Origin of the sequence: Bradyrhizobium sp. SPXBL-02 (assembly GCF_051853065.1) — a bacterium.
Taxonomy (GTDB): domain Bacteria; phylum Pseudomonadota; class Alphaproteobacteria; order Rhizobiales; family Xanthobacteraceae; genus Bradyrhizobium.
In genome coordinates this window covers 6090721-6146137 of sequence record NZ_CP182474.1, presented here as the reverse complement: position 1 = coordinate 6146137, position 55417 = coordinate 6090721, and the positions used below count along the sequence as shown (strand labels likewise).

56 protein-coding genes, 1 tRNA gene and 1 pseudogene (2 of these 58 running past the window's edge) are annotated in these 55417 nt (G+C 65.7%); 30 read left to right on the top strand and 28 right to left on the bottom strand.

Annotation, left to right across the window (positions count from 1 at the left end; genetic code table 11):
- The 3 genes in view from nadC to nadA are tightly spaced (at most 11 nt apart) and all read right to left on the bottom strand, a layout consistent with a single transcriptional unit that may run on beyond the window.
- Positions 1-15, bottom strand: the 5' end (the start) of a protein-coding gene (nadC, locus tag ACNJYD_RS28745) for a carboxylating nicotinate-nucleotide diphosphorylase (RefSeq protein ID WP_439364011.1). Its footprint begins 864 nt before the window's first position; the window shows 15 of its 879 coding nt (coding positions 1-15); its start codon is at positions 13-15; its stop codon lies off the left edge, out of view.
- Between the two features lie 10 nt (positions 16-25).
- Positions 26-1630 (bottom strand): L-aspartate oxidase, encoded by a 1605-nt coding sequence (locus tag ACNJYD_RS28740; protein ID WP_439364010.1) that lies wholly within the window; start codon positions 1628-1630, stop codon positions 26-28.
- Positions 1631-1641: 11 nt separating this feature from the next.
- Positions 1642-2748, bottom strand: coding sequence for a quinolinate synthase NadA (gene nadA / locus ACNJYD_RS28735; protein ID WP_439364009.1), 1107 nt, complete (start codon positions 2746-2748; stop codon positions 1642-1644).
- Between the two features lie 347 nt (positions 2749-3095).
- Between nadA and ACNJYD_RS28730 the strand changes: the two genes are divergently transcribed.
- The 7 genes and pseudogenes from ACNJYD_RS28730 to ACNJYD_RS28700 all read left to right on the top strand — a co-directional run bounded on the left by ACNJYD_RS28730 (position 3096) and on the right by ACNJYD_RS28700 (position 12572).
- The gene (locus ACNJYD_RS28730; protein WP_439364008.1) at positions 3096-4349 is read left to right on the top strand and encodes an MFS transporter; all 1254 of its coding nucleotides are present in this window, start codon (positions 3096-3098) and stop codon (positions 4347-4349) included.
- Between the two features lie 42 nt (positions 4350-4391).
- A complete protein-coding gene (gene acuI, locus ACNJYD_RS28725) occupies positions 4392-5378 on the top strand; it encodes an acrylyl-CoA reductase (NADPH) (RefSeq protein WP_439364007.1) in 987 nt (328 codons plus the stop codon).
- A 114-nt stretch (positions 5379-5492) separates the two neighbouring features.
- Positions 5493-6080, top strand: coding sequence for a hypothetical protein (locus ACNJYD_RS28720; RefSeq protein WP_172787261.1), 588 nt, complete (start codon positions 5493-5495; stop codon positions 6078-6080).
- A gap of 162 nt (positions 6081-6242) precedes the next feature.
- Complete coding sequence (locus ACNJYD_RS28715) at positions 6243-6488, top strand: DUF6894 family protein (protein WP_172787262.1); 246 nt, start codon at positions 6243-6245, stop codon at positions 6486-6488.
- 207 nt (positions 6489-6695) lie between these two features.
- Positions 6696-8432, top strand: coding sequence for a methyl-accepting chemotaxis protein (locus ACNJYD_RS28710; RefSeq protein ID WP_439364006.1), 1737 nt, complete (start codon positions 6696-6698; stop codon positions 8430-8432).
- A gap of 201 nt (positions 8433-8633) precedes the next feature.
- Positions 8634-10603: pseudogene (locus ACNJYD_RS28705) on the top strand (methyl-accepting chemotaxis protein).
- 280 nt (positions 10604-10883) lie between these two features.
- Positions 10884-12572, top strand: a complete 1689-nt coding sequence (locus ACNJYD_RS28700; RefSeq protein ID WP_439364005.1) for a methyl-accepting chemotaxis protein — start codon at positions 10884-10886, stop codon at positions 12570-12572.
- A gap of 4 nt (positions 12573-12576) precedes the next feature.
- Here ACNJYD_RS28700 and ACNJYD_RS28695 read toward each other — a convergent pair whose 3' ends face one another.
- The 6 genes from ACNJYD_RS28695 to ygfZ form a co-directional block, all read right to left on the bottom strand.
- Complete coding sequence (locus ACNJYD_RS28695; protein ID WP_439364004.1) at positions 12577-15288, bottom strand: DUF2339 domain-containing protein; 2712 nt, start codon at positions 15286-15288, stop codon at positions 12577-12579.
- Positions 15289-15338: 50 nt separating this feature from the next.
- On the bottom strand, positions 15339-16307 hold the full coding sequence (locus ACNJYD_RS28690; protein ID WP_439364003.1) for an NUDIX hydrolase: 969 nt from the start codon (positions 16305-16307) through the stop codon (positions 15339-15341).
- Between the two features lie 19 nt (positions 16308-16326).
- On the bottom strand, positions 16327-16833 hold the full coding sequence (locus ACNJYD_RS28685) for a tyrosine phosphatase family protein (protein ID WP_439364002.1): 507 nt from the start codon (positions 16831-16833) through the stop codon (positions 16327-16329).
- Between the two features lie 145 nt (positions 16834-16978).
- A complete protein-coding gene (locus tag ACNJYD_RS28680; RefSeq protein WP_439364001.1) occupies positions 16979-17593 on the bottom strand; it encodes a YfbR-like 5'-deoxynucleotidase in 615 nt (204 codons plus the stop codon).
- On the bottom strand, positions 17590-18216 hold the full coding sequence (locus ACNJYD_RS28675) for a DNA-3-methyladenine glycosylase I (RefSeq protein WP_439364000.1): 627 nt from the start codon (positions 18214-18216) through the stop codon (positions 17590-17592). Before ACNJYD_RS28675 ends, ACNJYD_RS28680 begins: the two co-directional genes overlap by 4 nt.
- Positions 18213-19088, bottom strand: coding sequence for a CAF17-like 4Fe-4S cluster assembly/insertion protein YgfZ (gene ygfZ, locus ACNJYD_RS28670; RefSeq protein WP_439363999.1), 876 nt, complete (start codon positions 19086-19088; stop codon positions 18213-18215). Before ygfZ ends, ACNJYD_RS28675 begins: the two co-directional genes overlap by 4 nt.
- 97 nt (positions 19089-19185) lie before the next feature.
- Between ygfZ and ACNJYD_RS28665 the strand changes: the two genes are divergently transcribed.
- From ACNJYD_RS28665 to ACNJYD_RS28645, 5 genes are all read left to right on the top strand, one after another.
- Positions 19186-20520 carry a dihydroorotase gene (locus ACNJYD_RS28665; protein ID WP_439363998.1) on the top strand — a complete coding sequence of 445 codons (1335 nt, stop codon included), beginning with the start codon at positions 19186-19188 and terminating at the stop codon, positions 20518-20520.
- A 170-nt stretch (positions 20521-20690) separates the two neighbouring features.
- Complete coding sequence (locus tag ACNJYD_RS28660; RefSeq protein WP_172787272.1) at positions 20691-21560, top strand: sulfurtransferase; 870 nt, start codon at positions 20691-20693, stop codon at positions 21558-21560.
- 110 nt (positions 21561-21670) lie between these two features.
- Positions 21671-22363 (top strand): RNA polymerase sigma factor, encoded by a 693-nt coding sequence (locus tag ACNJYD_RS28655; protein WP_439363997.1) that lies wholly within the window; start codon positions 21671-21673, stop codon positions 22361-22363.
- A gap of 86 nt (positions 22364-22449) precedes the next feature.
- Entirely contained in the window at positions 22450-22983 is a 534-nt protein-coding gene (locus ACNJYD_RS28650) for a DUF4142 domain-containing protein (RefSeq protein WP_172787274.1), read from the top strand.
- A gap of 9 nt (positions 22984-22992) precedes the next feature.
- The gene (locus ACNJYD_RS28645; protein ID WP_439363996.1) at positions 22993-23313 is read left to right on the top strand and encodes a cupredoxin domain-containing protein; all 321 of its coding nucleotides are present in this window, start codon (positions 22993-22995) and stop codon (positions 23311-23313) included.
- Positions 23314-23489: 176 nt separating this feature from the next.
- Here ACNJYD_RS28645 and ACNJYD_RS28640 read toward each other — a convergent pair whose 3' ends face one another.
- The 4 genes from ACNJYD_RS28640 to ACNJYD_RS28625 all read right to left on the bottom strand — a co-directional run bounded on the left by ACNJYD_RS28640 (position 23490) and on the right by ACNJYD_RS28625 (position 25383).
- Entirely contained in the window at positions 23490-23756 is a 267-nt protein-coding gene (locus ACNJYD_RS28640; RefSeq protein ID WP_025034564.1) for a hypothetical protein, read from the bottom strand.
- Positions 23757-24006: 250 nt separating this feature from the next.
- Positions 24007-24384, bottom strand: a complete 378-nt coding sequence (locus ACNJYD_RS28635) for a TIGR02301 family protein (protein WP_172787276.1) — start codon at positions 24382-24384, stop codon at positions 24007-24009.
- 45 nt (positions 24385-24429) lie between these two features.
- Complete coding sequence (locus tag ACNJYD_RS28630) at positions 24430-24864, bottom strand: NUDIX hydrolase (RefSeq protein ID WP_439363995.1); 435 nt, start codon at positions 24862-24864, stop codon at positions 24430-24432.
- Between the two features lie 9 nt (positions 24865-24873).
- A complete protein-coding gene (locus ACNJYD_RS28625) occupies positions 24874-25383 on the bottom strand; it encodes a hypothetical protein (RefSeq protein ID WP_172787278.1) in 510 nt (169 codons plus the stop codon).
- Positions 25384-25446: 63 nt separating this feature from the next.
- Between ACNJYD_RS28625 and ACNJYD_RS28620 the strand changes: the two genes are divergently transcribed.
- Positions 25447-26211 (top strand): SOS response-associated peptidase, encoded by a 765-nt coding sequence (locus ACNJYD_RS28620; RefSeq protein WP_439363994.1) that lies wholly within the window; start codon positions 25447-25449, stop codon positions 26209-26211.
- Positions 26212-26320: 109 nt separating this feature from the next.
- On the opposite strand, the gene ACNJYD_RS28615 is transcribed toward ACNJYD_RS28620, so the two are convergent.
- The 6 genes from ACNJYD_RS28615 to ACNJYD_RS28590 form a co-directional block, all read right to left on the bottom strand.
- Entirely contained in the window at positions 26321-27514 is a 1194-nt protein-coding gene (locus ACNJYD_RS28615) for a CaiB/BaiF CoA transferase family protein (RefSeq protein WP_439363993.1), read from the bottom strand.
- A 34-nt stretch (positions 27515-27548) separates the two neighbouring features.
- Positions 27549-28478: a glycine reductase gene (locus ACNJYD_RS28610; RefSeq protein WP_439363992.1), complete on the bottom strand. Its 930-nt coding sequence runs from the start codon at positions 28476-28478 to the stop codon at positions 27549-27551.
- A 291-nt stretch (positions 28479-28769) separates the two neighbouring features.
- Positions 28770-29351: a GDP-mannose pyrophosphatase gene (locus ACNJYD_RS28605; protein ID WP_439363991.1), complete on the bottom strand. Its 582-nt coding sequence runs from the start codon at positions 29349-29351 to the stop codon at positions 28770-28772.
- 188 nt (positions 29352-29539) lie between these two features.
- Positions 29540-29983, bottom strand: a complete 444-nt coding sequence (locus ACNJYD_RS28600; protein ID WP_439363989.1) for a GNAT family acetyltransferase — start codon at positions 29981-29983, stop codon at positions 29540-29542.
- Positions 29980-31407 carry an FAD-binding oxidoreductase gene (locus tag ACNJYD_RS28595; protein WP_439363988.1) on the bottom strand — a complete coding sequence of 476 codons (1428 nt, stop codon included), beginning with the start codon at positions 31405-31407 and terminating at the stop codon, positions 29980-29982. Before ACNJYD_RS28595 ends, ACNJYD_RS28600 begins: the two co-directional genes overlap by 4 nt.
- A 16-nt stretch (positions 31408-31423) precedes the next feature.
- Complete coding sequence (locus ACNJYD_RS28590) at positions 31424-32413, bottom strand: L-threonylcarbamoyladenylate synthase (RefSeq protein ID WP_439363986.1); 990 nt, start codon at positions 32411-32413, stop codon at positions 31424-31426.
- Between the two features lie 68 nt (positions 32414-32481).
- On the opposite strand from ACNJYD_RS28590, the gene ACNJYD_RS28585 reads away from it, so the two are divergent.
- Positions 32482-32558 (top strand) — tRNA-Pro (locus ACNJYD_RS28585).
- A gap of 447 nt (positions 32559-33005) precedes the next feature.
- On the opposite strand, the gene ACNJYD_RS28580 is transcribed toward ACNJYD_RS28585, so the two are convergent.
- The 3 genes from ACNJYD_RS28580 to ACNJYD_RS28570 are packed head-to-tail and all read right to left on the bottom strand — an operon-like array spanning position 33006 to position 35742.
- On the bottom strand, positions 33006-34136 hold the full coding sequence (locus ACNJYD_RS28580; RefSeq protein WP_439363985.1) for a DSD1 family PLP-dependent enzyme: 1131 nt from the start codon (positions 34134-34136) through the stop codon (positions 33006-33008).
- A gap of 2 nt (positions 34137-34138) precedes the next feature.
- Positions 34139-35116 carry a tripartite tricarboxylate transporter substrate-binding protein gene (locus tag ACNJYD_RS28575; RefSeq protein WP_439363983.1) on the bottom strand — a complete coding sequence of 326 codons (978 nt, stop codon included), beginning with the start codon at positions 35114-35116 and terminating at the stop codon, positions 34139-34141.
- Complete coding sequence (locus ACNJYD_RS28570) at positions 35113-35742, bottom strand: HAD-IA family hydrolase (RefSeq protein ID WP_439363982.1); 630 nt, start codon at positions 35740-35742, stop codon at positions 35113-35115. The genes ACNJYD_RS28575 and ACNJYD_RS28570 overlap by 4 nt, the downstream gene beginning before the upstream one ends.
- Positions 35743-35813: 71 nt before the next feature.
- On the opposite strand from ACNJYD_RS28570, the gene ACNJYD_RS28565 reads away from it, so the two are divergent.
- The gene (locus ACNJYD_RS28565) at positions 35814-36725 is read left to right on the top strand and encodes a LysR family transcriptional regulator (RefSeq protein WP_172787289.1); all 912 of its coding nucleotides are present in this window, start codon (positions 35814-35816) and stop codon (positions 36723-36725) included.
- Between the two features lie 183 nt (positions 36726-36908).
- Here the strand turns inward: ACNJYD_RS28565 and ACNJYD_RS28560 are convergent, their stop codons facing one another.
- The 4 genes from ACNJYD_RS28560 to ACNJYD_RS28545 form a co-directional block, all read right to left on the bottom strand.
- Positions 36909-37205 (bottom strand): hypothetical protein, encoded by a 297-nt coding sequence (locus tag ACNJYD_RS28560; protein WP_172787290.1) that lies wholly within the window; start codon positions 37203-37205, stop codon positions 36909-36911.
- A gap of 158 nt (positions 37206-37363) precedes the next feature.
- A complete protein-coding gene (locus ACNJYD_RS28555) occupies positions 37364-37690 on the bottom strand; it encodes a hypothetical protein (RefSeq protein ID WP_439363980.1) in 327 nt (108 codons plus the stop codon).
- A 10-nt stretch (positions 37691-37700) separates the two neighbouring features.
- Positions 37701-37829, bottom strand: coding sequence for a hypothetical protein (locus ACNJYD_RS28550; RefSeq protein WP_439363979.1), 129 nt, complete (start codon positions 37827-37829; stop codon positions 37701-37703).
- Positions 37830-37909: 80 nt separating this feature from the next.
- Positions 37910-38134, bottom strand: coding sequence for a hypothetical protein (locus ACNJYD_RS28545; RefSeq protein ID WP_018648745.1), 225 nt, complete (start codon positions 38132-38134; stop codon positions 37910-37912).
- A gap of 279 nt (positions 38135-38413) precedes the next feature.
- On the opposite strand from ACNJYD_RS28545, the gene ACNJYD_RS28540 reads away from it, so the two are divergent.
- The 5 genes from ACNJYD_RS28540 (at position 38414) to ACNJYD_RS28520 (ending at position 42538) form a co-directional block, all read left to right on the top strand.
- Entirely contained in the window at positions 38414-39355 is a 942-nt protein-coding gene (locus tag ACNJYD_RS28540) for an N-carbamoyl-D-amino-acid hydrolase (protein WP_439363978.1), read from the top strand.
- A gap of 429 nt (positions 39356-39784) precedes the next feature.
- Positions 39785-40405, top strand: a complete 621-nt coding sequence (locus ACNJYD_RS28535) for a TetR/AcrR family transcriptional regulator (protein ID WP_439367524.1) — start codon at positions 39785-39787, stop codon at positions 40403-40405.
- Between the two features lie 56 nt (positions 40406-40461).
- Complete coding sequence (locus ACNJYD_RS28530; protein WP_439363976.1) at positions 40462-41655, top strand: MFS transporter; 1194 nt, start codon at positions 40462-40464, stop codon at positions 41653-41655.
- Positions 41656-41791: 136 nt separating this feature from the next.
- Positions 41792-42208 carry a DUF4118 domain-containing protein gene (locus ACNJYD_RS28525; RefSeq protein ID WP_260382643.1) on the top strand — a complete coding sequence of 139 codons (417 nt, stop codon included), beginning with the start codon at positions 41792-41794 and terminating at the stop codon, positions 42206-42208.
- 132 nt (positions 42209-42340) lie between these two features.
- A complete protein-coding gene (locus tag ACNJYD_RS28520; RefSeq protein WP_172787295.1) occupies positions 42341-42538 on the top strand; it encodes a hypothetical protein in 198 nt (65 codons plus the stop codon).
- A gap of 242 nt (positions 42539-42780) precedes the next feature.
- Here ACNJYD_RS28520 and ACNJYD_RS28515 read toward each other — a convergent pair whose 3' ends face one another.
- Positions 42781-43758, bottom strand: a complete 978-nt coding sequence (locus ACNJYD_RS28515) for a LysR family transcriptional regulator (RefSeq protein ID WP_172787296.1) — start codon at positions 43756-43758, stop codon at positions 42781-42783.
- A 118-nt stretch (positions 43759-43876) separates the two neighbouring features.
- On the opposite strand from ACNJYD_RS28515, the gene ACNJYD_RS28510 reads away from it, so the two are divergent.
- The 10 genes from ACNJYD_RS28510 (at position 43877) to ACNJYD_RS28465 (ending at position 55098) form a co-directional block, all read left to right on the top strand.
- Positions 43877-44914, top strand: a complete 1038-nt coding sequence (locus ACNJYD_RS28510) for a class 1 fructose-bisphosphatase (RefSeq protein WP_439363975.1) — start codon at positions 43877-43879, stop codon at positions 44912-44914.
- A gap of 13 nt (positions 44915-44927) precedes the next feature.
- Positions 44928-45803 (top strand): phosphoribulokinase, encoded by an 876-nt coding sequence (locus tag ACNJYD_RS28505; protein ID WP_035716173.1) that lies wholly within the window; start codon positions 44928-44930, stop codon positions 45801-45803.
- Positions 45804-45819: 16 nt separating this feature from the next.
- A complete protein-coding gene (tkt, locus tag ACNJYD_RS28500) occupies positions 45820-47838 on the top strand; it encodes a transketolase (protein ID WP_439363974.1) in 2019 nt (672 codons plus the stop codon).
- A gap of 12 nt (positions 47839-47850) precedes the next feature.
- Positions 47851-48933, top strand: coding sequence for a class II fructose-bisphosphate aldolase (gene fba, locus ACNJYD_RS28495; protein ID WP_439363972.1), 1083 nt, complete (start codon positions 47851-47853; stop codon positions 48931-48933).
- A 38-nt stretch (positions 48934-48971) separates the two neighbouring features.
- Complete coding sequence (locus ACNJYD_RS28490) at positions 48972-50432, top strand: form I ribulose bisphosphate carboxylase large subunit (RefSeq protein WP_172787300.1); 1461 nt, start codon at positions 48972-48974, stop codon at positions 50430-50432.
- Between the two features lie 11 nt (positions 50433-50443).
- Positions 50444-50848, top strand: a complete 405-nt coding sequence (locus ACNJYD_RS28485; protein ID WP_212254651.1) for a ribulose bisphosphate carboxylase small subunit — start codon at positions 50444-50446, stop codon at positions 50846-50848.
- A gap of 97 nt (positions 50849-50945) precedes the next feature.
- Positions 50946-51881: a CbbX protein gene (cbbX, locus tag ACNJYD_RS28480; RefSeq protein WP_439363971.1), complete on the top strand. Its 936-nt coding sequence runs from the start codon at positions 50946-50948 to the stop codon at positions 51879-51881.
- Positions 51878-52615, top strand: coding sequence for a ribulose-phosphate 3-epimerase (rpe, locus tag ACNJYD_RS28475; RefSeq protein ID WP_439363969.1), 738 nt, complete (start codon positions 51878-51880; stop codon positions 52613-52615). Before cbbX ends, rpe begins: the two co-directional genes overlap by 4 nt.
- Before the next feature lie 245 nt (positions 52616-52860).
- Entirely contained in the window at positions 52861-54717 is a 1857-nt protein-coding gene (locus ACNJYD_RS28470) for a putative bifunctional diguanylate cyclase/phosphodiesterase (RefSeq protein WP_439363967.1), read from the top strand.
- 168 nt (positions 54718-54885) lie between these two features.
- Positions 54886-55098: a hypothetical protein gene (locus tag ACNJYD_RS28465; RefSeq protein ID WP_172787305.1), complete on the top strand. Its 213-nt coding sequence runs from the start codon at positions 54886-54888 to the stop codon at positions 55096-55098.
- 21 nt (positions 55099-55119) lie between these two features.
- Here ACNJYD_RS28465 and ACNJYD_RS28460 read toward each other — a convergent pair whose 3' ends face one another.
- Positions 55120-55417 carry the end of a universal stress protein gene (locus ACNJYD_RS28460; protein ID WP_439363966.1) on the bottom strand. 539 nt of this gene lie beyond the right edge of the window, so only the last 298 of its 837 coding nucleotides appear in the window; its start codon lies beyond the right edge, outside the window — the gene reads right to left on this strand; it ends in the stop codon at positions 55120-55122.

Sequence of the window (55417 nt, the reverse complement as noted above, 5' to 3'; positions counted from 1 at the left end):
GGTCGGGGTGATCATGGGGCCTCCTTCAGGCGATCATGGATTGCGCAATGCGTGGCCGCGGGCGTTCCTCGAGGCTCTCCGCGACCTCGTGCGCTGCGGCGAGCGTGGTCATCCTTCTCTGCGCCTGCGCCGGGTTTTCGGCCGGGTGATCGGAGCGGCAATGCGCACCGCGGCTCTCGCGCCGCGTCCAGGCCGCTGCCGCAACGAGCAGGGCCGAGATCGCCATGTTGCCGAGGGCACCGTGTCCGGCTTTGCGCTCGAGCCTGGCGAAATAGCGCACCGCTTGCGCAAGCCCGTCACCGTCGCGGATCACGCCGACATGTGCGCTCATCGCCGCGCGCAACCGCTTCACCTCTGCAGCATCCACCGTGCCAGCGCGCGGCGTCACCAAACCGTCGGGAAGCTGGGCGGGCGGGGGCACGGAGCGGCCGGCGATGTCGTCGGCAATGCGGGCGGCATAGACGACGGCTTCGAGCAGGGAATTCGAGGCGAGCCGATTGGCGCCATGCGCGCCGGTGGAGGAGACTTCGCCGGCGGCCCAGAGGCCGTCGATCGAGCTGCGGCCGTGCGCGTCCACCGCGATGCCGCCCATGTGGTAATGCGCGGCCGGCGCGATCGGAATCGGCTGCGCCGCGGGATCGATGCCGGCGGCGATGCAGCTCGCATGCACGGTCGGAAACCTCGTCGCGAAGCGCGCGCCCAGCGCCTGGCGCGCATCGAGGAAGGCGCCGCGCCCGGCCGCGATTTCGGCGAACACGCCGCGGGCCACGATGTCGCGGGGCGCGAGCTCCGCGAGCGGGTGGCGGGCGCTCATGAAGCGCTCGCCGTTGCCATTGATCAGCGTTGCTCCTTCGCCGCGCAGCGCTTCGGTGGCGAGCGGTGCCGGGTCGCGGCCGACCATGATGGCGGTGGGGTGGAACTGCACGAATTCAGGATCGGCGATCACGGCGCCGGCGCGGGCTGCGATCGCAAGGCCCGAGCCGCTCGCTTCCGGCGGGTTGGTGGTGACGGCGTAGAGATGGCCGAGCCCGCCGGTCGCCAGCACGACTGCGCGTGAGGCGAGCACGAGCGGCCGTGCCGCGGGATTGCCGGCCTCGCGCAATTGCAGCCCGGTGACCGCGCCGTCCTCGGTCAGCAATGCTTCGGCGACGCAGCCTTCCATCAGGCGGATCGAGGGCGTGCGACGCACGGCCTCGCTCAAGGCGGCGATGATCGCGGCGCCAGCGCCATCACCGCGCACATGCACGATGCGGCGCGCGGAATGCGCAGCCTCACGTCCGACGGCAAGCCTGCCGTCGAGATCGCGATCGAACGGAACGCCATAGGCGAGAAGATCGTGAATGCGCGGCGCCGCCTCGCGCGCGATCCCGAGCGCGACGGCTGCATCGACGAGGCCGCCGCCGACCGCGACGGTGTCGGCGGCGTGTGCCTCCGGCGTGTCGCCTTCAGCCACGGCCGCAGCGATGCCGCCTTGCGCCCATGCGGTGGATGCGCCGTGCCCGAGCGGTGCTGCCGAGATCAAGGTCACCGGCCGCGGCGCGAGCTTCAGCGCGCAGAACAGTCCGGCAAGGCCGCCGCCGACGATGAGGACGTCGTCGGTGCGGGCGAGATGGTGGATGTCGTGTTGCATGTTGCTCGCCCTCAATTCTTCAGATTGATCATGCGCTCGACCGAGCGCCGCGCGCGTTCCGCGAGCGCGGGATCGATCGTCACCTCCTCGCCAAGCGTCAGCAGGCTCTCCAGGATGTTGGCGAGCGTGATGCGCTTCATGTGCGGGCAGAGATTGCAGGGGCGGAGCATCTCCACGTCGGGCAGCTCGGCCCGGACATTGTCGGCCATCGAGCATTCCGTGATCATGACCAGCCGCCGCGGCCGCTTTGCGCGCACCCAGTTGATCATGTGCGCGGTCGAACCGGTGAAGTCGGCTTCCGCCAGCACGTCCGGCGGGCATTCCGGGTGCGCGATGATCTGCACGGACGGATCGGCTTCTCGAAAGCTCCGCAGCTCCTCGCCGGTGAAGCGCTCATGCACCTCGCAGGCGCCTTTCCAGGCGATGATCTTCACGTCGGTCTTCGACGCCACGTAAGTGGCAAGGTATCGGTCGGGCAGGAAGATCACGGTCGGGGCGTTCAGGCTCTCGACCACCTGCACCGCGTTCGAGGACGTGCAGCAGATGTCGACCTCGGCCTTCACCTCCGCCGAGGTGTTGACATAGGCGACAACAGGCACGCCGGGGAATTTCTCCCGCAGCAGCCGCACGTCCGCACCGGTGATGCTGGCGGCAAGCGAGCAGCCCGCGCGCGAGTCCGGGATCAAGACGGTCTTGTCCGGATTGAGCAGCTTGGAGGTCTCCGCCATGAAGTGCACGCCGCATTGGACGATGATGTCCGCCTGCACCTTGGTGGCTTCGACCGCGAGCTGGAGCGAGTCGCCGCCGATATCGGCGACGCAATGGAAGATCTCCGGGGCCTGGTAGTTGTGGGCGAGGATGACCGCGCCCCGCGCGCGCTTCAGCTCGTTGATCGCGTGAATCGTCGGCGCCATCAGCGGCCATTCGATCGACGGGATTACGTGCTTGACACGGTCATAGAGCGGCGCGGTCGCGCGTTCGACCGCCGGGGTCCATTCCAGTGACGGCGTCGGCCATGTCGGTCCGGGGGGCACCGGCGCGGCGCGGGAGGAGGCGATGGGCTGGCCTTGCGGCCGGTTGGCAAAGTCGTCGGGACCGTAAATTCCAGTGATCGGCATTGAAGCCTCCCAGGTGTGGCCAATCGAGCGGCTATTATGCTCAATTTGAGAATATATGGAGCCCGAGAAATCCGGCCGAGAAGGCCGGGCGAACGTCGCTGCTACCAAATATGCTCAATCTGAGTAAATCAAACATAGCACGCACCCGCGCGTGCCGCCAGAGCCTGTCGCACACATTCCCGTCACTGCGCACCTGCCAGACGAGGCCAGATTGAAACGCAATGCTCCCGCGTCAGCTCTTCGTGGAATGCAACCGTTTTTGGCTTGGGATTTTCATGCATATGCATTAAACGAGCTGTCCCGCGGCTGCTGATTTGCGGATCCGCCAACGACAGACGAGGAAAACCATGTCGACACAGATCGGCGAACTCGCACCGGCCTTGCGTTCCTCCAACTGGCGTACCCCGGCCGTCATCATCCTCTGCGGTTGTGCCATCGGCATGCTCGGCTTCGGCCCGCGCTCGGCGCTCGGCTTCTTCGTGCAGCCGATGAGTCACGAATTCAGCTGGGGCCGTGACGTGTTCGGCCTCGCCATCGCCGTGCAGAATCTGTTGTGGGGACTGGGCCAGCCGTTCGCCGGTGCGGTTGCGGATCGCTTCGGCCTGTTCCGGGTGATGTGCGTCGGCGCGCTGCTCTATGCCGGTGGCCTGCTCTTGATGCGCTATTCCTCGACGCCGCTGTCGCTGAATGTCGGTGCGGGCGTGATGGTCGGCTTTGGTCTCGCGGGCTGCTCGTTCAACCTGGTGCTGTCGGCCTTCAGCAAGCTCCTCCCGGCAGAGAAGCGCGGGCTTGCGCTCGGCGCCGGCACCGCGGCGGGCTCGTTCGGTCAGTTCCTGTTCGCGCCCATTGGCGTCGCCTTGATCGACAATTTCGGCTGGCAGCAGGCGCTCTCCGTGTTCGGTTTCCTGATGCTGCTGATCATCCCGCTGTCGCTGGCGCTCTCGACGCCGCCGGTGACAACCGCGAGCAGCGCAACGCCCGCGGATGACCAGACCATCACCAAGGCGCTTGCCGAAGCCTTCGGTCATCGCTCCTACGTGCTCCTGGTGCTCGGCTTCTTCACCTGCGGCTTCCAGCTCGCCTTCATCACCGTGCATCTGCCGGCCTTCCTCGTCGATCGCGGCATCTCCGCGCAGACCGGCGGCTGGGTGATCGCGGCGATCGGCCTGTTCAACATCATCGGCTCGCTCAGCGTCGGCTATCTCCAGAACTCACTGCCCAAGCGATACATCCTCTCGACCATCTATTTCACGCGTGCGCTTGCGACGCTCGCCTTCATCTCGTTCCCGATCACGCCGTTCTCGGCGATCGCGTTCGGCGCGATCTCCGGCCTGACCTGGCTGTCGACGGTGCCGCCGACCTCGGCGCTGGTGGCGCTGATGTTTGGAACGCGCTGGCTCGCCACGCTCTATGGCTTCGCTTTCGTCAGCCACCAGGTCGGTGGCTTCCTCGGCGTCTGGCTGGGCGGCATCGTGTTCGAAAAGTTCGGTTCCTACACGCCGATCTGGTGGCTCTCGATCCTGTTCGGCGTGCTCTCGGCGCTGATCAATCTTCCGATCGTGGAGAAACCTGTGGCACGGGCGGTTGCGCAGCCGGCCTGATCGGCTAAACATCCCCGACAAACAAAGTCAGGGAGTTCAGTCGTGGCCACATTCAAGGCTGTCAGGATCGACAAGGCGGACAAGGGCACCACCACGCAGCTCACGCAGTTCGACGAAGCCGAGCTGATGGAGGGCGACGTCACCGTCCGGGTGGAATGGTCGACGCTGAACTACAAGGACGGTCTTGCGCTCACCGGCAAGGCGCCGGTGGTGCGCCGCTTCCCGATGATCGCCGGCATCGATTTCGCCGGCACGGTCGAAGCCTCCTCGCATCCGCAGTGGAAGGCGGGCGACAAGGTCGTCTGCACCGGCTGGGGCATGGGCGAGACCCATCTCGGCGCCTATGCCGAGAAGGCGCGGGTGAAGGGCGACTGGCTGGTCGCGCTTCCGCAGGGCCTGTCGGCGCGCGACGCCATGGCGATCGGCACCGCCGGCTTCACGGCGATGCTCTCGGTGCTGGCGCTGGAGAAGCACGGCATCTCGCCGAAGAGCGGCCCGGTCGTGGTGACGGGCGCTGCCGGCGGCGTCGGCTCGGTTGCGATCGCCGTCCTGTCCAAGCTCGGCTACCACGTCATCGCTTCGACCGGCCGCGTCTCCGAGGCCGACTACCTGAAGCAGCTGGGAGCTGCCGAGATCATCGACCGCAACGAATTGTCGGCGCCGGCAAAGCCCCTCGCCAAGGAGCGCTGGGCCGGCGGCGTCGACAGCGTCGGCTCGACCACCCTCGCCAACCTGCTCTCGATGACGAAATATGGTGGCGCGATCGCGGCCTGCGGCCTGGCGGCCGGCATGGACCTGCCGTCCTCGGTGGCGCCGTTTATTTTGCGCGGAGTGTGCCTTCTCGGCATCGATTCCGTGATGTGCCCGATCGAGCCCCGGAAAGCCGCCTGGCAGCGTTTGGCCTCTGACCTGGATCGGACAAAACTATCTGAAATTACTCAGGAAATTTCGCTCGACGAGGTTCCGGCGTGGGGCGCGAAAATCCTGGCCGGCCAGGTTCGCGGCCGCGTCGTGGTAAAAATTGTCTAACGGCGTTCAGACTTTACCAACCAAGCTGCTTCAATGTCGCCATGGTTGGTATGGTAAGCAGCGGGTAAAGAGATAAGGCATCGCCCGCTGCGGGGGTTGGGTTCGGAGTTGAGCATGCTTGCGCGTATTGTGTTGGGGGCTGTCACGGCGGCAGCGACGTTTGCGCCGGCCATCGCTGGAAGCATGAACGCCGACGAGGCGCGCCGCTTCGTGGCCGGCAAGGTGTTCGCCTTCACCTGTTTCGACGGCACCCGCGGTGCAGGCCGCATCCTCGACGATCTCGGCGCCGCCGGCGCCGTGCAGTTCTCGGGCTCAGGCCCGGTGAAACACCTTCGCCTGCCCGGCAACACCCTCCAGATCCGCGGCCAGAACGTGTGCGCCTCGATCAAGGGCATCCCGTTCGAGCCCTGCTTCAACCTGGAAAAGACCGACGATCGCAGCTTCCGCGGCTCGGTGTCGGGCATGGGCTTCGCCTATTGCGACTTCCATCACCAGGGCGGCAATCAGATGCTGATGGCGCGCGCCGCAGCGCGGCCGCGCTCGCTGCACAGGCCGGAGCACACCGGTTCGGTTGCCGCCTCGACCACCGAGGTCGCCGCGCGCGTCGAGACGCCGCGTGTCGAAGGCAGCCGGCTCGAGCCGGTGAAGTCCGAGCCGGCGAAGAACGAGGGCCCGCTGGAACTGCGCCGCTCGACGCAGTGAGCTCGCCTGCGCGGGACAACCCGCGCCATTGATCGTCGAAGACATCATCGAACACCAAGCCGGCGCGCCGTAGTCATACGGACCGCGGCCTTCACGCCTTGGTAGCTGTTCGCGCCCCAGTTTGCGCGCGGCCGGGGGGCGGTCCCACGCAAGGGTTCAACGATGTCGCTCTATTTCTTCCGCATCAGCACCGGTCGCTATTCCGGCGCCGCCGACCTGCCGTACGAGTTCGAGGATCGCGCAGCCGCCTGGACCGAGATGACAGAGGTGTGCGCCAATCTGCTCAGCGGCATCGCGCGCAGCCTGAAGCCGAACGCCGAGTGGTGCATGGAGCTGCTCGACGAGAACAAGCAGCCGGTCTTTCGCATCAGCCTCGTCGGCGAGACCATCGGATGCAAGGCGTCGTAGATCCGACTTGAAGCTGCAATTTACAACTATGACGAGATCATATCCCTTCGCGCTCAATCATTTAGCGTGCAAAGTCAGTATTTCTGCGAGGGATCGCGTTAACCAAATCGGAATGTGAAAAGCTCACTTTTTGGGCAGCAGCGCAGTCAATGGCAGGGGGAAGCCGACAACGCCTCGGCCGCGCGTTCCTTCGGGGGAAACATGCCCATGCTGAGCCTTGTTCAGAATCTGAGGATCGGGACCAAGCTGGCGATTGCATCGGCGCTCGGTGTGCTCCTGGTGGGCGCCATGATCGTGAGCCAGATGCGTGGCAATGCGAGCATTCGCGAGACCAGCCACAGCGCACTTGAACAGCAGGAGATCGTGCGCGACGCCGTCCGGGCCGAGGTTGCCGTTCGCGGCATGCAACTCGCGGTGCGAGATCTTCGTCTCGCCAATAGCGCGGCCGACCTTCAGAAGGCCACCCAGAGATTGGAGGATCAGCAGAAAGCGATGGGCTCGCTGGTCAATGAGATGCTGAAGCTTTCTCACTCGGCCGAAAATCGGGCGCGCATGGAGAAGCTGAGATCGCTCGCCGCAGACTACACCAAGGCTGCACAGCAGATCGCCGCGGTGCGCGCCGAAGCCCTCGCCGCGAGCGGCGCTGATGGCGCTTCGCGCGCCGCGAAGCTCAATGAAGAAGCCATTCGCATCGCGCGAGAGGTTACCCTGCCCATCGCAGCTCAACTCGACGTGCTGATCGAGCAGATCGCCGACTATGCGAAGCACAAATCCGAAGAGAACAACGCCGCGGCCACCGCTCAGATGAGATCGAGCGAGCAGGTCGGGATGGTGGTCGGCGCGCTCGCCATGTTCGTCCTCGTCTGCTCCTGGTTGATGTCGTTCCTGACCATCGCGCGGCCGATCCGCGCGCTCACGGTTGCCATGGACAAGCTCGCCGGTGGCGATTTCTCCGTGGTTCTGCCCGGTCTCGGCCGCAAGGATGAGGTCGGCGGCGTCGCGGCGGCCGTCGAAAAGTTCAAGATCGTGTCTGAGCAGAAGGCGCGCGAGGAAGCTGAAGCCAAGATCAGGCTGGACCAGCTTGCGGCCGCGCAGCGCAAGGCCGAGATGCACAAGCTGGCCGACAGCTTCGAAGCCGCGATCGGTGAAATCGTCGACACCGTGTCCTCGGCCGCGACCGAGCTGGAAGCTTCCGCCTCGACGCTGACCGCGACCGCGGCGCGCGGGCAGGAGGTCACCACCATGGTTGCTGCCGCTTCCGAGGAAGCATCCACCAACGTGCAGTCGGTGGCGTCGGCGACCGAGGAGCTGTCATCGTCGATCACCGAGATCAGCCGGCAGGTGCAAGAATCCGCCCGCGTCGCCGGCGATGCGGTGAACCAGGCCCGCAGCACGACCGATCGTGTCGGCGAGCTTTCCGCGGCGGCGGCGCGGATCGGCGACGTGGTCGAGCTGATCAACACCATCGCCGGCCAGACCAATCTTCTGGCGCTCAATGCAACCATCGAAGCGGCGCGGGCCGGCGAGGCGGGCCGCGGCTTTGCCGTCGTCGCCTCCGAGGTCAAGGCGCTTGCCGAGCAGACCGCGAAGGCGACCGGCGAGATCGGCCAGCAGATCGCCAGCATCCAGACCGCGACCGAGCATTCGGTCGGCGCGATCAAGGACATCAGCCACACGATCGAGAGGCTGTCGGAGATCTCCTCGACCATCGCAGCCGCGGTGGAAGAGCAGGGCGCGGCAACGCAGGAGATTTCCCGCAACGTGCAGCAGGCGGCCACGGGCACCCACCAGGTGTCCTCCAACATCACCGACGTGCAGCGCGGCGCGAGCGAGACCGGCTCGGCATCCACGCAGGTGTTGGCAGCAGCGCAATCGCTGTCCAGCGACAGCAGCCGGCTCAAGCTCGAGGTCGGCAAATTCCTCGGCACCGTGCGCGCCGCCTGAAGGCGGCGTCGGCCTTCAGGCAGGCTTGATCTGCGACCGCCACGCGTGGAGGCGCGGTGGTTGCGCGCGTTTGCAGCTCGATGCCGCGACCAATGCGCGCAGGGTTAACCTTCCGGAAAAGCGATGCAGGCATGATCTCCGCAATTTCCCGGGCGCTGAGTCGCCCTTCGTGTATTGCGTCTCGGTTCTTGGAGCACATTGATGAGCGGCCCTTCCATTCGCCTCACTCACAAGATTATGGCGATCGGACTGCTCGGCCTCATCGGGCTTGTCGCATTCGGCTCGATCTACCAGATTGGCAGCCTCTCCCAGGACACCTCGCGCGATATTGCCGAAGACGCGCGCAGGATGTCCGATTTGAACCAACGGGTCTCCAAGCAGATGCTCGAAGCGCGACGGGCCGAGAAGGATTTCCAGCTCCGTCGCGATCAGGCCTATACGAAACGCCACGTCGAACTTGCATCCGGCATCGTCCGCGATCTCGACGGCCTCGGCAGCGCAACGCGTGCGGCGGGATTCGCGGGAATTGGCGAGAAGGTGATGCAGGTCCGCGCCGGGTTCGAGGGATACGCGAAGGAATTTGCTGCCGTCGAGCAGGCCGAAATCAAGCTCGGACTGAACGAAACACTGGGGTTGTCAGGCTCGCTACGCACGGCGGTCCATGACATCGAGACCAAGCTCAAGGAGATCGACGACCCCCGGCTGACCAGCGGCATGCTGATGATGCGTCGTCACGAGAAAGATTTCATGCTGCGTCGCGACCAGAAATACGTGGAGGCGCTTAAGAAGACCGCGGCGGAATTCTCTAAGCAAGTCGAAGCATCGACAATTCTGCCGGCAATCAAGGCCGATATCGGCAAGAAGCTCGCCAAGTACGAGGCTGACTTCGCGGCCTGGGCGGCCGGCGCGCAAGACCTCGCCGCGCATGGCTCGGCCATGTCCAAGGAATTCAGAGCGATCGAACCGATCCTCGAGGAAATCGAAAAGGACGTTGCTCAACGCTACGTCACGGCGCAGGCCGCCGAAGCGTCGACGCGAGCCTCGATCAAGCTATGGATGTGGGTCGCGCTTGGTTGCTCCGTCCTGCTAGTGGGGAGCGCGTCCTATTTTATCGGCCGGTCGATCTCGACGGCGCTGATGGCCATGGTCCGGGCGATGAGCGTCTTGCGGGCGGCGATACGTCCGTCGCAATCCCCGGCGTCGGCCGCAAGGACGAGATCGGCGAGATGGCCGGCGCGGTGGTCGTATTCAAGACCAACATGGCGGAAGCCGAGCGGCTGCGCACCGAGCAGGCCGAGGCGGACGCGCGCGGGCGGGCGCGGCGCAAAGCCGACATGCTGCGGCTTGCGGATGGATTCGAAGGCGCGGTGGGCGAGGCCATAGAAACCGTATCCTCGGCGGCAACCGAGCTCGAAGCGTCCTCCAATACGCTGACGCGGGCCGCCGAGCGCGGCAACGGTCTCGCCACTGCAGTGGCGGCAGCCTCGGAGGAAGCGTCTGCGAACGTGCAATCGGTGTCGTCGGCGAGCGAGGAATTGACCTCCTCGGTCTCGGAGATCGGCCGCCAAGTGCAGGAATCCGCGCGTGTCGCCGAGGTCGCAGTGGAACAGGCGCAGCGCACCAACACGCGCGTTGCCGAACTGACGAAGGCGGCGGGCCGGATCGGCGACGTGGTCGAGCTGATCAACAGCATCGCCGCGCAGACCAACCTGCTCGCGCTCAACGCCACCATCGAGGCGGCGCGGGCGGGCGAGGCCGGCAAGGGCTTTGCCGTGGTCGCGGCCGAGGTGAAGGCGCTGGCCGAGCAGACCGCGAAGGCCACGGGCGAGATCAGTCAGCACATCGATGCGATCCAGAGCGCGACGGAGGATTCGGTCGGCGCGATCAAGGAGATCGGCGGCACCATCGGACGTATGTCCGAGATCTCGTCGGCGATTGCGTCCGCCGTCGAGGAGCAGGGAGCCGCCACGCAGGAAATTTCGCGCAACATCCAGCATGCAGCGCAGGGGACCTCGCAGGTATCCGCCAATATCGCCGAGGTCCAGCGCGGCGCCGGCGAGACTGGCGCGGCGTCGTCGCAGGTGCATTCGGCCGCGCAGTCGCTGTCGCGGGAGAGCAATCGCCTGAAGAGCGAGGTCGCGCGCTTTTTGGAATCGGTGCGGGCGGCGTGACGGCAGCCGGCGCGAATGCTGCGCTGCACCGAGTTGCGCCCGCATCGCAACGCGAGAAGCCGATGCAGCTGCAAGAAAGAGTTGCAGAGACAACACGATCGCTGCGCGCGAGCCGTATTCTTACGTAGGCTCCTGTTAACGCCTGTTTGCGAGTATGGGCGCAATCCTTCGGGAAAAAGAACCAGCCAGCATTGTTGAACTGACCTCCGCCCGGTCGTCCGTCGTGACGCTGCGGCGCAGGTGATGTGCGCGTTGCCGGGTAATCATCGGGATTGTTGTGATGTCGAAGTTGTCGATCGTCTTCAAGCTGCTGACCGTACTGTCGATCCTGGTGCTCTCGCTTGCCGGCGTCGGCGTGATGGCGATCGGCACGATGCAGAACATCAACGCCCACACCGTCGAGATTGCGGAGAGCTGGCTGCCGAGCGTGCGTGCGCTCGGCTCGATGCGTGCCGACATCAACGAGCTTCGCGTCGCACTGCGTCTGCACCTGATGCAGGACACCGCCGAAGGCAAGGAGGCCGCGGAGAAGCGGCTGGCAGGCTTGCGTGAGCGCATCGAGAAGACGCGCAAGGTTTACGAGCCGCTGATCACGGTCGCCGAGGAGCGCTCGCTGTACGAGCAATGGACCAAGGCCTGGGCCGAGTATCTGAATGGCGTGCAGGACGTGATGGCGCTGTCGCGCAAGAGCGTCGGCCGCTTCCCGACCGATGCCAACGAGCTGCTGCAGACCAAGGTCGCGAAGATGGCGCAGGCCGCCGATCCCCTGCTGCAGAAGGGCATCGAGCTCAACAACAGGGGCGCCGAGCTGGAGACCAAGCAGGCGGCCGACAGCTACGCCACCGTGTTCCGCGTGCTGGTCGGCATCATCGTCGCTGCCGTCGTGATCGCGATCGGCGCCGCCTACTATCTCGTGCGCGACGTCTCGCGCGGCATCGCCTCGATCATTCGCCCGATGCAGTCGCTCGGCGAGGGCGACCTTTCGGCCGAAGTGCCGCATCGCGGCGAGAAGACCGAGATCGGCTCGATGGCGGATGCGCTCCAGATCTTCAAGGAGGCGTTGATCGCCAAGAAGGCCGCCGACGAGGCGGCGGCGCGCGACGCCGAGGCCAAGATCGAGCGCGGTCGCCGCGTCGACGCCATCACCCGCAATTTCGAGGTCATGATCGGCGAGGTCGTCGAGACCGTGTCGTCGGCCTCGACCGAGCTCGAGGCCTCCGCGGCCACGCTGAGCGGCACCGCGCAGCGCGGCCAGGAGCTCGCAACCGTCGTTGCGGCAGCGTCCGAGGAAGCTTCCACCAACGTCCAGGCGGTGGCCTCAGCCTCCGAGGAGCTGTCGTCCTCCATCACCGAGATCAGCCGCCGCGTGCAGGATTCGGCGCGGATGGCGGCGGAGGCGGTCGAGCAGGCGGCGCGGACCAACGAGCGCGTCAACGCGCTGTCGCAGGCCGCCGCCCGCATCGGCGACGTCGTCGAGCTCATCAACACCATCGCGGGCCAGACCAACCTGCTCGCGCTGAACGCGACCATCGAGGCGGCGCGCGCAGGCGAAGCCGGCCGCGGCTTTGCCGTCGTCGCCTCCGAGGTCAAGGCATTGGCCGAGCAGACGGCGAAAGCGACCGGCGAAATCGGGGCGCAGGTCTCGGGCATCCAGGCGGCGACGCAAGAATCCGTCAGCGCCATCCAGGAGATCGGCGGCACCATCGAGCGGCTGTCCGAGGTGTCCGCCGCGATCGCCGCCGCCGTCGAGGAGCAGGGCGCGGCCACGCAGGAGATCTCGCGCAACGTTCAGCAGGCCTCGCTCGGCACGCAGGAAGTGTCGTCCAACATCACCAACGTGCAGCGCGGTGCGATCGAGACCGGCTCGGCCTCGAGCGAAGTGCTGTCGGCGGCGAAGTCGCTGGCGACCGACAGCACCCGTCTGAAGGTCGAGGTCGCGCAGTTCCTCGAATCGGTCCGCGCGGCCTGACGCTTCAGCTGCCGGTCTGCGGCGCAGCCGGCGGCGGTGCGATCTGCCGCCGGAACAGGATGCGCTGGTAGAGCCAGCCGATCGCGACCAGCACGACGCCGAGGCACATGAACGAGAGCGCGCGATAGACGCCGGTCAGCGTCGACATGTCGATCACGAAGGCCTTCAGGATCGTCAGGGCGATCACGGCGGCGGACGCCAGGCGCGCACGCTCGGAGTTGACCAGGATGCCGACCCCGAGCAGCACCACGCCGAAGGCGAGCCAGCCGATCGAATAGGTGTATTGCTCGGCACTCGTGGTGCCGCCGTAGAGCAGGACCGGGCCGTGATAGAAGCGGCGGATCTCGAGCGTCACGTAGGTGAGCGCGAACACCAGGGCGCCACCCGCAATCGTGTTTGCATATGCGACACGGCGGTGTCCCGCCACCGCGTAGGAGAGCAGCAGCATCAGCACGGCCGGCAGCGCATAGCCGAGCAGCAGCAGATTGAACACGAGGCCGCCGACATTGACGCTGGAGAACAGCAGCGGGTTCTCCAGGATCAGGAGGCCGAACACGCTGATGAGGCCGGCGATTGCCGTCAGCACGACCGCGCCGACATCGTGCACGATGCTGTGGCTGCGCAGCCGCAGGCGCTCCAGCCCGATTGCCATGGCGAGCGTGATGCAGACCTGCAGTGCGAATTCGAGCAGCGAGGGCGGCGAGATCATGTCGCCACCGGTCGCAAAATGCCGGATCTCCGTGAAGGCGAGCAGCGCGGTGAACAGGATCGCGGCGGTCTCGACCACGCGCAGCGGCGCATCGTCGGCGCGACGGCGCAGGAAGATGCTCGCGCCCCAGAACGAGGCGGCCGGCAGGCCATAGCCCCACAACAGCCAGTTGAAGATCGGCGTCGTGCCGACGGCATCGCCGACGATACGCGGATCATAGGCGATGCGCGCGGTGACGATCGCGGCGAAGATGGCAGCCAACCGGCGCAGCACCGGAATCGGCCGCTGCAACGAGATCCAGGCGGTGCCGAGCGACATCAGCGCGAGCGCGATGGTGAGCCAGCCCTTCTCCAGGGCGAAGGTCAGCGCCAGCGCCAGCGCGCCGAGCGTGCCGGTCGCGAACAGCGCGACCGAGGTGGCAACGCCCGGGCGTTCTTCGCGGCGCATCAGCGCCTCGGTCGCCGCGCCAAAGGCCGCGGCGAGCAGCACGGCGAGGATCGCGAACGGGATCGAGCGGTCGAGATGGGCGATGCGCGCATAGAGCGCGACCAGGATGGCGATCGGCGTCGCGACGCCCGCCGCCGACCACACCACGGGAATGATCGCCGAATTCGAGCGGCCCTGCGCGAAAAAGCCCGCGACGCCGAAGCCGGCGGCGAAGATCGCGGCCGTCACCAGATGCAGGGTCACTGAACTGTCGGTCGCAACAGGGCCGACGCCGGGCATCGGGCCGCCCGGCAGCACCAGCATGTCAGGATTGGCGCGCACCGCCCATTCGGCGAACACGATGAACACGGCCGCCGCGGCTGCGCCCAGCGCGCCGGTCGCCGCCGGTGCACGCCAGGCGACGAACAGCGTGCCGCCGACCAGGAGCGTGAATGCGATCAGCGCGAGATCCGCATGCGCGCTCGACAGTACGACCAGCATCGCCCCGAACAGGTAGGCGCCGAGCGCGCCCGACGAGACCGGCTCGATCTCGCCGTCCTCGAAGGTGGGTCCGAACATGAAGCCGCAGACGACGAGCAGTGCGGCGAGCACGAAGCCGACGATGGCGTGGAAGGCGTGCGGCGCGACCTGCACCTGTTCGGTATCGAGACCCGGGAAGATCCAGAGCACCGCGAAGGCAATGGTCGTGACCGCAAGCCAGCGCCACAGCCTGATGCGGGCGAGACCGAAACTCGCGGCCGTCACGACCGCAAGATAGATGTAGAGCGCCCAATAATCCGGCTTGCCCGAGGAGACGAGGATCGGCGTCACGAAGGCGCCGACGACGCCGAGCCCCGCGAGCGCGGGGCCGTGCAGGAGCGCTGCGGCCAGCGTGCCCATCGCAACGATGCCGAGCAGCACGAAGGCCGTCGCAGGCACGAGGAAGCCGTAGAGCGCGTAAGCCGCGTAGATGGTCGCGAAAGCCACCGCCGTTCCGGCCGCGGTGAGGATCGCGGGGATGTTGGCGATCGGCAGCGCCGCGATGCTCGAGATGCTCTCCTTGCGCCGCGTCCATTCGCCGGCGCCCAGCAGTGCAGCGGCGAACAGGCCGCCGAGGAACACGCGCACGCCCGGGCCGAGCAGGCCGGCCTCGATCGAATAACGCACCATGAAGAAGCCGCCGAGCGCGAGCGCAAGCCCGCCGATCCACACCACCCAGCGGGTGCCGAGTCGTTCTTCGAACCCGGGTGCTGCCTCCGGGACCGGAGGGGGCGCATCGGCGCCAGTGCTCGGCTCGAGCGGTGGCGGCGAAATCTCTTCGGTGACGAGCGGAGGCGGCGTCGTTTCAGCTTCCGGCGCCAGCGGCGGCGGCTCGGCGGCTGCAGTCGTCGCGGTTGCTTCGGCCTGCGCCTGCGCCGGCATCAGTGGCGGCGGCTGCACCGGCCGCTGCGCATAAAGCATCTCTTCGAGCGAGTTGAGCCGGCGGCGCAACTCGGTCGCCTGGCTGGATGCCTTGATCGCGATCAGGAAGGCGATGATCGCAATGATCAGCGCAAAGGCGTCAAACGGGCCGTCGAACATGAAGCCTCCAGGCAACCGGCGGGCAGGGGCCGGTACCAAAATATCAGGATCTAGCGCCGGGAGCGCACGCGCAAGCCCGGCGCGGGCCGCTCCTGGAGCACCTCGCGGCGGAAGCGGTAGAGCGCCGCCGGCCGTCCGCCCGTCTGTGTCGACATCACCCCGGTCGGTTCGACCAGGGCTTCCATTTCGACCAGGCGGCGGAAGTTCTGCTTGTGCAGGTGCCGGCCGGAGATCGCCTCCACCGTATGCTGCAGTTCAGTAAGTGTGAATTCAGCCGGCAAAAGTTCAAACACGACAGGACGATACTTCAGCTTTGCGCGCAGCCGCGCGATTGCCGTGGCGAGAATCCGGCGGTGGTCGAACCGCATCGAGGTCCCGAGCGGGGGAAGCGTCTTGCGCGCTAATGCCGCAGGACGGCCGTCGCGGCGCGCCTCCTCGATCAGCCCGGCCTCGTAGAGCAGCTCGTAGCGGTCGAGCACGCGCTCCTCGTCCCAGGGCGCGCCGTCGAGACCGAAATAGAATCGCACCCGATCCTTCCGCGGCAGCGCGCGCGTCGTCTCCGGCGTCTCCTCCTCGGCCCATTTGGTCAGGGCGGGAATGATGTCGCGGGCGATGATCGCCGGCGGCTGCTCGCGCCAGTCTTCCCAGGGGAAGAAACGATACCAGGGTTCGAAGCTCGCCCCGGTCGCGGCGAGTTCGCCGTCCACAGGGCGCGTCAGTGCGAGATAGCCGATCGACACCATATGGGCGCCGGTGTCGCCGGCCTGGGCATGACGGCCGCGATCGCCGAAAGTGTAGAGCTGCTCGACATAGCCGAGCCGCAGCCCCGCCTGCTCCTCGACCCAGGCGCGCAGGCCGATCTCGAACGTGCGATGGCTCACCGCGTCGAACGGGCCGAACGGCAGGCCGGCCAGCCCGTCGCTGCCGCGCGCGGTCAGGATCAGCGGCTCATGGTCCTCGATCGCGACGATCGCGGCGGTCAGGCCGATCTCGATCGGCGTCAGCAGCGTCTCGCTCATGCGGCTGAGATCGCTTGTGTCATTCGAGCTCGATCACGAAGGGGCGGCCTTCGACCATCATCGCGCCGGGGCCCATCTCGTCGAGCGCGCGCAGCATGCGGCCGTTGCGTCCGAGTGCACGATCGGCGAGGCTGACGATGCGCCGGTTGGGCGAGGCGATCGGCGAGGCCGCACGGATCTTCCGGGCGATCTCGATCTCGTCACGGTTGGGATTGAGCGCGCAGACGGCCGCGAAGGCGCTGGCGGTGGAGCGGCTGATGCCGGCATAGCAATGCACCACCAGCGGGGCGCTGCGGTCCCAGCCGCGCACGAAGTTCAGCACCTGCTCGATATGCGTCTCCGACGGCGCGACGAAGCCGTCCATCTCCTCGGTGATGTCGTCCATCGACACCTTGAGATGGTTGGCCGGCAACACCGACACCGGCCGCGCCACCTGTTCGACATTGGCCATCACGGTCAGCACATGGCTGGCGCCGGTGATGCGGACGGTTTCGGGAAGCGCGGCGAGGGAACAGACGTGGATCATGGCGGGCCTTTTTGCGCCCGATTATAGCGAGCGCTCGTAGGGTGGGCAAAGGCGCATCGCGCCGTGCCCACCATTTCGCAACTGCGCGCATCGCGCTTAATTTGGTGGGCACGGCGCAAGAGCGCCTTTGCCCACCCTACAGGACCTACGCAAACACGGCGCCAAACCGCTCCAGAAACTGCTTCTCGGCCCGCGCCGCGGTCCAGGGCGTCAGATAGTCGCGCCGGACGCTGTCGGAGAGACCCGGATCCTTCCCGAACAGGCGCCGCGCTTCACTCGCGCTGAAGCCCGCGAGCTCGGTTGCCTCGAGATAAGCCGCACCGCGATCGGCGGCCTTGATGGCCTGCGTGATGTCGTCAGGCAAGACCGGCGGCAAGCCGAAGCGGATGTGGATGGCACCGAGCAGCCGCTTCTCGACCGCCTTGTAATGACCGTCGAGCACGGCCTTGAACGGCGAGATCATGTCGCCGATCACGTATTCCGGCGCATCATGGAGCAGGGCCGCGAGCCGCACGCGCTGGTCGACGCGGGGCATCTCGAGCCGCAGCACGGTCTCTACCAGCAGCGTATGCTGTGCGACCGAAAAGATGTGCGCGCCGAGGGTCTGCCCGTTCCAGCGCGCCACCCGCGCCAGCCCGTGCGCGATGTCGCCGATCTCGATGTCGAGCGGGGAGGGATCGAGCAAATCGAGCCGCCGGCCCGACAGCATGCGCTGCCAGGCGCGGACCTCCTCGTTGCGCGTCGCCTTCTTCGCCGTCATTTGGCCTTGAGGCGCGGCTTGCGCCGGGTTTTGCCGCAGGTCGCATGGCAATGGCAATCGACCAGGTGGTCGTTGACCATGCCGGTCGCCTGCATGAAGGCGTAGACGATCGTCGGGCCGACGAATTTGAAGCCGCGCGAGGACAGCTCCTTGGAGATCTGCACCGACAGCGGCGTCGAGGCCGGCACGCTTCCCGTGGTCTTGAACTGGTTGACCTTTGGCCGCCCGTCCATGAAGTCCCACAGCAGCTTCGAGAAGCCCGGGCCCTTCTCCATGATATCGAGATACGACTTCGCGCTCAGAATCGTGCCTTCGATCTTGGCCTTGTTGCGCACGATGCCGGCATCGTTCATCAGCGCGTGAACCCTCTTGGGCGTGTAGCGCGCGATCTTCTCCGGCTGAAAGTCGTCGAAGGCTTTGCGGAAATTATCGCGCTTGCGCAGGATCGTGATCCAGGACAGGCCGGCCTGGAAACCGTCGAGGATCAGCTTCTCGTACAGCGCGCGGTCATCGTATTCCGGCACGCCCCATTCGGTGTCGTGATAGGCGACATAAAGCGGATCTTCGCCCGGCCAGGGGCAGCGGGTCAGGCCATCGGGATGCAAGCGGGCAGCGCGGCTCATGCGATGGGCTGCTTGGCTGGAATTCGAACGACGTCGGGTTCAGCGAGCGTCAAAGCCAGCCCCCCGGCGGTGAGCGGCTGGCCCGCATCGAGCGCGTCGGCGACGCGATCGATGCGCACCAGCGCGATGCCCTTGCCGCCGGCGCTCGAGCCCATCGTGCCGACCGGCTTGTCGCCGGCGAGAATGGTCGTGCCCGGCTCGGGCGAGGCGTCCTCGAGCAGCACTTTCACGCTGCGCGTGCGCGCGGTGCCGCGATGCTGCATGCGCGAGACGACCTCCTGGCCGACATAGCAGCCCTTGTCGAAATCGACACCGGCGAGGCGATCCATGTTGGTCTCGTGCGGGAACGCATCGCCGTACATGAAATCGAGCCCGCCGCGCGGCACGCCGAGCGCGATGCGGTGCGCCTCGTAGCCGGCCGCATCGACCAGCTCGGCGCCGATGAGGTCCGACAGTTTCTGCTTGAGGTCTTCCGGGATCAGGATGCGGGTGCCGAGCCCATCGGCCCGCGGATCGGCGAAGGCAAGGTCGGGCTGGGCCGCCGGCTCGCCGTCCCATGCCGCGAGCACGCCGAGGTCGAGGTTGTCCACCGTGACCTTGGCGCGCAGCTTGTAGAATTTCAGCTTGGTGGCGAGGGTGTCCGCCAGCGCCTTCGGGCAGTCGATCAGGAACCCGCCGCCGTGACCCGCGGGCGCTTCCGTGATCAGGAAATCCACGATGAGCTTGCCCTGCGGCGTCAGCAGCGCGCCGAATCGCCCCAGGCCAGGTTTCAGCCGGTCCAGGTCGGTGGTGACGAGGCCATTGAGGAAGTTGCGCGCATCCTCACCCGCGACCTTGATCACGCCCCGATCGGGAAGAAACGCTGATTTCATGCGAAAATCTCTTGCGACATGTTGCTCCGGAACGTAAGCCCGCAACGCACAAACGACAAGACCTCGAGCCCTGTGCCCTGAGGATGAGAGAGGCCCCATGACCCAGCGTTTCGATGTGATCCTCAAGGGCGGCACCGTGGTCAACCAGGACGGTGAGGGTGTTCGCGATATCGGCATCACGGGCGGCCGCGTCGCCGAGCTGGGCCCGCTGCCGCAAGGCTCGGCCGCCGAGGTGATCGACTGCAAGGGCCTGCACATCCTGCCCGGCGTGATGGACACGCAGGTGCATTTCCGCGAGCCCGGGCTGGAGCAGAAGGAAGACCTCGAGACCGGTTCGCGCAGCGCCGTGATGGGCGGCGTCACCGCGGTGTTCGAGATGCCCAACACCTCGCCGCTGACCGTGACGGAGGCCACCTTCACCGACAAGGTGAAGCGCGCCCATCACCGCATGCATTGCGATTTCGCCTTCTTCATCGGCGGCACCCGCGAGAACGTGCAGGACCTGCCCGTGCTGGAGCGCGCACCCGGCTGCGCCGGCGTCAAGGTGTTCATCGGCTCGTCCACCGGCGCGCTGCTGGTCGAGGACGACGAGAGCCTGCGCCGCATCTTCCAGGTGATCCGCCGCCGTGCCGCCTTCCATGCCGAGGACGAATACCGCCTCAACGAGCGCAAACCGCTGCGCATCGAGGGCGATTCGCGCTCGCATCCGGTCTGGCGCGACGAGACCGCGGCGCTGATGGCGACGCAGCGCCTGATCAAGCTCGCGCACGAGACCGGCAAGCGTATCCACGTGCTGCACATCTCGACCAAGGAGGAGATCGAGTTCCTGCGCGACCACAAGGATGTCGCCTCCTGCGAGGCGACACCGCACCATCTGACGCTGGTCGCGCCCGAATGCTACGAGCGGCTCGGCACGCTGGCGCAGATGAACCCGCCGGTGCGCGGCGCCGATCATCGCGCCGGCATCTGGCGCGGCATCGAGCAGGGCATCATCGACGTGCTCGGCTCCGACCACGCCCCGCATACGCTGGAGGAGAAGCAGAAGACCTATCCGGCCTCGCCCTCCGGCATGACCGGCGTGCAGACGCTGGTGCCGCTGATGCTCGATCACGTCAACGCGGGTCGGCTCTCGCTGGCGCGCTTCGTCGACCTCACCAGCGCCGGCCCGGCACGTCTCTACAACATGGCCTGCAAGGGCCGCATCGCCGCCGGCTACGATGCCGACTTCACCATCGTCGATTTGAAGCGCAGCGAGACCATCACCAACAAATGGGTGGCGTCCAAGGCCGGCTGGACGCCCTATGACGGCGTTCGCGTCACCGGCTGGCCCGTCGGCACCTTCATCCGCGGCCGCCGCGTGATGTGGCAGGGCGAGCTGGTGACGGCCGCGCAGGGCGAGCCGGTGCGGTTTCTGGAGACGCTGAAGCAGTAGGCGGGCAGGGTCCCGCTCCTCGTTCCCCTGTCATGCCCCGCGAAGGCGGGGCATCCAGTACGCCGCGGCTTCTCGGTTCAATTGCCGCCGTCTCTGGAATACTGGATTGCCCGCCTTCGCGGGCAATGACAGAGTGCCCGGCAGCGCGAGCGCAATTTGGAGTGCAGTCAATGCCCCAACCCACGCCCCTCATCACCACCGAGCAACTCGCCGCCATGCTCGGCGATCCCAATCTCCGGCTTTATGACTGCACGACCTACAACGAGCCGGTGCCGCCCGGTAGCGACGTGCCCTATCGCGCGGTGCCAGGCGACAAGACGTTCGCGGCCGGCCACATTCCCGGAGCCGATTTCCTCGACCTGCAAGGCGAATTCTCCGACACCTCCGCGCGCCCACTCTTCATGATGCCTGACGTAGCCCAGCTCGAGGCCGCCTTCGGTCGCCACGGCCTCGATGCGAGCAAGACGATCGTGCTCTACAGCATCGGCACCATGATGTGGTCGACGCGGTTCTGGTGGATGCTGCGCTCGCTCGGCGTTGATGCCCGCGTGCTCGACGGCGGCCTCGACAAGTGGAAGGAAGAGGGGCGGCCGATTGAGACCGGTGCACCGAAGGGTTATCCGGCCACGACCTTCGTGGCCGCATCGCGCGCGGGCTTCTTCGTCGATAAGGACACAGTGAAGGCGCGCATCGGCGATGCCTCGACGGTCATCGTCAACGCGCTCTTGCCGCAATTTCACCAGGGCCTCGAGCCGAGCCGCTATGGTCGGCCCGGCCGCGTGCCGGGCAGCGTCAATGTTCCCGCCCCAACACTCGTTAATGCCGACAAGACGCTGACGAATCTTGCGGACGCGGAAGAGAAGTTCGTTGCCCAGGGCGTCACGCGCGACAAGACCGTGATCTGCTATTGCGGGGGAGGCATCTCGGCGACGATCAACCTCTTGTTGCTGACGCAGCTCGGCTACGAGAAGCTGACGCTGTACGATGGATCGATGGGCGAATGGGCGCGGGATCCCTCGCTGCCGATCGAGACAGACTAGGAGGCGGTCCTTACCTTCCAGGAAGGTAAGATCCCGGGGAAGAAAATCGGGAACCTTTCCTCTGCGGCTGCATCCAATGTCCGGAACCAATTGGAGACAGGACACCCGCCATGCCAGGGACCGCAGCCGGCCTGACCGCCGGCGCCCGGACTTCGGAGGCCGCGCTGGTGGCCCGCGCGCGGCGCCGCGACGAGGCCGCGTTGCGCGAGATTATGCAAGCCAATAACCGCCGGCTCTTCAGGCTCGCCCGCGGCATCCTGCGCAGCGACAGCGAAGCGGAGGACGTTGTGCAGGAGACCTATGTCCGCGCCTTCACGCATCTCGACGGATTCCTTGGCGAGTCGGCGCTGTCGACGTGGCTGTCGCGCATTGCCATCAACGAAGCCCTCGGACGCGCACGCGGTCGGAAGCCGCAGGTCGAGCTGGGATCGGTGCCGGAGGCAACGCTCGAAGCGCAAATCATCCAGTTTCCGCTTTCGTCCGCCGCAACTGATCCGGAAAAGTCCATGGCCCAACGCGAGATCCAGCGTGTCGTCGAACGCGCGGTCGATGAACTGCCCGAGACCTTCCGCATGGTCTTCATCGCGCGGGTGATGGAGGGGATGAGCGTGGAGGGGACCGCCGAGCTGCTCGGCATCAAGCCCGAGACGGTGAAGACTCGGTTGCACCGTGCGCGCGCGATGCTGCGCGAGAACGTCGAGAAGAAGATCGGTCCGGTCGTGATGGATGCGTTTCCGTTCGCCGGTGAGCGTTGCGAGCGCCTGACGGAGGCCGTGCTCAGGCGGCTTGGCATCGGGGCCTAATTTTTCGGGAACGTTCGCGCGGAATTGGCATCCAACCTGTGCAAGCAACAGTCCGGAACGTTTCCGGCCCACAGGAGTGCCAAGCCATGCTGATCCGATGGAGCGCGGCGGCCGCCGCAGCGATGATGTTGTCGAGTCCCGTTTTGCTGCACGGCGCCAGCGCAGCCGACAAGCCCACCGATCCCCAGATCGCGCATATCGCCTACATCGCGGGCGTGATCGACATCAACGCTGCCAAGCAGGCGCAGAAGAAGGCCAAGAACAAGGATGTCAAGGCGTTCGCCGAAGACATGCTGCGCGACCACGAGGCGGTCAACAAGCAGGCCCTCGCGCTCGTCAAGAAGCTGAACGTCACGCCGGAGGACAACGACACCAGCAAGGCGCTATCGAAGCAGGCGGCCGACAAGCTGGCCGAGCTCGACAAGCTGGATGGCGCGGCGTTCGACAAGGCTTACGTCGCCAACGAGGTCGCCTACCACAAGGCAGTCAATGGCGCCCTGGAGACGCAACTCATTCCGTCTGCGAGCAATGCCGAGCTGAAGAGCCTGCTGCAGACCGGGCTGAAGATCTTCCAGGGCCATCAGCAGCACGCCGAGCATGTTGCGGCCGAGCTGAAATAGGAGCCTCGCATGATGCCGGGACGCCTCGCCTCGATCGCGCTTGCGGTCGTCCTCCTGTCGACGATCGTCCCGGCACGCGCTGCGTCGATCGAGATCACGATGGACAATCTCGTGATTGCTCCGGCTGAGGTATCGGCGAAGATCGGCGATACCATCACCTGGGTCAACAAGGACGTCTTCGCCCACACCGCCACCGCCAGGAACGGCGATTTCGACGTGCCGCTGCCGCCGAAGAAATCAGCGACATCAGTTCTGAACAAGGCCGGAACGGTCGAGTATTACTGCCGCTATCATCCCAACATGAAAGCGACGCTCAAGATCGAGCCGTGACGAGGGAGCGAATTCCCGCGCGCTGCGGGAACTTCTCCCGACGGCCGCGAGACTAATGCTTGTCCGCTGAAAGCGGCTTCCGTGCGATAAGAGCGGCAGACTTCGCGAAGCCTTTCGCCAAGTCATTCATCCGCAACTGGCCCCGCCCGCGTGGCGGGGTCATTTTTCGGAGCGGCCTACTGCCTGGAGATGCCGACCGAGAATTCGCCGTTGCGGATGCGGCCGGGAAAGCCCTCGACGAACTTCGCCACCGCGTCCTCGCCATAGGTGCCGACGAGCTCGGCGAGCGCCGCGAACAGGCTCGCCTGCGCCAGGCAGTCGCCGTCGACGCCGTCATGGCGCGCCTCGGCCCAGGCCTCGTTGAGATAGCTCAGCGCAGCCTGTTTCTGCTCGTGATCGGGCAGCGGCGCGCGGGCGGGGGCGTAGGAAATCGGCTGGCTCATGAAACTCGGTCAGGGCTGGGGCGCGATCCACGGCGATGCGCTGTGCGAGAAGGTGTAGCACGGGCGTTAACGACCGCTAGGCCACATCTTTAAGAACGGTTAACGGCTGTGAACAAAGTCGATGACAGGGTTCCAGCACTCGTCATTCCGGGGCGCGCGCAGCGCGAGCCCGGAATCCGTCAGGCCACCAACTCTGCGGCTCGATGGATTCCGGGCTCTCGACTTCGTCGAGCCCCGGAATGACGAGAAATCAGTTCGCGTAGCGCGCCGTGAGATCCCGCGAGATCTTCGAGCCTTCCTCGATATAGCGGCGGATCGCCACCGTCGCGGCCGGCGTGCAGCTGCGATAGGTCTGCTGAAAACCGTTATAGCCGCGGTTGAAGGCGGCGATCATGCGGGTGCGGCGCTCCCCGGAGGGGGTCTCGGCATCGATCAGCGCCTGCATCTCGTTGCGCCATTTGTTGCCCTCGTTCGCCCCGCAGATGCCGCGCAGATAGTGCAGGCCGCCCAGGATCTCGGCCAGCCGCTGCAGTCCGCCGTCAAACGGCGCCGCCACGTCCTGGGCTCTCGCAGGCCCGGAGGCGCAGGCGAGAATCACGACAAAAATGGCCAGAAATCGCATCGACATCGGCGGCTGTATGCCCCCTCGGGACGGCTGGCGCAAGGCGGGCCGTCAGGCCCCAAGCAGCCGGTGAGCCGACAGGATGACCTCCTCCAGCCCCCCGGTCAGCTTGAGGTCACCGAGGCTCGCCATGGCGTCCGGGGCGATCCAGCGGTAATCGTCGAGCTCGTCGTTGAGAGCCGGCTCCCGGGCCGTCCAGCGGGCGGCAAAGGACATGATCAGGTAATGGCCGGCGCCGGCGGTGGCCGGCAGCACCTCGCGCCAGCCGGCAAGGCCAACGATCTCGATACGAAGACCGGTTTCCTCGTCGACCTCACGGCTCAAGGCCTGATGCAGCGATTCGCCGAACTCGACACGGCCGCCCGGCAGCGAATAGAAGCCCTTGGCGGGCGAGCGGGCGCGGCGGACCAGCAGCACCTTGCCGTCGCGGAAGATCGCCGCGCTGACCGCGAGCTGGGGATGGGCAGGATGGACAATTGCAGTCAATCGCGCCACCTATCGGGCCGAGTTCGCCATGATGGTGTCGACGTCGGCTTCCGCCCCGCCATTGATGATGCCGCCGCAGGCCGCGATCAGCGGCTTGACCCAGAGGGTGGCCTGCTCGGCGAGGCGCACGCGGGTCGAGTCCTTCTCGACCTCGCGCATGGCCGAGCCGACCGCGGTCAGGATCGAGGTCATGGTATCCGTCATGTGGTCGAACTGGGCACGCACGTTGGGATCGGCTTTCTCATAGGCTTCGATCGCCAAATCCCGCGCCTTGAAATTCGACGCCGTGAAATGCTCGGCGTAGGACAGCGGCGTCCAGGTCAGGAAGTCATCCGCGCATTCCGGCATATCCGGCACCATCTCGAGCAGCATCACGGCTTCATTGAAATGGTTGAGATAGTCGGTGGCAAGCCCGGTCCGCGGGTTGATGTTGGCCACGCGCAGCCGTTCGGCCCAGGCGGCCGCCTCGGGGCCCGTCTGTACATGCGTCCGCGCGGGTTGGGTGGCCGTTGAGCTCATCTGCCGCAGTGTTAACGTTCGGGGTTAAAAGGACCTGAACGGACCCTATATAGGCCCCCAAGGATGTGTGGACGCTTCGTCATAACTTCGGCCCCCGCGGCTTTGCGGCAACTGTTCGGCTATGTCGAGCAGCCGAATTTCCCGCCCCGGTACAATGTCGCCCCGACGCAACCGATTCCGGTGGTGCTGGTCGAGAACGGCGCGCGCCGCTTCCGCCTGATGCGCTGGGGTCTGCTGCCGAGCTGGGTCAAGGACCCCCGCGGGTTCACGCTCCTGATCAACGCCCGCTCCGAGACTGTGCTGGAGAAACCCGCCTTCAAGAACGCGATTCGCCGCCGGCGCGGCCTGATCCCGGCTGATGGTTATTACGAGTGGAAGACGGAAGCCGGCCGCAAACAGCCCTTTTTCATCCACCGCGCCGACGGTGAGCCGCTCGGCTTTGCCGCCTTGTTCGAGACCTGGGTCGGGCCGAACGGCGAGGAGCTCGACACGGTCGCGATCGTCACCGCGGCGGCGGGCGAGGATCTCGCCGCTCTGCATGACCGCGTGCCCGTCACCATCAGTCCGCGCGACTTCGAGCGCTGGCTCGACATCAAAGGCGACGAGGTCGATGCGATCCTGCCGCTGATGAGGCCCCCGCACGTCGGCGAATTCGCCTGGCACCCGGTCTCTACCCGCGTTAACCGCGTCGCCAATGATGACGAGCAGCTCGTGCTGCCGATCAGTGCGGAGGAGATCGAGGCGGAGGCCGAGGCGACGAAGCCGAAGAAGGGGGTGCGGAAGACTGCGGCTGCGTCGTCGGATGACGGGCAGGGATCGTTGTTCTAGGCGCGGTGCCGTAGGGTGGGCAAAGGCGCAACGCGCCGTGCCCACGATCTCTCTCTTCAATACGCGGTGGTGGGCACGCTTCGCTTTGCCCACGCTACGGCACGGAGCTTCAGACAATCTCCCTCGCCCGTAAGCCCGCGATCTCCGCCGCGTCGAATCCCAGCTCGCCCAGCACGGCATCCGTATCCGCGCCCAGCTCCGGCGCCATGCGATCCAGCCTGCCGCCGCCATGCGCGAGCTTGAAGCCGCTGCCGGCAAAGCGCAGGCGGCCGTATTGGGTGTCCAGCTCCTGGATCGCACCGCGCGCCTTGATTTGCGGATGGTCGATGACCTCCTCGACCTTCCAGATGCTGGCGCAGGGCGCGCCGGCGTCTTCCAGGATCGTTTCCCATTCGCGCGCCGGCCGTGCGGCGAGCGCTTCCTCGATGATGGCGCGGAGCGCCGGCTCGTTCTCGTTGCGGGAGAACCAGTCGGCAAAGCGCGGATCTGACAGCGTGTCCTCGCGACCGAGCGCAGCCATCAACGCGCGGTATTGCTTCTCGTTGTTGACGGCGAGCAGGATATGGCCGTCGCCGCACTTGAATAAATTTGCCGTGGTCCGGCGGCTCACCGCCTGATTGCCCGACAGTGTTTGCCGATGACCGGCGACCGACCAGTCCGCGATCTGGCCCGAGAGAAACGCCAGCGTCGCCTCCAGCATGGAGACGTCGATCAGCTGCCCCTTGCCGGTGCGGTCGCGCTGGTAGAGCGCGCTCGACACGCCGAACGCGGCCGTGGCGCCCGAAAGCACGTCGCACACCGCAAAGCCGGCGCGCGTCGGTCCGGTCTCGGGGTGGCCGGTGATCGCCATGATGCCCGACAGCGCCTGCATCTTGCCGTCATAGCCGGGGCGCAGGCGATCCGGGCCGGTCTGGCCGAAGCCTGACACCGCGCAATAGATCAGCTTCGGATTGATCGCGGACAGCGCCTCATAGCCGATGCCGAGCTTGTCCATCACGCCCGGACGGAAATTCTCCATGACGACGTCGACGCGGCTTGCGAGCTTCTTCACGATCGCGATCGCCTCCGGCTTCTGCAGATCGAGCGTCAGGCTGCGCTTGTTGCCGTTGATGGCCTGGAATGCCGGCGCCAGGCCACGCTCGGCCCATTCGCGGGACAGCGGCGTGCGGCGCATGTCCTCGCCCTCGCGCCGCTCGACCTTGATGACGTCGGCGCCGAGCAGCGCGAGCTGATAGCTCGCATAGGGGCCGGCCAGCACTTGCGTGAAATCCAGGATCTTCACGCCCTCGAACGGTCGCGTCACGTCGCTCTCCCTTGATTGTTCTTATCGGAGGACGTCAGGCGGCGCGGTTGCCGCGCGCGATCTCCTTCTGCTTGTCGAATTCGGCGCGGCGGCGCGCCAGCTCTTCAGGGCTCAGCTGCGCGACGTTGTTGTAGTCGAGCTTCCAGGAGGCATCCTCGCTCCAGCGCAGCGGCGACTGCATCGTGGTCTGCGGACCGCTCGCGGTCTCCAGCAGCCGGAGCGCGAGCTCGAGCGTCTGCGCCTGCGAGGCGATGTCGTGCGGCTTGCCGGCAGAATTGCCGAGCGGGAAATCAGAGAACAGGAAGCGCGGTACGGCGGCGTGCTCGACGATGTCCTTGGCGCAGCCCATGATCACGGTCGGAATACCGTTGCGCTCCAGATGCCGCGCCACCAGTGCGGTGGTCTGGTGGCAGACCGGGCAGTTCGGCACCAGCACCGCGACGTCGACCTTGTCCGCGAGGCAGCGCGCCAGGATCTCCGGCGCGTCGGTGTCGAGCGTGACGCGATGGCTGCGGTTGGTCGGCGCGCCGAAGAAGCGCGGGGCGATCTCGCCGATCCGCCCCGCAGCGGACGCTTTCAACAGCTGTGGCAGCGGAAACCAGGTGCCGCTGTCGGTGGCCGAGGTGTGCTTGCGGTCGTAGCCGATGTGCGAGATGCGCAGGTCGTGCTCTTTCGACGTGTCGCCGTCATAGACCTGATAGAACTTCGCGCTGCCATTATACGCCGCGCCCGGCCCCTGGTCGCCCTTGGCCGGATCGTAGGGCGCAGCGGTGGTGATGATGGTGACGCGCGATTGGGCCAGCGGTTTCTTCAGCGGCTGGAACGGCGCCTCGGTGTAATGCGCCCAGCGGTACGGCGTGGTGTAGCCGATCGCCGCGTAATAATCGCGGGTGCGCTGCATGTAGGGAACGGGGGAGTCGTAGTCGGGCGCAAAGCCGAATTCGTCGTCGCGCGGAGCAGACATGGCGCGTCTCCTGGTTCTTGGTTGGGGCCAGACTAGAGATAGTTGCGGGGTTGCTCAACGGGGGGAGCGGCGGCGCAGGTCAGAATTGCAACAGGCGATGAAGCCACGCGCACGCTACCACTTACCCTCCCCTGGAGGGGGAGGGTCGGCTCACATCTGAGCGCAGCGAAGATGTGAGACGGGGTGGGGTGACAGTCTCTCCACCTCGAACAGTGCCTGCGAGGAGAGATCACCCCACCCCGCTCGGGCTGCGCCCGATCGACCCTCCCCCTCCAGGGGAGGGTAAGCGCGTCACCTGAACACGTGCAGTGCCACATACTGCAGCAGCATGATCGCCTTGGCGTCGATGATGCGGCCGTCGGCGATCATCGCCAGCGCCTCGTCAATTCCGAGCTCCAGCACCTCGATGTCCTCGCCCTCGTGCTCGAGGCCGCCGCCGTCGCTCACCCGCATCTCGGGCTCGTATTCGGCGACGAAGAAATGCAGCTTTTCGGTGATGGCGCCGGGGCTCATGAAGGCCTCGAACACCTTGTGGACGTGGTGCAGGCGATAGCCGGTCTCTTCCTCCGCCTCGGCGCGGATGCGCTCCTCGGGCTCGGCGTTGTCGAGCACGCCGGCAGCGGCCTCGATCAAGAGGTCGTCGTAGCCGCGGATGAAGGCCGGCAGGCGGAACTGCTTCACCAGGATCACGGTCCGCCGCGCGAGATTGTAGGGCAGCACGGCGGCGGCGTTGTCGCGCTCATAGGTCTCGCGATGCTGCGTCTGCCACTCGCCACTGGCGCGCCGGTACTCGAACGTCGTGGTCTTCAGCGTGGTCCAGCCGTCCGAGAGCACGCGGACGTCCTTGATGCGGACGCGGTCGGAAATGGTCATGAGGTCTCTCTCTTCTTCACCTCTCCCCGCTTGCGGGGAGAGGTCGCATCCCATCGGAGATGGGATGCGGGTGAGGGGGTACAGGTCCATCGACGATCTCGCGTGCGGAGAGAAGCCCCTCACCCCAACCCTCTCCCCGTAAGAACGGGGCGAGGGGGCGCAGTTGCGTTCGCGGCCGCATCTCGATCTCAATTGCTTGGCGTGGTCGCGCGGCCGTCGAGCCACTTCTGGAACATCACGGAGGTCGATAGCTCGAAGCCCAGCGAGCCATAGAACGCATTGGCCTGCGCGTTCTCGCGGCGGACCAGGAGCTGCAGCTTCGAAATCCCGGCGCTTCGCAGCCAGTCCTCGGCCGCGGCCATGATGATGCGGCCATGGCCGCGCTTCTGACAGGTGGGATCGACGGCGACGTAATAGACCCAGCCGCGATGGCCATCATGGCCGACCATCGCGGTGGCAACGATCGCGCCGTTCTCGCGGCCGACCAGCACGGTGGAATTGGCCCGCCGCCGCGCCAGCGCGATGTCGGCATGCGGATCGTTCCAGGGCCGCGTCAGGCCGCAGCGCTGCCATAGCGCGACGACCGGCTCGACATCGGCGTCGGAGATGGGCTCGATCGCAAGGGCGCTCACAGCACCTTCCCCGGATTCATGATGCCGAGCGGATCGAGCATCGCCTTGACCTGTCGCATCAGCTCGAACGCGGTCTTGTCCTTCACCTCGGGCAGCTCGTCGCGCTTGAGCACGCCGATGCCGTGCTCGGCCGAGATCGAGCCGCCCATGCGCAGCACGATCTCGAACACCACCGCGTTCACATCATGCCAGCGCGCGAGGAAATCGGCGGTGTTGGCGCCGATCGGCTGACTGACATTGTAATGCAGATTGCCGTCGCCGAGATGGCCGAACGGCACCGGCCGGGCGCCGGGGATCAGCTTCACCACGGCCGCATCGGCTTCCGCGATGAATTCGGGCACGGCCGCAACCGGGACGGAGATGTCGTGCTTGATCGAGCCGCCTTCCGGCTTCTGCGCCGCCGACATCTCGTCACGCAGCTTCCAGAACGCCGCGCGCTGGGCGAGGCTCGCCGCGATCACGGCATCGTCGACGATCTCCTCCTCCATGGCGCGGGCGAGGATCGTCTCCAGCGGCGTGCGGGCATCCTCGCTTGGCGATGACAATTCCATCAGCACGTACCAGGGATGCTTCTCGGCGAGCGGATCGCGCACGTCGATGCCGTGGCGCACGGAGAAATCCACCGCCAGCTGCGACAGCAGCTCGAAGCTCGTCAGCGCATTGGCGGCCTCGCCTTGCGCGATGGTGAGCAGCTTCAGCGCCGCCGCCGGCGATTTCAGCCCGACGAAGGCGGTCTCGATCGCCCGCGGCTTCGGAAACAGTTTCAGCGTCGCCGCGGTGATGATGCCGAGCGTGCCTTCAGCGCCGATGAAGAGGTTGTGCAGATTGTAGCCGGTGTTGTCCTTCTTCAGCTTCGACAGCGCGTTCAGCACGCGCCCGTCGGCGAGCACCACTTCCAGCCCCAGCGCCATCTCGCGCGCGACGCCATAGGCGAGCGCCGCGGTACCGCCGGCATTGGTGGAGAGATTGCCGCCGATGGTGCAGCTGCCTTCGGCCCCTAACGACAGCGGAAACAGCCGGTCGACCTCGGACGCCTTGGCTTGCGCGATCTGCAGCACCACGCCGGCTTCGATCGTCATGGTGTTAGAGGCGGTGTCGACCTCGCGGATCTTGTCAAGCCGGCGCAGCGACACCACCACCTCGCCATTATGCGGCGTCTGGCCGCCGACGAGCCCGGTGTTGCCGCCCTGCGGCACCAGCGCGATGTTGTGCGCGGAGGCGAGCTTGCAGATGGCAGAGACCTCCGCCGTCGAGCCCGGGCGCAGCACCAGCGGCGAGCGGCCGTGGAACAAATTGCGCTCCTCGGTGACGTAAGGCTCGATATCGGTCGGATCGGTGATCGCGTGGCGGTCGCCGACGATCTTGCGGAATTGCGCGATCAATTCGGGGGCAAGCGGCGGGGTGGCAGGCTTGTTGATGTTCATGTCCTCGTCTCTTGCTTCACCGCGCCACCGCGGCGCGGCGCAGCCGGTCGTTGATCGCCTCGCCCAGACCATCTTCGGGTATCGGCATCACCGCAATCGCCCGCGGCGCTCTCGCATCGAGGTTGCGAAGATAGCCGAACAGATTGGCGGCGGCTTCATCGACATCACCGGTGGGCGACAAATTCATGACGGCCGACGCGGCGTCAAGGCCGGGCAGGCGCGCGGGGCCGAACGCCAGCAGCGCCTCGCCCGGCGCGATCTCACGCGCATCGAGCCGCACATGGGCGCGCGGTGCGTAATGCGAGGCCAGCATGCCCGGCGCCAGCGGCTGGCCGTCGTCGCTCTCGGCCTCCGCCGGCGGCCGCGCCAGCGGCGCGCCCAGCACCGCCTCGATCCGCTCGCGTGACAGCCCGCCGGGACGGAGCAGCATCGGCGCGTCGAGGCAGCCGACGATCGTCGATTCCACGCCGACCGTAACAGGCCCGCCATCGACGATCAGGTCGATCCGCCCGGACAGGTCGCTCTCGACATGGGCGGCCAGCGTCGGCGAGACGTGGCCGGAGATGTTGGCCGACGGCGCCACCACGGCGCCGCCGAAGGCGCGCAGGATCGCCTGCGCGACGGGATGGGCGGGGATGCGGATCGCGACCGTGTCGAGGCCGGCGGTGGCAAGATCCGCCACCGGGCAGTCCTCGGTCTTCGGCACCACCAGCGTCAGCGGCCCCGGCCAGAACGCTTCCGCCAGTGCCAGCGCGCGCGCATCGAATCGCCCGATCCGCCGCGCGGCCTCGAGGTCGGCGACATGCGCGATCAGCGGATTGAACGCCGGCCGCCCCTTGGCGGCGTAGAGATGGGCGATCGCGGTGGCATTGGCTGCATCCGCCCCGAGCCCGTAGACCGTCTCGGTCGGGAACGCGACCAGCCCGCCGGCCGCAAGTCGCCGGGCGGCGGCTTCCGCGCCGGCCGCGCCGGCCGGCAAAATCAGCGTTTCAATACCCGTTTTCACGAGGGCAAAATTCCTCAGCTCGGCCGCTTGCAGTGCGTCAAACCCGACGCTATAAGCCGCCTTCTTGTCGGAGTGTGGCTCAGCCCGGTAGAGCACTGCGTTCGGGACGCAGGGGTCGCAGGTTCGAATCCTGCCACTCCGACCATCATTTCAAGTACTTATACTTTCTACGTTTTTCCCACGCAATGAAATGCGCAATGATTTGAGGCACGGCAGCCATCCCTGTCGATCCCAAGGCTTATGCCAGGGGCGTCGAGGAGCAGATCAGGCTGATGCGGGACGACCTAAACGAACCCTGGCGGGATGTCACGTAGGACATGATCGAGCATCACAAATGCTCCCTCCGGACTTACGGGCCTATTTTGGCTGACCTCCGGGCGCGAATGGCGCGCGGGGATAGAGTTCAACTCAGCGCCTTCCTCCAAACGCCTACGCAGCCTCTTCATCCGGATGAAGGTCCTTGTCAGCAAGCCTCGCGCCATTGGCGGAGATCGGCAATTGTCCGGAAACAAAGACAAAAGCACCGGCTCTCACCGCATGACTGTCGTACCCACCTGGGGCCGCCACTCCGTGAGGTTCTAGGCAGGCAATGTCACCAGCCATTAAACCTCCGCCATCTTTCAATGCCGTTTTCCGTGGCGGCATGATATTCGGAGAATTGTGCTCCGGTAGCACAGGCGTGATTCGGGAGTATTCGAAGTCGTGTGCCAATCGGAAAGCAATTTTCAAGAGAGATGACAGGACCGTTTCTTACGGCAAGGATTCCGTGTTCCTGATTTGCTGCGATCATCACCAAGTCTTCCTTGAGCGGGCGCCCCTCTAAATCGCATGCGATCCCGTATCCGTAATCACGGCGCTGACGAGCAGTGCCGCGGTCTCGGCTCATCGCCATCCATCCGGCGTCGACGATAATCCAGCCTTTCTCCGACTGATGGCCGACCACGCTCGTCAGCACGGACAGGGCGATATCGTCGAACGCGCAGACGCCGACATTCGTCATGAATAGATCGAAGAACACGTACACGCCGCAGCGCACTTCCGTAACGCCGTCCAAGGCGCGGGCGGACAGCGCTGTCGGGGTCGATCCGACGCTCACGACCGGGCATGGAAGGCCGGCAGCGCGAAGCCGTTCGGCCGCGCGAACGCTCAAGGCACGCTCCTGCTCCGCCAACCGCTCCAGGGCCCCGGGCTCGTCGAGCTCATAGGAGTTTCCGGCATGAGTCAGCACGCCGCGAAGTGTGGCGCCGCCGGTGTGAAGAATGCGGCCGATCTCGATGAGACGCTCATCCTCGGGGCCTACACCCGAGCGGTGTCCGTCAGTGTCGACCTCGATCAGGACGTGGAAAGGATCGCGATGGGACTGCGCCTCGACGACGGCTTGCGCAGCCTCGACCGAGTCGACCAGAATTTTGAGGCGGCAGCCTCGATCACGCAGTCGCTGGGCCCGGCGGAGCCGGTGCGGCGCGATGCAGACCGCGTAGAGGATGTCGTCGTAGCCCGCAGCAAAAAACTCCTCGGCTTCGCGCAGGGTCGAGACGGTGATGCCGTTCGAGCCCGCGGCGCGCTGCCTGTCCGCAACGGCGAAGCATTTGGTCGTCTTGACGTGGGGACGGAAGCTGACGTCCAAGGCGTTCATCCGGTCCTGCATGCGGGCGATATTACGCTGCATGCGCACGACGTCGACGATGGCAGCGGGCGTTTCGATGTCGGAAAAAGATGTCATGCTTAGTCCAGATATTCGCCCTTGGCGCGCAGCACTGGCACGTCGTGCTCCAGCCCTTGGGCGATCAGCGCGCTGACGGCACCGGGCTCGAGATCCGCTCCCCTTGGCAGTTCGACACCCACCGCTGTCATTTGCCGCATGACATCCGGGTCGACGAGTGCTGCGCGCAAGGCGTCGTTTAATTTCTGACGCACCGGAACGGGCGTTCCCCTTCGCACGAAGATCGCGTTCCAGGAGCGGAGTTTCACGCCCGGATAGCCGGCCTCTGCCGTAGTGGATATTTGAGGCGCCTGCGGCAGGGGCTGATCACTCAGCGCTGCGATGGCCTTGATCGTTCCGCCGAGCACTTGAGGTAGCGCTGTGGTGGTCTGGTCACACATGAAGTCCACGTGACCACCCATGAGGTCGTTCATCGCTGGGGCAATGCCGCGATATGGAACATGGGTGATGCTCAGTTTCAGGTTTGACAGCAGCAGAACGCAGGCATAGTGCGAAATCGATCCGACGCCAGCGCTGCCATAGGTGAGTTTCTCGCCGTTGGCACGGGCATAGGTGACGAACTCATGTAGATTGGATGCCGGCAGGTCCATCTTCGCGACAAGAAGTGTGGAAGCCATCCCAGCGAGGCCCACAGGCTCGAAGTCCGCGATTGGGTCGTATGGAAGGCGTTTGTAGAACGCGACATTCGCGACATGTGTGCCGATGGTGCCAAATCCGAGCGAGTATCCATCCGCAGGCGCCTTTAGCAATTTGGTTAGGCCGATGGTGCCGCTAGCGCCGCCAATATTTTCTACGATGATAGACTGCTTCAAGTGGGTGGCCATGGCTTGAGCCACCGCCCGGCCAAGTGCATCGCTCGGGCCACCGGCTGGAAACGGAACGATCAGCGTCAATTGCCTCTCGGGAAACTCCTGAGCCGTTGCCGCAGAGATGCTCAATCCGACCGCGAACATGGCAGCCAACGTGCGAGATATCATCATGAAAAGTCCTCCAGCCACGGAACGAGGTCATCGAGGTTCGGAGATTCTCTCTCGGCTGCCGGGGCGCCCTCCGGACGAGCCAAGCCCACGCGATTGTGCCAGTAGGTGCGCAGCCCGACGGCTGAGGTGCCGATGAGGTCGTAGCCGGAGCCTGCGACAAACGCTGCGTCCGCAGCCGACACGCCCAGCATGTCCAACGCAAGACGATAGGGGCGGGTGTCGGGCTTATAGAATCCGGCCTCTTCCGCGGTGATCACGACATCCCATTGTGTGCGGAGGCGGGCGGCGGCCATTCGTCCAAGGCGCGTCGAGCAATTGGTGACGACTGCCAGGCGCGCGCGTCCGGCCAACTGGTCTAGCGCAACCTGCGCGCCGCTCCAGACCGGGAGGGACATCCAATTTGCTTCGAGGGCGTCTGCCGCCGACGGAGCGAGACCAGTTGCGCGCGCAGCCTGGCGGACCAGATCCTCATACGGAACATAACTACCGCAACCATAGGTCATGCGGAGATACTCGGCCCTCCAGGCTCGGCCCGACGCTTCGGATCCGGCGGAGGCATTCCAGACGCTCCAGGAATCGAGGAGCGCCGTGAGAAGATCGAAAAGAACGGCGCGGGGCATGGTCATTGTCAAACTTCTATCACTTCGGTGATCAGTTGTGTTTAAGTATGATTATCTCATCCTTTCAGGAAAATTGAATGATTGCGCTTGAGGATTTTCGATTTGTGGTAGCCCTGAGCCGAACCGGCTCGCTTAGCGGGGCGGCGAGGGCGCTCGATGTCACGCCGCCGGCGCTTTCCATGCGATTGAAAAAGCTGGAGGCCGTTCTCGGAATCAATCTTGTCGTCCGCAACTCCCGAGGCCTGCGCTTCACGCCGGAAGGCGAACGGCTCGTTCATGAAGCCCAGTCCCTGTTGGCGCGTATCGATGATCTAGGGAACAGTCTCAGCGGTGGCGCATTTGCCGGCCCCCTACGGGTTGTCGCGCCCTTTGGCTTTGGCAGGATTCATGTCGCGCCCGTCATGGCGGCATTCATTCGCGACTACCCACAGGTGCGTGCGACGCTGGATCTTTCCGAAACCCCCTGGAACAGCAATGTCGAAGCTGACGTCGTCATCCATATCGGGACAGTCCGGGATTCCTCGTGGATTGCTCACCTTCTTGCCCGCAACGCGCGCTGGGTGTGCGCCAGTCCCGGCTATCTTCGACGACGCGGAACGCCGTCACATCCCCGCGACCTGGCGCAGCATGCATGTCTCTCCGTTCGCGAAAACGAAGAGGACGTGACGCTTTGGCGCTACAGGAATAGCCACGCATCATCCCGGCGATCAGAAGCGCTTCGAATAACTCCGGCACTCACCAGCAACAATGGTGAGGTTGTTCGCGAGTGGGCTATTGCAGGGTTGGGCATCGCACTCAGGTCCGAATGGGACGTGGCGCCATCGGTTAAGAAGGGCGAACTGCGTCGGCTGTTTCGTGAATATGAATTCGAAGGCGCCGATATTCTGGCTTTGGTGCCAACGCGTCGCGGGGTCTCAGCCCGTGTCTCGCATTTTGTTGAAAGCCTGAAAACCCGCTTTCAACCGAGGCCGCCTTGGCGAAGTATTTGACGTGCAGCGCTCGAAGCCTTGCTGACGGTTCGGCCGAGCGATTTGGCCCTTGCCGTGGGGACACGTCCAGCAATGTCCGCTATCAGCGCGAGAGAGCGGGTCATGACCCGGAGCCGGGCCGTGGCGGGACAGCGGCGCGGCCGTGATTGGCCGCGCCGCTGTGATCTTGCGATGGAAGGGCCCCTAGTCTTCGTAGGGTGCGTAGGCTGATGTGCCCCAGCGGGGCTCGTCATATCCGTAGCCCGGGCCCTGATAGCCGTAGGTGTTGGTGGGGTGCCAACCGCCGATGCGCTGGCATTGGCCGACGCCGGCCATCAACTGGCCGCCGCTCATCGCCGGGCCGGCGGCGCCGACAGCTTCTCCACTAGGTGTCGTGCACCAGCCGGGACCGCGTCCCGCAGCGAGGCTGGGGCTTGCAGTTGCGAGCGGCAAAATCGCGGCAAGAGTTGCGGCGACGCTCACGAGTTTCGTACGTGTCATGGTTGTCTCCATGTTCGGGTTCAACGGGGGACCAATCCCTCCTGCCGCGAGACGTTCCGCGCGGAACGGTCGCGATGTCGCGAGCAAAAGGGTTTCCTCGGGTTTCCCGGAACGCGGTGATTCCATTCATGTGAGCGCGTCATCGCGAGCGTGCATCATCATCTGCGCGCGACCAGCACACCCACCAGGAAGGCCACCAGCAGCGACGGCAGCGGGGCGTCACGCACCATGCCGCGGACCACGTCTTGCCAGTGCTGCTCCGGCACCAGTTTCGGCGATCGCACGTTTGGCGCGGGCTCGATGGCCCAGCTGGATGCGAGTTCGGCGATTTCGCTCTGCGCGAGGCGCACGCCGTCGCGGACGCGAAAGATTGCGGCCTCGGATCGCTCGCGCGGCGCGAGCAGCATCAAGGTCTCGACGGCCGTGCGCAGCGTCATCTCGCCGTAGCCTTGCAGCCTGACCTGCTCCTCGGGATCGGACGTCATGCGAAATCCCTCACAAGCCAAATTCTTCATAACGCGAAAGGGCGCGCGATGGTGAAGACGCCGCCGCGCACAGGACCAGCATGGATACCGCGCCGGCCACGCCGCGCGCGAGATAGGCGCGCGTCGGGTGCCTGCTCATGATCTCGCTCCATGCTTTGCATGGAAATGGCCGCCGCCGCGCTTGGTTCCCCCTGGCGCGGCGCGAATCGGTAGGCCTGGTTATTTCCGCAGCAGCTCGCTCAAGGCCGCCGTCGCCTCGGCGCAGCGGATGTCGTCGATCTCGCGCGACAGGCTGAGCGCGCTCGATCTCAGCTCCTCAAGCTTCCAATTCTCCGGATTCTGGTTTTCGAGTTGGCTGAGACGCTTGTTCAGATCGTCCAGCCTGGATTGGAGCTGCCCGATGCTGGCGGCCCCATTCACTTTCCAAACGCGTTGTGCACGCATCGTCTTCCCCTGATAGTCTCACGGCCTTGTGAGAGCGGTTCGTGGCCGGAATGGGAGTTTGTTTTGTCCAGCTTCAGACGGTGGGGAACCGTTGCAGATCGGCAACGAAATTCCCGTCCAGGGTGCTCACCCAGCGCCGCAAGATGATACCCGCAGGCACGGAATTTGATTGTGCCCTCGGCACGGAGGGCCGAGGCGGCCTGTGCGCGCGGTGCGCCGCCCGATAGGCTCGGGCCCGGTGCACTCGAAAAAGATGGGGAATGACGCGTGGCGAGAATTATGACCATCGCAGCCGGCCAGCTCGGACCGATCGCGAAGAGCGAGACCAGGACCGCGGTGGTGGCGCGGCTGATGGCGTTGATGCGCGAGGCACGGGCTTCCGGCTGCGATCTGATCGTCTATCCCGAGCTGGCGCTGACCACGTTTTTCCCGCGCTGGTACTTCGAGGACCAGGCCGAGATCGACAGCTTCTTCGAGCGCGAGATGCCGGGCTCCGAGACGCAGGCGCTGTTCGATCTCGCGCGCGAGCTCGGCATCGGCTTTTGCCTCGGCTACGCCGAGCTGACCGTCGAGGCCGGGATCCTCAGGCGCTACAACACGTCCATCCTTGTCGACAAGAGCGGCGCGATCGTCCTGAAATATCGCAAGGTGCATCTGCCCGGCCATGCCGAGCACGAGCCCTGGCGCGAATTCCAGCACCTGGAGAAGCGCTATTTCGAGCCCGGCAGCGGCTTCGGCGTGGTCGATGCCTTCGGCGGCGTGATGGGCATGGCGATCTGCAACGATCGCCGCTGGAGCGAGACCTATCGCGTCATGGGGCTGCAGGGCGTCGAGATGGTGCTGATCGGCTACAACACGCCGGTGCACAATCCGCCCGCGCCGGAGCATGACGATCTCTCGCTGTTCCACAATCACCTGGTGATGCAGGCCGGCGCCTATCAGAACGGCACCTTCGTGGTCGGCGTCGCCAAGGCCGGCAACGAGGAAGGCGTCGATCACATCGGCGGCAGCTGCGTCATTGCGCCCTCGGGCGAGATCATCGCGGCCTGCACCACCAAGGGCGACGAGATCGCGCTGGCGCGCTGCGATCTCGATCTCTGCAACTCCTACAAGCGCACCACCTTCAATTTCGACGTCCACCGCCAGCCGCGGGCCTACCGCATGATCGTCGAACGGAAGGGCGTGACGACGATGGCGGATGGCACGCCGGTGAAGGGGTGATGCTGCCGTGGCCCGGATGGAGCGACAGCGTAATCCGGGGCCGCTCGCCGGTTCATGGACGCGTAGGATGGTAGAGCCCTTGCGAAACCCATCATGCTTCGGCGAGGAGGATGCGTGACGGGTTTCGCTTCGCTCTACCCATCCTACGAGAGCCGTTCAGAGAACTGCGGTGCTGCCACACTCCGTCATTGCGAGCGCAGCGAAGCAATCCAGAGTCTCTCCGCGGCGGTAGTCTGGATTGCTTCGCTGCGCTCGCAATGACGAGGAGGAGAGTGTGCGCACCATACTTCGCTCTTGCGAAGCATCGTCCGGTGCGGTGCGCTGCAGAGCCGGGCCCATCTATCCGCACCGCGCCGTGACGTCACCATCATGTCCCCCTTCACAACCACGTGTCTTTATTCGGAAACGTTCATTCCCTATTATCCCGCAATGCAAAACACCGCCCGCCGCTCCCGGCCTGCCGCACGTCCGCCCGGCCGCCCCCGGGAATTCGACATGGACACCGCGCTCGACCGCGCCGTGCGCGTGTTTCGCGAGCGCGGCTATCATGCCACCTCGATCGGCGAGCTCACCGCGGCGATGCGGCTCGCCACGGGAAGCATCTACAAGGCGTTTCGCGACAAGCATGCGGTGTTCCTCGCCGCCTTCGAGCGCTACGCGGCGCTGCGCCAGGAGCAGACCCGCAGCGCGGCGGCGCGCGGCGCGAACGGCCGCGAGCGCATCCGTCACCTGCTGCTGTCCTATGTCGAGCATTCCCGGGGTAGCGAGGGGCGGCGCGGCTGCCTGGTCGTCGGCAGTGCCGTCGAGCTCTCCGCGGTCGATTCGGTCGTCGGCGCCCGCGTCAATGCGCAGCTCGAGCGCAACGAAAGCTTCATCGCCGGCCTCATTCGCGAGGGCCAGGCCGACGGCTCGATTCCCCGCCACGTCGCGGCCGATGACACCGCACGGCTGATGATCTGCATCACGCAAGGCCTGCGCGTCGTCGGCAAGGCCCGCGTGCCGCTCGAAGGCGAGCGCCTGGTCGGCGTCGCCATGAAGCTGCTCGCCTGAATTTATCGTCATAATAGGGAATGATCATTCCCTATTAATATCTGGAGTCGATGCGAATGACCATGAATGCCACGATCGAGACCGCGCCCGGGCCGGATGCGGTGTCGCAGCGCCTGACCTTCGTGCTCGCCGCGGCCTGTGGCATGGTCGCCGCCAACATCTATTATGCGCAGCCGCTGATCGCCCCGATCAGCGCCGCGCTCGGCCTGTCGCATGCAGCTAGCGGGCTGATCGTGACCATGACGCAGATCGGCTACGGCACCGGGCTGCTGCTGATCGTGCCGCTCGGCGATCTCGTCGAAAACCGCGCGTTGATCTGTTCGGTGATCATGCTCGGCGCCGCGGCGCTCGTCGCCGCCGCGTTCGCAACCCATGCGCTGCCGTTCCTGCTCGCGGCGCTGTTCATCGGCCTCGGCTCGGTCGCGGTGCAGATCATCATCCCCTATGCGGCGCATCTGGCGCCCGAAGCCATCCGCGGCCGCGTCGTCGGCAACGTCTCGACCGGCCTGATGCTCGGCATCATGCTGGCGCGTCCGGTGTCGAGCTTCGTCACCGCCTTGCTGTCGTGGCACGCGGTGTTCTTCGCCTCCGCCGCGCTGATGATCGTGCTCGCGGCCGTGCTCTGGATGACGCTGCCGAAGCGCAAGCCGGTCACGCGGATGCATTACGGCCAATTGCTGCTGTCGATGCCGCATCTGGTGCGGGCCACGCCGCTGCTGCGGCGGCGCGCGCTCTACCAGGCGAGCCTGTTCGGCGCCTTCACCCTGTTCTGGACGGTGGCGCCGCTCCAGCTCGCCGGCGAGTTCGGCTTCTCCCAGCGCGGCATCGCGCTGTTCGCGCTGGCCGGCGTCGCCGGTGTGTTCGCCGCGCCGATCGCCGGGCGCCTCGCCGACCGCGGCCATAGCCGCATCGCGACGCTGATTGCGATGCTGCTCACGGCCGCCGGCTTCCTCGTGACCGCCATCGGCGCGCCCGGCTCGATGCTGAACCTCGCCTGTCTGGTGGTCGCCGCGATTGCGATCGATATCGGTGTCCAGGGCAACGTGGTGCTGGGTTTCCGCGCCATCTTCGCGCTCGGCCATGAGCACCGCAGTCGCCTCAATGGTCTCTACATGGCGACGTTCTTCGCCGCCGGCGCGGCCGGCTCCGCAGTCGGAGCCTGGGCGTTCGCACAGGGCGGCTGGATGCTCGCATCGGCCATTGGCCTTGCTTTGCCAGTCGCGGGGTTGCTCTACGCGGTGACCGAGTAGCGGCCGGTCGCCGGGATGGCGCTATGCGAGCCGTTCACCAACCGCGCGATGAGGCAATTTCCATCTCGCGGATGGGTTGCGGTTGTAGTACTTTCGTCGCAAACGCACCTGGTTAACGGGCGGCAGGGGGAGGCTGATGAAGCGTGCGGGGCTGTTTGGCGTACCGCGGGTACGGCCATGGTCGTGGCAGGCGTTTCTGCTCGGATTGGCCGTCGTCGCGATGTCGGCCGTGCTTCAGGGTATCTGCGTCGTGCTCGGCGCAAAGTTCTATTTCGCAGCATTCCTGCCCGGCCTGTTCGTGCTTGCGCTCATGACGGGCGCACCGGCGGCGGCGTTGGCCGCGCTGCTCACGGTGCCGCTGGTGTGGTGGGCGTTCATCCCGCCCTTTTTCGAGTTCAACGCACTGACCAGCGCGAATGCCGATTCCATCAACCTGTTCTGTCTTCTCGCAGTCCTCCTGATCGGCCTTGCCGATCTCTGCCGCGCCACGATGACGATCGTCAGAAGCGGTGGGCTGAAGCCCTCGGGCGAGAGCGCGGCAACGAATCCGTAATAGATCGCGCCGCGCGCGTTGCGGCTGCGCAACAGTCCGGCAACCATCCGCGGACTTGCCGCGCGCCGCTAACTTTTCGAAAAAGATTTGGCCGCAGTTTCTCCCGCGGGAATGACGAGGGAGTTTTCGGACATGAACGGTCACGCCATCTTGGAGAACGTGCGCCGCTACCGCGGCATCGCATCGCTCTATCGCCAGACCGCAGCATTCCGCCCAGGCCAGAGCTGGTCGCTGCTGGAGCAGGCGAGGGAGTGGGAAGCGCGGGCGCTGTCGGAGCTTGAAGCCTATTTCGCCTCGCGCTCGGACCATGCCGTCCCGCTCGCGGCGTGATCGTTAACAACCTGCGCGGCCGTGAACCGGCGCGCCGCAGGCAAGATCCCTCACGGGGCGATTACGGAGTTGTCTCCGCGCCCTTCTGTGCTAGCAACGGGCCGATCGAAATCTACTTCACGACGGCCGGGGCAAAAGATGACCACGTTCAACCGCATCTTCACGACGGAGCGCCTGCTCCAGATCATCGTGGTGCTGGCGGCGACCCTTGCCATGAAGCTGTTGAGCTGAGCGCCGGCCGGCTACCGCCCGCCGAGTTCGGGCACGTCGGGCAGATAATTCGAGCCTTCCGAGCCGAGAAAATCGAACATCGCCTGCGCCGGCGGCAGCAGCACCTTGTCGCTGCGGCGGATCACGTACCATTGCCGGACGATCGGCAGGCCTGCGACGTCGAGCACGACCAGCCGGCCCTCGGCGAGCTCATGCGCCACGGTGTGGGCCGAGATGAAGGCGATGCCGAGCCCGGCGATCACCGCCTGCTTGATGGTCTCGTTGCTGCTCATCTCCATGCCGATGATCGGCTCGAGATCGGACTTCTGGAACATGCCCTCCATCAGCGTCCGCGTGCCCGAGCCGGGCTCGCGGGTGAGGAAGGTCTCGTGCACGAGGTCGGTCAGGCTGAGGCCGGAATCCTTCTCCAGCCAATGCCCCTTGCGCGCGACGATGACGTGCGGGTTGCGCCCGAGCTGGCGGACGTCGACGGTGACGTCGGCCGGCGGCCGACCCATCACCGCGAAGTCGAGGTCGTAGCCGTGCATGGCCTCGCGGATCTCCTCGCGATTGCCGATGGTGAGCTTGATCTCGATCTTGGGGTAGCGCTTGGAGAACGCCGCGATCGCATGCGGCACGAAATACTTGGCCGTCGAGACCGCACCGAGATGCACCGTGCCGCCGGTCCGCCCCGCGAGCAGGTCGAGCGCGCCCTGGCAATCCGTGATCGCGGCCTCGACTCGTTCGGCCAGCGCCAGCACTTCCTTGCCCGCCTCGGTCAGCAGCATGCCGTCGCCGGTCCGCTGCACCAGCGGCAGGCCGGCGAGGTCCTGAAGCTGCCGCAGCTGCTGGGTCACGGCCGGCTGGGTCAGCCCGAGATGGCCGGACGCCGCCGTCACGCTGCCCTTGGCCGACAACGCCGCGAGCGAGCGCAGCTGCCGGATCGTCAAATGCCGGAGCTGGGCCGCCGCATGGCCGGGACCATTATAAGAAAATTCTTTGAGGCTCATTATGAATAGAAATTTTCCTTATTAAGCCGCCGCTGTCAATCTCCTGATGCCGGGACTGACCGCACCGACTCCAGAGTGGAGGGAACGGATGCGGCACCGGCCCAGGGGATGGACGCAGATGACCGGGCAATTCAGGCTGGACGACCACCTTCAACGGTATTCCGAGACCGCACCTCACGCGCTCGCGGTGGCCGGCGCCGTCGACGCCATCGCGGCGGCGGCGATCGAGATTGCCGGTCTCATCGCCAGCGGCGATCTCGCCGACGCCTCGGGCCTCACCACCGGGCGCAACAGCGACGGCGATCTCCAACGCGACCTCGACGTCCAGGCGGACGCGATCCTGCGCCGCTGCCTCGGCCGGCTGCCGATCGCCGCGCTGGCGTCGGAGGAGATGCGCGAGGCCCAGATCGTCGATCGTCAGGGGTGCATCTGCATCGCGATCGATCCGCTCGATGGCTCCTCCAACATCGACATCAACATGACCGTCGGCACGATCTTCTCGATCCTGCCGGCCCCCGATGATCTCTCACTGGCCTTCCATCAGCGCGGCTCGGCGCAGCTTGCGGCGGGCTTCGTCACCTACGGCCCGCAGACCTCGCTGGTGCTGACGCTCGGCGAAGGCGTCGACATCTTCACGCTCGATCGCAAGGCGGGCTGCTTCCGCCTCGCGCGCAGCGCCGTGCAGATCGTCGAAGCCTGCGAGGAGTTCGCGATCAACGCCTCGAACCGCCGGCACTGGGATCCGCCGGTGCGCGCCTTCATCGACGAATGCCTCGCCGGCGTCGACGGGCCCGCGAACCACGATTTCAACATGCGCTGGATCGGCTCGCTGGTCGCGGAGGCCTATCGCATCCTCACCCGCGGCGGCGTGTTCCTGTATCCCTCCGATGCGCGTCCCGGCTACGGCGACGGCCGTCTGCGCCTGACCTACGAGGCGCATCCGGTGGCCATGATCATCGAGCAGGCCGGCGGCTCGGCCTCGACCGGGCGCGAACGCATCCTCGATCTATCGGCTCAGAGCCTGCACCAGCGCGTCCCGCTGATCATGGGCTCGAGCAACGAGGTGCGGCGCGTCGAGGAGCTGCATTGCGATCCGCTGCTGGTCGCCAGCGTCTCGGCGCCGCTGTTCGCGCGGCGCGGATTCTTCCGGCTCTGAGCGAGGTCACGCCATGTCCAGGAAACATCCGATCATCTCGATCACCGGCTCCTCCGGCGCCGGCACCACCTCGGTCAAGAAGACCTTCGAGCAGATCTTCTTCCGCGAGAAGGTCAATGCCGCCTACATCGAGGGCGACGCCTTCCATCGCTACGACCGCGCCGAGATGCGTGCGCAGATGGCGAAGGAGGCCGAGCGCGGCAACAAGCACTTCAGCCATTTCAGCCCCGAGACCAATTTGTTCGAGGAGCTTGAGCGCGCCTTCCGCGACTATGGCGAGACCGGCACCGCGGTGACGCGCCACTACGTCCACGACGCCGAGGAATCGGCGCTGCATGGCGCGGCACCCGGCACCTTCACCGACTGGAAGCAGCTGCCGGAGAACTCCGACCTGTTGTTCTACGAAGGCCTGCACGGCGCGGTGGTCACCGACAAGGTCAACGTCGCGCGCTATGCCGACCTCAAGATCGGCGTCGTGCCCGTCATCAATCTCGAATGGATCCAGAAGCTGCACCGCGACCGCAGCGCGCGGGGCTATTCGACCGAGGCCGTCACCGACACGATTTTGCGGCGGATGCCTGACTACATCCACTACATCTGTCCGCAATTCACCGAGACCGACATCAACTTCCAGCGGGTGCCGACGGTCGATACCTCCAATCCGTTCATCGCGCGCTGGATCCCGACGCCTGATGAATCGATGGTGGTGATCCGCTTCAAGAACCCGCGCGGTATCGACTTCCCCTATCTGCTCTCGATGCTGCCGCAGAGCTGGATGTCCCGCGCCAATTCAATCGTGTGCCCCGGCGCCAAGCTCGACCTCGCGATGCAGCTGATCCTGACGCCGCTGATCATGCAGCTGATCGAGCGCAAGCGCAGCCTGAAGTGAACAGGGAGAGACTCCGATGAACATCTCCGTCCACGCCGAAGCCGACCTCAATGCGGTCACGCACAACGATCTCGCCAATGCCGTCCGCTTCCTTGCGGTCGACGCCATCGAGGCAGCGCAGTCTGGCCATCCCGGGCTGCCCATGGGCATGGCCGACGTCGCAACCGTGCTGTTCTCGCGTTTCCTGAAATTCGACTCCGCGCACCCCAACTGGCCGGACCGCGACCGCTTCGTGCTGTCGGCGGGGCACGGCTCGATGCTGCTCTATGCGCTGCTGCATCTCACCGGCGGCGATGTCAGCCTCGACGACATCAAGGCCTTCCGCCAATGGGGCTCGAAGACGCCGGGCCATCCCGAGTATGGCCACACGCCTGGTGTCGAGACCACGACCGGACCGCTGGGCCAGGGCATTGCGACCGCGGTCGGCATGGCGCTTGCCGAGCGCATGGCGAATGCGCGGCATGGCGATGGCCTCGTCGATCACTTCACCTATGTCATCGCGGGCGACGGCTGCCTGATGGAGGGCATCAGCCAGGAGGCGATCTCGCTTGCCGGCCATCTCGGGCTCGGTCGGCTGATCGTGCTGTTCGACGACAACGGCATCTCTATTGACGGGCCGACCTCGCTGGCGACGTCGGACGACCAGCTCGCGCGCTTCGCCGCCTCCGGCTGGTCGGTGCGCCGCGTCGACGGGCATGATCCCGAAGCGGTGGCGCAGGCGATTGCGGAGGAGCGGGGGACCGCAAAACCGTCGCTGATCGCCTGCCGCACCATCATCGGCTATGGCGCGCCTGATCGGCAGGGCACCGAGAAGGCGCACGGCGCGCCGCTCGGCACCGAGCAGACGGCAGCGGCGCGCCGGACTCTGGGTTGGGACTATCAGCCCTTCGTGGTGCCAATCCCGGTGCTCAAGGCGTGGCGGATGATCGGGCAGCGCGGGCAGGTCGACCGTCTCGCCTGGCTTGATCGTTACGAAAACGCCACGCCTGAGCAACGCGATCTGTTCGTAGAAGGCAAGGCCGTGGCGCTGCCGGCTTCGTATGCGCTGGCCGCGGCGAAATTGCGCGAGCGCTTCGCCAGCGAGCGGCCGAAGCTCGCAACGCGGCAGGCCTCGCAACAGGTGCTCGACGGCATTGCTGGAACGATAGCCGGCCTGATCGGCGGCTCCGCGGACCTCACTCATTCGAACCTGACGCACGCCAAGGCGCAAGCTCCGGTCAGGAGCGGTGCATTCACCGGCGACTACATCCACTATGGCATCCGCGAGCACGGCATGGCCGCCGCGATGAACGGCCTCGCGCTGCATGGCGGCTTCATCCCCTATGGCGGCACGTTCCTCGCGTTCTCCGACTACAGCCGGCCGGCGATCCGACTTGCCGCCCTGATGCGGCTGCGCGTCATCCATGTGATGACGCACGACTCCATCGGGCTCGGCGAGGATGGCCCGACGCATCAGCCGGTCGAACACCTTGCCGCGCTGCGGGTGATCCCGAACCTCCTGGTGTTCCGTCCTGCCGACGCGGTGGAGACGCTGGAAGCCTGGGACTGCGCACTCAGCTCCGAAAACCGTCCGTCCGTGCTGTGCCTGTCGCGGCAAGCGTTGCCGACCTTCCGCAGCGATGCGCGCGGCAGAAACCGCGTCGCGAACGGTGCCTATCTCGTCGTCTCGCCGGATGGCGGCCGCGACGTGACGTTGATCGCAACCGGCTCGGAAGTTTCCATCGCGCTGGAAGCTGCGCGTCTGCTCGCGACCGAGCACGTTCGCGCCGCCGTCGTCTCGGCACCGTGCTTCGCACTGTTCGAGGAACAGCCGGAGGACTACCGCGCCGCCGTGCTCGGCACCGCGCCGCGTGTCGGTATCGAGGCCGCTGTCGCCGGCGACTGGCATCGCTGGATCGGCGCTGACGGCGAATTCGTCGGCATGCGGGGCTTCGGCGCCTCGGCGCCGGCGCCGGTCCTGTACCGCGAATTCGGCATCACGCCGCAAAGCATTGCGGAAGCGGCCCGCCGGGCGATCGCCCGCAAGAGCCAATAAGGAGGACGACCCGTGGCCCGTATCACCCTTCGCCAATTGCTCGATCACGCTGCCAGCCACGGCTACGCCGTGCCGGCGTTCAACATCAACAACATGGAGCAGGGCATCGCGATCATGCAGGCGGCGGCTGCGGTCGATGCGCCCGTCATCATCCAGGCCTCGCGCGGCGCGCGCAGCTATGCCGGCGATCTCATGCTCTCGCACATGATCGACGCGCTGGAGCGGACCTATCCGGACATCCCGCTCTGCATGCACCAGGACCACGGCAATGACGAAGCGACCTGCGCCTCGGCCATCGCGCATGGCTTCACCTCGGTCATGATGGACGGCTCACTCAAGGCCGACGCCAAGACGGCGGCTGACTATGACTACAACGTCGCGATCACGCGCCGCGTCGTCGATCTCGCCCATTGGGTTGGCGCTTCCGTCGAAGGCGAGCTCGGCGTGCTCGGCTCGCTCGAGCACGGCGGCGGCGAGCAGGAGGATGGCCACGGCATCGAGGGCAAGGTCAGCCACGACCAGCTCTTGACCGATCCGGACCAGGCCGTCGACTTCGTCCGCGCGACGAAGGTCGATGCGCTGGCGATTGCGATGGGCACCTCGCACGGCGCCTACAAGTTCAGCCGCAAGCCCGATGGTGACATCCTGGCGATGCGGGTGGTCGAGGAGATTCACCGCCGGCTGCCGAATACGCATCTGGTCATGCACGGCTCCTCCTCGGTGCCGCAGCCGCTGCAGGACATGTTCAACCAGTTCGGTGGCGAGATGCCGCAGACCTGGGGCGTGCCGGTGGAGGAGATCGTTCGCGGCATCCGAAGCGGCGTGCGCAAGGTCAATATCGACACCGACTGCCGTCTCGCGATGACCGCCGTGTTCCGGAAAGTGGCCGCGGAAACGCGCTCCGAGTTCGATCCGCGCAAGTTCCTGAAGCCGGCGATGGACGCGATGCGCGAGCTTTGCCGCGAGCGGTTCGAGCAGTTCGGCACCGCGGGCCATGCCAGCAGGATCAAGGTGGTCCCGATGAGCGAGATGGCGCGGCGCTATCGGGCGGGCGAATTGGACCCGCGCATCACCCGCGAGCCTGTTGCCGCTTAACCAATCAGCAAGAAGAGTGAAAAGAGCAGGAGAGAGACATGAACGCACATGCAGGCACGGTCCGCGGCAAAGAGCGCTATCGCTCCGGCGTGATGGAGTACAAGCGCATGGGCTATTGGGAGCCCGACTACACGCCAAAGGACACCGACGTCATCGCGCTGTTCCGCGTCACGCCGCAAGAGGGCGTCGACCCGATCGAGGCCTCAGCTGCTGTGGCAGGCGAATCCTCGACCGCGACCTGGACAGTGGTGTGGACCGATCGCCTGACCGCGGCCGAGAAATATCGCGCGAAATGCTACCGAGTCGATCCGGTGCCGGGCACGCCGGGCTCGTATTTCGCCTATATCGCCTACGATCTCGACCTGTTCGAGCCGGGCTCGATCGCGAACCTGTCGGCCTCCATCATCGGCAACGTGTTCGGCTTCAAGCCGCTGAAGGCGCTGCGCCTCGAGGACATGCGCTTTCCGGTCGCCTATGTGAAGACGTTCCAGGGACCGGCGACCGGCATCGTGGTCGAGCGCGAGCGGCTCGACAAGTTCGGCCGGCCGCTGCTGGGCGCAACTGTGAAACCGAAGCTCGGGCTCTCTGGCCGCAACTACGGCCGCGTGGTCTATGAGGCGCTGAAGGGCGGGCTCGACTTCACCAAGGACGACGAGAACATCAACTCACAACCCTTCATGCACTGGCGCGATCGCTTCCTTTACTGCATGGAGGCGGTGAACCGCGCGCAGGCAGCTTCCGGCGAGGTGAAGGGGACGTATCTCAACGTCACCGCGGGCACGATGGAGGACATGTACGAGCGCGCGGAATTCGCCAAGGAGCTCGGCTCGGTCATCGTCATGATCGACCTCGTGATCGGCTACACCGCGATCCAGTCGATGGCGAAGTGGGCGCGCCGCAACGACATGATCCTGCATCTGCATCGCGCCGGTCATTCGACCTATACGCGGCAGAAGAGCCATGGCGTGTCGTTCCGCGTCATCGCCAAATGGATGCGGCTCGCCGGTGTCGACCACATTCACGCCGGCACCGTGGTCGGCAAGCTCGAAGGCGATCCCAACACCACGCGCGGCTATTACGATGTCTGCCGCGAGGATTTCAATCCGACCAAGCTCGAGCACGGCCTGTTCTTCGACCAGCACTGGGCGAGCCTCAACAAGATGATGCCGGTCGCTTCCGGCGGCATCCATGCCGGGCAGATGCACCAGCTGCTCGACCTGCTCGGCGAGGACGTGGTGCTGCAGTTCGGCGGCGGCACGATCGGCCATCCCATGGGCATTGCGGCCGGCGCGACCGCCAATCGCGTGGCGCTGGAAGCGATGATCCTCGCCCGCAATGAGGGCCGCGACTATGTCCACGAAGGCCCGGAGATCCTGGCCAAGGCAGCCCAGACCTGCACGCCGCTGAAGGCCGCGCTCGAGGTCTGGAAGGACGTCACTTTCAACTATCAATCCACCGACACGCCGGACTTCGTGCCGACGGCGCTGGAAACCGTCTGAGGAGATTTGAGATGAAGATCACCCAGGGCTGCTTCTCGTACCTGCCGGATCTGACCGACGAGCAGATCACCAGCCAGGTGCAGTACTGTCTCGCCAATGGCTGGGCGGTGAACATCGAGTTCACCGACGATCCGCATCCCCGCAACACCTATTGGGAAATGTGGGGCCTGCCGATGTTCGATCTCCAGGACGCCGCCGGCGTGATGATGGAGCTCGCCGAGTGCCGCAGGGTCTATAGCGACCGCTACATCCGCATCAGCGGCTTCGATTCCAGCCACGGCTGGGAATCGGTGCGGATCTCCTTCCTCGTCAACCGGCCGAAGCAAGAGACGGAGTTCGAGCTGGTGCGCCAGGAGGTCGGCGGTCGCGCGATCCGCTACACCACGGCTCGAAAGCCGGCGCCCGCACCAGCTTAGGTCATCCGCTTCCGCGCGAAGCTCTCCCTGCTTCGTATCCTGGCGGACCACTGCTTCGCCGCCTCCCGCGGCGAAGCTCTTTTCTTCGAGGGTAGCCATGCTCGATGTCCCCTACGCAACCACGACCGAACACAGCGAGTCTCATTTTGATCTCCGCAAGGAGGCTGAAGCGGCCGGAATCACCGAGACGCTGCAGCAGCTCGATCAGGAGCTGATCGGGCTCAAGCCGGTCAAGAACCGCGTGCGCCAGATCGCCTCGCTGCTGCTGATCGAGCGCATCCGGCAGCGTGCGGGGCTGGCATCGGCGCCGCCGACGCTGCACATGTCGTTCACGGGCAATCCCGGCACCGGCAAGACCACCGTGGCGCTGCGCATGGCCAAGATCCTGCACGGGCTCGGCTTCGTGCGGCGCGGGCAAGTGATCTCTGTGACGCGCGACGATCTCGTCGGCCAGTATATCGGCCACACCGCGCCGAAGACCAAGGAGATCCTGAAGAAGGCGATGGGCGGCGTGCTGTTTATCGACGAGGCCTATTACCTGCATCGTCCCGACAACGAGCGCGACTATGGCCAGGAATCGATCGAGATCCTGCTCCAGGTCATGGAGAACCAGCGCGAGGACCTGGTCGTGATCCTCGCCGGCTATGGCGAGCGGATGACGAGCTTCTTCGCCTCCAATCCCGGCTTCCGCTCGCGCATCGCCCACCACATCGAATTCCCTGACTATGCGGAGGCCGAGCTGCTCGTCATTGCCGAGCTGATGCTGAAGGAGCGCGGCTATCGCTTCTCGGCCGCGGCGCGCGAGGCGTTCGAGACATACATCGCGCTGCGCCGGACGCAGCCGTTCTTCTCCAATGCGCGCTCGATCCGCAACGCCGTCGACCGCATCCGCCTGCGGCAGGCCGATCGGCTGGTGTCCGATCTCGATCGCATGCTCGATGTCGCCGACCTCGAAACCATCGACCCGGCGGATGTCCTTGCAAGCCGCGTCTTCAGCGGCGGTCCGGTCGCGGAAAGGAGCGTGAAGGCATGACCAGCGAGATCCTTATTGCTCCCTCGATCCTGGCCGCAGACTTCGCGCGTCTCGGTGAGGAGATCGCGGCGATCGACGCGGCCGGCGCCGACTGGATCCATTGCGATGTCATGGACGGCCATTTCGTCCCCAACATCAGCTTTGGTGCTGACGTCATCAAGGCGATTCGGCCGCTGACGAAGAAGGTCTTCGACGTGCACCTCATGATCGCACCGGTCGATCCCTATCTCGAAGCGTTCGCAAAGGCGGGCGCTGACGTCATCACTGTTCACGCCGAAGCGGGTCCGCATCTCGACCGTTCGCTCCAGGCGATCCGGGCGCTCGGCAAGAAAGCCGGCGTCAGCCTGTGTCCTTCGACACCGGAGAGCACGATCGAATATGTGCTCGATCGTCTCGACCTCGTGCTGGTGATGACGGTCAATCCGGGCTTCGGCGGCCAGGCTTTCCTTGAATCCCAGCTCGACAAGATCCGGCGCATTCGCAGCATGATCGGCGATCGGCAGATCCGGATCGAAGTCGACGGCGGCATTACGCGCGACAATGCTGCTGCGGTTGCCGCCGCCGGTGTCGATACGCTGGTGGCGGGGTCCGCCGTGTTCCGCGGCAAGGGCAGCGCGGACTATGCCGCCAACATCGCCGCCATTCGGATCGCTGCGGAGGCGGGACGGGTTCCGAAACTGCAACATAGTTCCGTACAGCCGAAGCGCGTAAGCGATGGAGGCCGTATCCGGTAGACTACGGGAGGTTCACGCATCGGAAGATCCGGCGTGCCGGTTGTCCCAAGCCGTGGCACTTTCGACGAAGTTAGCGGGCAAGTCTTTCAGGCCGGGGTAACCAACCGGGTTTGACGCGAAGCGTCGATTAACGCCCGGGCAATGCTGTGCGTCGCAGTCTGCGGTCCAGGAACGCGAGAGAGCGCGGGGATGCGGATCCAGCAAATTGGCAGGCATGAGGCCTGTACGCGGCGCGAGGCGATGCCATGAGCATGCATCGCCTGTTCGCCGAGCAGCTTCGCTGCGCCACAGACGCCAGCGGAGGAGTCGACGTGGTCAAGCTGGGCGAACTCGTCAGCGCGGCCTATGTGGCTAGCGAGCGCGACCGCCAGCGAATGATCGAGGCACGCGCGCACACGCACGATGAGGTCGAGCAAGATCTGCTGCGGACGCAGGAGTTCCTCGACACTATCGTCGAAAACATCCCGATCGCCGTGTTCGCGAAATGCGCGAAGGATTCGCGCTACATCCTGCTCAACCGCGCCGGCGAGAGCTATTATGGCATGCCCCGCGAACAGATGCTGGGCCGGACACCCGACGAGATCTTTCCGGCCGACGTCGCCCGTATCGTCAACGAGCAGGATCGTCGAGTCGTTGCCAGCGGCATGCCGATGTTCCTCGAGGAGCACCTGCTCGAAATAGGCGTCAAGGGTCACGACCGCGTCGTCAATTCACGCAAAATGCTGATCACGGATGACGCCGGCGATCCGCAATATCTGGTCGGCGTGATCGAGGACGTCACCGAGCGCGTCACCACCCGGGAACGCATCAGCCACCTGGCATATCATGATGCGCTGACGGACCTGCCTAACCGCAGCGCCTTCGCCGCGGCGCTCGACGAACGGCTGGAGCGGGCGCAGGAGGCGTCGACCAGTTTCGCCGTGCTGAGCCTCGATCTCGACCGCTTCAAGGAGGTCAACGACGTGTTCGGTCACCCTGTCGGCGACATGCTGATGCGGGCAACGGCCGACCGGCTTGCCGCGGAAGCCGAAGGCGCCTTCGTCGCCCGCATCGGCGGCGACGAGTTCATGATCCTGATGCCCGACGATGCCAACCGTGAGGATGTTCTGGCGCTGGCCGAACGTCTGGTCGAGACGATCGGCAAGGAGCTCGAGGTCGACGATTATCTCTCCCATGTGGGCCTCAGCGTCGGCATCGCGTTCTATCCGGACGATGGCGTGAACGCGGCGACGCTGCTTGCCAACGCCGACTCGGCTCTCTACCGCGCCAAGCGCGAGGGCAGGGGCCGGGTCCGCTGCTTCGAATCCGAGATGGACCAGGAGCTGCGCGACCGCAGGCTGTTGCAGCACGATCTGCGGCAGGCGCTGGAGCAGAACCAGCTCCTCGTCTATTTCCAGCCGCAGGCGCGGGTGGATGGCGAGGTCATCGGCTTCGAGGCGCTGCTGCGCTGGAATCACCCGACGCGGGGCTTCGTGCCGCCGGACCAGTTCATTCCGCTCGCCGAGGAGAACGGGCTGATCGTCGAGATCGGCGAATGGGTTCTGCGCGAGGCGTGCCGCGAGGCGGCATCCTGGCCCAGGCCGTTGCAGGTCGCGGTCAATCTGTCGCCGGTCCAGTTCCAGGCGGGCGATCTCGAGCGCTCGATCCACCAGATCCTGTTGGAGACGGGACTGACGCCGACGCGGCTCGAGGTCGAGATCACCGAGGGCGTGCTGATCGGCGATTTCACCCGCGCGCTCGATCTGCTGCGGCGGCTGAAGGCGCTCGGCATCCGCATCGCCATGGACGATTTCGGCACCGGCTATTCCTCGCTGTCCTATCTGCAGTCGTTCCCGTTCGACAAGATCAAGATCGACCGCAGTTTCATCTCCAACCTGGAGGCGACGCCGCAATCGGCCGAAATTGTCCGCGCCGTCCTGAGCCTGGCGCACGCGCTGAAGATCCCGGTCGTTGCCGAGGGGGTGGAGACGGAAGCCCAGCGTGCTTTTCTGGCGCGCGAGGCCTGCGAGGAGATGCAGGGCTATCTCGTCGGCCGTCCCGACCTGATCGAACGCTATCTCGACCTGGTCGGCGTCGCCGTGGAGCGCCGCCTCTACGCCTAGGGTCGGGCACACAGTTCCAAGCGGACGTTTGGAACAAAAATCCTTACCGGCGCTTCTCGAAAATTAACTTGGCTTAGGCGCGTTGAGCGCGCAGCAAATGTTTTGCATAAGCGCCATCGGCCTGACGCAAATCAGGAGAATAAGCCTGTGAACGCGAGGGAGGGTCTCATGGAGAACGTACGTCGCTACCGGGCGCTGGCGTCCCTCTGCCGTCAGCAGGCGGCATACCGGCCGCTCCAGACCTGGGAACTCCTCGGCCAGGCCGAACATTTCGAATATCTCGCTGAAATCGAGCTCCAGGCGCATTTCGACGCGTGCAATGTGCACCGCGACAAAGACGCCGCCGCGCCGGAGACATGGAAAGCTCCCGTCGCGGCGTGACGGCGCCAAGCCGGGCTCGCCTCAATGGGACATCAGCGTCGGGACCGTCATGGCTTCCAGCATGGCGCGGGTGACGCCCCCGAGAACGCGCTCCTGCAATCGCGAATGGCCGTAGCCGCCCATCACCAGGAGATCCAGGCTCTCGTCGGCCGCCAGCGACAGGATGATCGGCTGAATGTCGGCGCGGGTTGCCGTCCGGCCGACGATGCGGGTCGACAGTCCGCGCCGGCCGAGATGTCTGGCCAGGCCGCGTGCTGAAGCTTCACCGGCGACGGCGTCGGTCTCGTTGACGCTGATGATCACGATCTCTTCGGCGCGG

Bases quoted from the DNA above. Each gene is read 5' to 3' on its own strand.
- ACNJYD_RS28485 (WP_212254651.1), top strand. From the start codon at position 50,444: ATGAAGATCACCCAGGGCTGCTTCTCGTACCTGCCGGATCTGACCGAC.
- ACNJYD_RS28645 (WP_439363996.1), top strand. From the start codon at position 22,993: ATGATGCCGGGACGCCTCGCCTCGATCGCGCTTGCGGTCGTCCTCCTG.
- ACNJYD_RS28715 (WP_172787262.1), top strand. From the start codon at position 6,243: ATGTCGCTCTATTTCTTCCGCATCAGCACCGGTCGCTATTCCGGCGCC.
- ACNJYD_RS28545 (WP_018648745.1), bottom strand. From the start codon at position 38,134: ATGCGTGCACAACGCGTTTGGAAAGTGAATGGGGCCGCCAGCATCGGG.
- ACNJYD_RS28640 (WP_025034564.1), bottom strand. From the start codon at position 23,756: ATGAGCCAGCCGATTTCCTACGCCCCCGCCCGCGCGCCGCTGCCCGAT.
- ACNJYD_RS28660 (WP_172787272.1), top strand. From the start codon at position 20,691: ATGCCCCAACCCACGCCCCTCATCACCACCGAGCAACTCGCCGCCATG.
- ACNJYD_RS28665 (WP_439363998.1), top strand. From the start codon at position 19,186: ATGACCCAGCGTTTCGATGTGATCCTCAAGGGCGGCACCGTGGTCAAC.
- ACNJYD_RS28605 (WP_439363991.1), bottom strand. From the start codon at position 29,351: ATGACCATTTCCGACCGCGTCCGCATCAAGGACGTCCGCGTGCTCTCG.
- ACNJYD_RS28700 (WP_439364005.1), top strand. From the start codon at position 10,884: ATGTCGAAGTTGTCGATCGTCTTCAAGCTGCTGACCGTACTGTCGATC.
- ACNJYD_RS28650 (WP_172787274.1), top strand. From the start codon at position 22,450: ATGCTGATCCGATGGAGCGCGGCGGCCGCCGCAGCGATGATGTTGTCG.
- tkt (WP_439363974.1), top strand. From the start codon at position 45,820: ATGAACATCTCCGTCCACGCCGAAGCCGACCTCAATGCGGTCACGCAC.
- ACNJYD_RS28565 (WP_172787289.1), top strand. From the start codon at position 35,814: ATGATTGCGCTTGAGGATTTTCGATTTGTGGTAGCCCTGAGCCGAACC.
- ACNJYD_RS28690 (WP_439364003.1), bottom strand. From the start codon at position 16,307: ATGAGCGAGACGCTGCTGACGCCGATCGAGATCGGCCTGACCGCCGCG.
- ACNJYD_RS28685 (WP_439364002.1), bottom strand. From the start codon at position 16,833: ATGATCCACGTCTGTTCCCTCGCCGCGCTTCCCGAAACCGTCCGCATC.
- ACNJYD_RS28580 (WP_439363985.1), bottom strand. From the start codon at position 34,136: ATGACATCTTTTTCCGACATCGAAACGCCCGCTGCCATCGTCGACGTC.
- ACNJYD_RS28575 (WP_439363983.1), bottom strand. From the start codon at position 35,116: ATGATGATATCTCGCACGTTGGCTGCCATGTTCGCGGTCGGATTGAGC.
- ACNJYD_RS28535 (WP_439367524.1), top strand. From the start codon at position 39,785: ATGCAAAACACCGCCCGCCGCTCCCGGCCTGCCGCACGTCCGCCCGGC.
- nadA (WP_439364009.1), bottom strand. From the start codon at position 2,748: ATGCCGATCACTGGAATTTACGGTCCCGACGACTTTGCCAACCGGCCG.
- ygfZ (WP_439363999.1), bottom strand. From the start codon at position 19,088: ATGAAATCAGCGTTTCTTCCCGATCGGGGCGTGATCAAGGTCGCGGGT.
- ACNJYD_RS28570 (WP_439363982.1), bottom strand. From the start codon at position 35,742: ATGACCATGCCCCGCGCCGTTCTTTTCGATCTTCTCACGGCGCTCCTC.
- ACNJYD_RS28525 (WP_260382643.1), top strand. From the start codon at position 41,792: ATGAAGCGTGCGGGGCTGTTTGGCGTACCGCGGGTACGGCCATGGTCG.
- ACNJYD_RS28635 (WP_172787276.1), bottom strand. From the start codon at position 24,384: ATGTCGATGCGATTTCTGGCCATTTTTGTCGTGATTCTCGCCTGCGCC.
- ACNJYD_RS28465 (WP_172787305.1), top strand. From the start codon at position 54,886: ATGGAGAACGTACGTCGCTACCGGGCGCTGGCGTCCCTCTGCCGTCAG.
- ACNJYD_RS28680 (WP_439364001.1), bottom strand. From the start codon at position 17,593: ATGACGGCGAAGAAGGCGACGCGCAACGAGGAGGTCCGCGCCTGGCAG.
- ACNJYD_RS28730 (WP_439364008.1), top strand. From the start codon at position 3,096: ATGTCGACACAGATCGGCGAACTCGCACCGGCCTTGCGTTCCTCCAAC.
- ACNJYD_RS28595 (WP_439363988.1), bottom strand. From the start codon at position 31,407: ATGAACATCAACAAGCCTGCCACCCCGCCGCTTGCCCCCGAATTGATC.
- ACNJYD_RS28540 (WP_439363978.1), top strand. From the start codon at position 38,414: ATGACCATCGCAGCCGGCCAGCTCGGACCGATCGCGAAGAGCGAGACC.
- ACNJYD_RS28470 (WP_439363967.1), top strand. From the start codon at position 52,861: ATGAGCATGCATCGCCTGTTCGCCGAGCAGCTTCGCTGCGCCACAGAC.
- ACNJYD_RS28530 (WP_439363976.1), top strand. From the start codon at position 40,462: ATGACCATGAATGCCACGATCGAGACCGCGCCCGGGCCGGATGCGGTG.
- ACNJYD_RS28655 (WP_439363997.1), top strand. From the start codon at position 21,671: ATGCCAGGGACCGCAGCCGGCCTGACCGCCGGCGCCCGGACTTCGGAG.
- ACNJYD_RS28490 (WP_172787300.1), top strand. From the start codon at position 48,972: ATGAACGCACATGCAGGCACGGTCCGCGGCAAAGAGCGCTATCGCTCC.
- ACNJYD_RS28610 (WP_439363992.1), bottom strand. From the start codon at position 28,478: ATGTCTGCTCCGCGCGACGACGAATTCGGCTTTGCGCCCGACTACGAC.
- ACNJYD_RS28720 (WP_172787261.1), top strand. From the start codon at position 5,493: ATGCTTGCGCGTATTGTGTTGGGGGCTGTCACGGCGGCAGCGACGTTT.
- ACNJYD_RS28520 (WP_172787295.1), top strand. From the start codon at position 42,341: ATGAACGGTCACGCCATCTTGGAGAACGTGCGCCGCTACCGCGGCATC.
- ACNJYD_RS28625 (WP_172787278.1), bottom strand. From the start codon at position 25,383: ATGAGCTCAACGGCCACCCAACCCGCGCGGACGCATGTACAGACGGGC.
- ACNJYD_RS28675 (WP_439364000.1), bottom strand. From the start codon at position 18,216: ATGAGCCGCGCTGCCCGCTTGCATCCCGATGGCCTGACCCGCTGCCCC.
- ACNJYD_RS28555 (WP_439363980.1), bottom strand. From the start codon at position 37,690: ATGACGTCCGATCCCGAGGAGCAGGTCAGGCTGCAAGGCTACGGCGAG.
- ACNJYD_RS28710 (WP_439364006.1), top strand. From the start codon at position 6,696: ATGCTGAGCCTTGTTCAGAATCTGAGGATCGGGACCAAGCTGGCGATT.
- ACNJYD_RS28695 (WP_439364004.1), bottom strand. From the start codon at position 15,288: ATGTTCGACGGCCCGTTTGACGCCTTTGCGCTGATCATTGCGATCATC.
- ACNJYD_RS28560 (WP_172787290.1), bottom strand. From the start codon at position 37,205: ATGACACGTACGAAACTCGTGAGCGTCGCCGCAACTCTTGCCGCGATT.
- cbbX (WP_439363971.1), top strand. From the start codon at position 50,946: ATGCTCGATGTCCCCTACGCAACCACGACCGAACACAGCGAGTCTCAT.
- ACNJYD_RS28550 (WP_439363979.1), bottom strand. From the start codon at position 37,829: ATGAGCAGGCACCCGACGCGCGCCTATCTCGCGCGCGGCGTGGCCGGC.
- ACNJYD_RS28515 (WP_172787296.1), bottom strand. From the start codon at position 43,758: ATGAGCCTCAAAGAATTTTCTTATAATGGTCCCGGCCATGCGGCGGCC.
- ACNJYD_RS28510 (WP_439363975.1), top strand. From the start codon at position 43,877: ATGACCGGGCAATTCAGGCTGGACGACCACCTTCAACGGTATTCCGAG.
- ACNJYD_RS28620 (WP_439363994.1), top strand. From the start codon at position 25,447: ATGTGTGGACGCTTCGTCATAACTTCGGCCCCCGCGGCTTTGCGGCAA.
- ACNJYD_RS28740 (WP_439364010.1), bottom strand. From the start codon at position 1,630: ATGCAACACGACATCCACCATCTCGCCCGCACCGACGACGTCCTCATC.
- ACNJYD_RS28505 (WP_035716173.1), top strand. From the start codon at position 44,928: ATGTCCAGGAAACATCCGATCATCTCGATCACCGGCTCCTCCGGCGCC.
- rpe (WP_439363969.1), top strand. From the start codon at position 51,878: ATGACCAGCGAGATCCTTATTGCTCCCTCGATCCTGGCCGCAGACTTC.